Source organism: Eudoraea adriatica DSM 19308 (assembly GCF_000382125.1).
Taxonomy (GTDB): domain Bacteria; phylum Bacteroidota; class Bacteroidia; order Flavobacteriales; family Flavobacteriaceae; genus Eudoraea; species Eudoraea adriatica.
In genome coordinates, this window is record NZ_KB907552.1 from 4860 (window position 1) to 57210 (window position 52351).

At 38.1% G+C, this 52351-nt stretch carries 45 protein-coding genes and 1 pseudogene; 30 read left to right on the top strand and 16 right to left on the bottom strand.

The genetic code is table 11. The features are described 5' to 3' along the window. From G504_RS19850 to G504_RS20100, 5 genes and pseudogenes are all read left to right on the top strand, one after another. Positions 1 to 846: pseudogene (locus tag G504_RS19850) on the top strand (hypothetical protein); the annotation flags it as partial. Positions 847 to 849: 3 nt separating this feature from the next. Then, positions 850 to 2010, top strand: coding sequence for a gliding motility-associated C-terminal domain-containing protein (locus G504_RS0114890; protein WP_026348609.1), 1161 nt, complete (start codon positions 850 to 852; stop codon positions 2008 to 2010). Positions 2011 to 2273: 263 nt separating this feature from the next. After that, the gene (locus tag G504_RS0114895; RefSeq protein WP_019670992.1) at positions 2274 to 3005 is read left to right on the top strand and encodes a M15 family metallopeptidase; all 732 of its coding nucleotides are present in this window, start codon (positions 2274 to 2276) and stop codon (positions 3003 to 3005) included. 44 nt (positions 3006 to 3049) lie between these two features. Beyond that, positions 3050 to 3820 (top strand): M48 family metalloprotease, encoded by a 771-nt coding sequence (locus tag G504_RS0114900; protein WP_019670993.1) that lies wholly within the window; start codon positions 3050 to 3052, stop codon positions 3818 to 3820. Positions 3821 to 3939: 119 nt separating this feature from the next. After that, a complete protein-coding gene (locus tag G504_RS20100) occupies positions 3940 to 4107 on the top strand; it encodes a DUF6747 family protein (protein WP_019670994.1) in 168 nt (55 codons plus the stop codon). A 114-nt stretch (positions 4108 to 4221) separates the two neighbouring features. Here the strand turns inward: G504_RS20100 and G504_RS0114910 are convergent, their stop codons facing one another. After that, complete coding sequence (locus tag G504_RS0114910; protein ID WP_019670995.1) at positions 4222 to 4611, bottom strand: ankyrin repeat domain-containing protein; 390 nt, start codon at positions 4609 to 4611, stop codon at positions 4222 to 4224. A gap of 233 nt (positions 4612 to 4844) precedes the next feature. Here G504_RS0114910 and gpmI point away from each other — a divergent pair, with 233 nt between their 5' ends. From gpmI to G504_RS0114925, 3 genes are read left to right on the top strand one after another with little or no spacing between them, the layout of a single operon-like run. Beyond that, complete coding sequence (gene gpmI / locus G504_RS0114915; RefSeq protein ID WP_019670996.1) at positions 4845 to 6362, top strand: 2,3-bisphosphoglycerate-independent phosphoglycerate mutase; 1518 nt, start codon at positions 4845 to 4847, stop codon at positions 6360 to 6362. A gap of 23 nt (positions 6363 to 6385) precedes the next feature. Beyond that, positions 6386 to 7204 carry a type I methionyl aminopeptidase gene (gene map / locus G504_RS0114920; protein WP_019670997.1) on the top strand — a complete coding sequence of 273 codons (819 nt, stop codon included), beginning with the start codon at positions 6386 to 6388 and terminating at the stop codon, positions 7202 to 7204. A 14-nt stretch (positions 7205 to 7218) separates the two neighbouring features. Next, complete coding sequence (locus G504_RS0114925) at positions 7219 to 7983, top strand: class I SAM-dependent methyltransferase (protein WP_019670998.1); 765 nt, start codon at positions 7219 to 7221, stop codon at positions 7981 to 7983. On the opposite strand, the gene G504_RS0114930 is transcribed toward G504_RS0114925, so the two are convergent. The 8 genes from G504_RS0114930 to G504_RS0114965 form a co-directional block, all read right to left on the bottom strand. After that, positions 7984 to 9015, bottom strand: a complete 1032-nt coding sequence (locus G504_RS0114930; protein WP_019670999.1) for an FAD:protein FMN transferase — start codon at positions 9013 to 9015, stop codon at positions 7984 to 7986. It lies immediately after the preceding gene. Next, the gene (locus tag G504_RS0114935) at positions 8993 to 9349 is read right to left on the bottom strand and encodes a hypothetical protein (RefSeq protein ID WP_019671000.1); all 357 of its coding nucleotides are present in this window, start codon (positions 9347 to 9349) and stop codon (positions 8993 to 8995) included. Before G504_RS0114935 ends, G504_RS0114930 begins: the two co-directional genes overlap by 23 nt. Positions 9350 to 9420: 71 nt before the next feature. Then, positions 9421 to 10728 carry an NADH:ubiquinone reductase (Na(+)-transporting) subunit F gene (nqrF, locus tag G504_RS0114940; protein WP_019671001.1) on the bottom strand — a complete coding sequence of 436 codons (1308 nt, stop codon included), beginning with the start codon at positions 10726 to 10728 and terminating at the stop codon, positions 9421 to 9423. Continuing rightward, positions 10725 to 11477 (bottom strand): NADH:ubiquinone reductase (Na(+)-transporting) subunit E, encoded by a 753-nt coding sequence (gene nqrE, locus G504_RS0114945; RefSeq protein ID WP_019671002.1) that lies wholly within the window; start codon positions 11475 to 11477, stop codon positions 10725 to 10727. Before nqrE ends, nqrF begins: the two co-directional genes overlap by 4 nt. Positions 11478 to 11498: 21 nt before the next feature. After that, complete coding sequence (locus G504_RS0114950) at positions 11499 to 12146, bottom strand: NADH:ubiquinone reductase (Na(+)-transporting) subunit D (protein WP_019671003.1); 648 nt, start codon at positions 12144 to 12146, stop codon at positions 11499 to 11501. Positions 12147 to 12148: 2 nt separating this feature from the next. Beyond that, complete coding sequence (locus G504_RS0114955; protein ID WP_019671004.1) at positions 12149 to 12898, bottom strand: Na(+)-translocating NADH-quinone reductase subunit C; 750 nt, start codon at positions 12896 to 12898, stop codon at positions 12149 to 12151. A 2-nt stretch (positions 12899 to 12900) separates the two neighbouring features. Next, positions 12901 to 14175, bottom strand: coding sequence for an NADH:ubiquinone reductase (Na(+)-transporting) subunit B (locus G504_RS0114960; protein WP_019671005.1), 1275 nt, complete (start codon positions 14173 to 14175; stop codon positions 12901 to 12903). A 2-nt stretch (positions 14176 to 14177) separates the two neighbouring features. Beyond that, positions 14178 to 15527, bottom strand: coding sequence for a Na(+)-translocating NADH-quinone reductase subunit A (locus tag G504_RS0114965; protein WP_019671006.1), 1350 nt, complete (start codon positions 15525 to 15527; stop codon positions 14178 to 14180). Positions 15528 to 15679: 152 nt separating this feature from the next. Between G504_RS0114965 and G504_RS0114970 the strand changes: the two genes are divergently transcribed. The 5 genes from G504_RS0114970 (at position 15680) to G504_RS0114990 (ending at position 21561) form a co-directional block, all read left to right on the top strand. Next, positions 15680 to 16924 carry a type IX secretion system plug protein gene (locus G504_RS0114970; RefSeq protein WP_026348610.1) on the top strand — a complete coding sequence of 415 codons (1245 nt, stop codon included), beginning with the start codon at positions 15680 to 15682 and terminating at the stop codon, positions 16922 to 16924. Between the two features lie 275 nt (positions 16925 to 17199). Further along, complete coding sequence (locus G504_RS0114975) at positions 17200 to 17805, top strand: HD domain-containing protein (RefSeq protein WP_019671009.1); 606 nt, start codon at positions 17200 to 17202, stop codon at positions 17803 to 17805. Positions 17806 to 18304: 499 nt separating this feature from the next. Beyond that, positions 18305 to 18691, top strand: coding sequence for a Co2+/Mg2+ efflux protein ApaG (apaG, locus tag G504_RS0114980; RefSeq protein ID WP_026348611.1), 387 nt, complete (start codon positions 18305 to 18307; stop codon positions 18689 to 18691). Positions 18692 to 18778: 87 nt separating this feature from the next. Continuing rightward, a complete protein-coding gene (pruA, locus tag G504_RS0114985) occupies positions 18779 to 20407 on the top strand; it encodes an L-glutamate gamma-semialdehyde dehydrogenase (RefSeq protein ID WP_019671011.1) in 1629 nt (542 codons plus the stop codon). Between the two features lie 182 nt (positions 20408 to 20589). After that, entirely contained in the window at positions 20590 to 21561 is a 972-nt protein-coding gene (locus G504_RS0114990) for a substrate-binding periplasmic protein (RefSeq protein WP_019671012.1), read from the top strand. 161 nt (positions 21562 to 21722) lie between these two features. Here the strand turns inward: G504_RS0114990 and rsmG are convergent, their stop codons facing one another. Beyond that, positions 21723 to 22364 carry a 16S rRNA (guanine(527)-N(7))-methyltransferase RsmG gene (rsmG, locus tag G504_RS0115000; protein WP_019671014.1) on the bottom strand — a complete coding sequence of 214 codons (642 nt, stop codon included), beginning with the start codon at positions 22362 to 22364 and terminating at the stop codon, positions 21723 to 21725. 121 nt (positions 22365 to 22485) lie between these two features. Between rsmG and G504_RS0115005 the strand changes: the two genes are divergently transcribed. Beyond that, the gene (locus G504_RS0115005; protein WP_019671015.1) at positions 22486 to 23589 is read left to right on the top strand and encodes a fatty acid desaturase family protein; all 1104 of its coding nucleotides are present in this window, start codon (positions 22486 to 22488) and stop codon (positions 23587 to 23589) included. A gap of 13 nt (positions 23590 to 23602) precedes the next feature. After that, positions 23603 to 24787 carry a pyridoxal phosphate-dependent aminotransferase gene (locus G504_RS0115010; protein WP_026348612.1) on the top strand — a complete coding sequence of 395 codons (1185 nt, stop codon included), beginning with the start codon at positions 23603 to 23605 and terminating at the stop codon, positions 24785 to 24787. Between the two features lie 34 nt (positions 24788 to 24821). Here the strand turns inward: G504_RS0115010 and G504_RS0115015 are convergent, their stop codons facing one another. Together G504_RS0115015 and trkA are read right to left on the bottom strand one after the other, a co-directional pair. After that, on the bottom strand, positions 24822 to 26279 hold the full coding sequence (locus G504_RS0115015; protein ID WP_157473427.1) for a TrkH family potassium uptake protein: 1458 nt from the start codon (positions 26277 to 26279) through the stop codon (positions 24822 to 24824). A gap of 35 nt (positions 26280 to 26314) precedes the next feature. Further along, a complete protein-coding gene (gene trkA / locus G504_RS0115020; RefSeq protein WP_019671018.1) occupies positions 26315 to 27664 on the bottom strand; it encodes a Trk system potassium transporter TrkA in 1350 nt (449 codons plus the stop codon). A gap of 245 nt (positions 27665 to 27909) precedes the next feature. On the opposite strand from trkA, the gene ubiE reads away from it, so the two are divergent. Both ubiE and porT read left to right on the top strand, forming a co-directional pair. After that, positions 27910 to 28638: a bifunctional demethylmenaquinone methyltransferase/2-methoxy-6-polyprenyl-1,4-benzoquinol methylase UbiE gene (gene ubiE / locus G504_RS0115025; protein WP_019671019.1), complete on the top strand. Its 729-nt coding sequence runs from the start codon at positions 27910 to 27912 to the stop codon at positions 28636 to 28638. A gap of 4 nt (positions 28639 to 28642) precedes the next feature. Continuing rightward, positions 28643 to 29341, top strand: a complete 699-nt coding sequence (gene porT / locus G504_RS0115030; protein ID WP_026348613.1) for a type IX secretion/gliding motility protein PorT/SprT — start codon at positions 28643 to 28645, stop codon at positions 29339 to 29341. A 50-nt stretch (positions 29342 to 29391) separates the two neighbouring features. On the opposite strand, the gene G504_RS0115035 is transcribed toward porT, so the two are convergent. Further along, positions 29392 to 30135 carry a TrmH family RNA methyltransferase gene (locus tag G504_RS0115035; RefSeq protein WP_019671021.1) on the bottom strand — a complete coding sequence of 248 codons (744 nt, stop codon included), beginning with the start codon at positions 30133 to 30135 and terminating at the stop codon, positions 29392 to 29394. 24 nt (positions 30136 to 30159) lie between these two features. Here G504_RS0115035 and tamL point away from each other — a divergent pair, with 24 nt between their 5' ends. Genes tamL through accD form a run of 3 tightly spaced genes read left to right on the top strand, consistent with a single transcriptional unit; the run spans position 30160 to position 34763 of the window. Beyond that, on the top strand, positions 30160 to 32745 hold the full coding sequence (gene tamL / locus G504_RS0115040) for a translocation and assembly module lipoprotein TamL (RefSeq protein WP_026348614.1): 2586 nt from the start codon (positions 30160 to 30162) through the stop codon (positions 32743 to 32745). A gap of 59 nt (positions 32746 to 32804) precedes the next feature. Continuing rightward, a complete protein-coding gene (gene fbaA / locus G504_RS0115045) occupies positions 32805 to 33872 on the top strand; it encodes a class II fructose-bisphosphate aldolase (protein ID WP_019671023.1) in 1068 nt (355 codons plus the stop codon). A gap of 30 nt (positions 33873 to 33902) precedes the next feature. After that, positions 33903 to 34763 carry an acetyl-CoA carboxylase, carboxyltransferase subunit beta gene (gene accD, locus G504_RS0115050; protein ID WP_019671024.1) on the top strand — a complete coding sequence of 287 codons (861 nt, stop codon included), beginning with the start codon at positions 33903 to 33905 and terminating at the stop codon, positions 34761 to 34763. Between the two features lie 49 nt (positions 34764 to 34812). Here accD and G504_RS0115055 read toward each other — a convergent pair whose 3' ends face one another. Continuing rightward, the gene (locus G504_RS0115055) at positions 34813 to 35682 is read right to left on the bottom strand and encodes a hypothetical protein (RefSeq protein ID WP_157473430.1); all 870 of its coding nucleotides are present in this window, start codon (positions 35680 to 35682) and stop codon (positions 34813 to 34815) included. Between the two features lie 165 nt (positions 35683 to 35847). Here G504_RS0115055 and rpsO point away from each other — a divergent pair, with 165 nt between their 5' ends. From rpsO to rpe, 5 genes are all read left to right on the top strand, one after another. Then, positions 35848 to 36117 (top strand): 30S ribosomal protein S15, encoded by a 270-nt coding sequence (gene rpsO / locus G504_RS0115060; protein ID WP_019671026.1) that lies wholly within the window; start codon positions 35848 to 35850, stop codon positions 36115 to 36117. 183 nt (positions 36118 to 36300) lie between these two features. Further along, entirely contained in the window at positions 36301 to 38514 is a 2214-nt protein-coding gene (locus tag G504_RS0115065) for a polyribonucleotide nucleotidyltransferase (protein WP_019671027.1), read from the top strand. Positions 38515 to 38684: 170 nt separating this feature from the next. After that, complete coding sequence (locus tag G504_RS0115070; protein WP_019671028.1) at positions 38685 to 39548, top strand: sigma-70 family RNA polymerase sigma factor; 864 nt, start codon at positions 38685 to 38687, stop codon at positions 39546 to 39548. 350 nt (positions 39549 to 39898) lie between these two features. Continuing rightward, positions 39899 to 42556, top strand: coding sequence for a c-type cytochrome (locus G504_RS0115075; RefSeq protein WP_019671029.1), 2658 nt, complete (start codon positions 39899 to 39901; stop codon positions 42554 to 42556). A gap of 82 nt (positions 42557 to 42638) precedes the next feature. Then, complete coding sequence (gene rpe / locus G504_RS0115080; RefSeq protein WP_019671030.1) at positions 42639 to 43301, top strand: ribulose-phosphate 3-epimerase; 663 nt, start codon at positions 42639 to 42641, stop codon at positions 43299 to 43301. Here the strand turns inward: rpe and G504_RS0115085 are convergent. After that, the gene (locus tag G504_RS0115085; RefSeq protein WP_019671031.1) at positions 43298 to 43723 is read right to left on the bottom strand and encodes a CBS domain-containing protein; all 426 of its coding nucleotides are present in this window, start codon (positions 43721 to 43723) and stop codon (positions 43298 to 43300) included. The two genes, rpe and G504_RS0115085, sit on opposite strands and share 4 nt — an antisense overlap. 254 nt (positions 43724 to 43977) lie before the next feature. On the opposite strand from G504_RS0115085, the gene G504_RS0115090 reads away from it, so the two are divergent. Both G504_RS0115090 and G504_RS0115095 read left to right on the top strand, forming a co-directional pair. Continuing rightward, complete coding sequence (locus G504_RS0115090; protein ID WP_019671032.1) at positions 43978 to 44961, top strand: YpdA family putative bacillithiol disulfide reductase; 984 nt, start codon at positions 43978 to 43980, stop codon at positions 44959 to 44961. A 14-nt stretch (positions 44962 to 44975) separates the two neighbouring features. Next, positions 44976 to 45908: an isoaspartyl peptidase/L-asparaginase family protein gene (locus G504_RS0115095; RefSeq protein WP_019671033.1), complete on the top strand. Its 933-nt coding sequence runs from the start codon at positions 44976 to 44978 to the stop codon at positions 45906 to 45908. Here the strand turns inward: G504_RS0115095 and G504_RS0115100 are convergent. Continuing rightward, entirely contained in the window at positions 45905 to 46768 is an 864-nt protein-coding gene (locus G504_RS0115100; protein WP_019671034.1) for a cyanophycinase, read from the bottom strand. The two genes, G504_RS0115095 and G504_RS0115100, sit on opposite strands and share 4 nt — an antisense overlap. 167 nt (positions 46769 to 46935) lie before the next feature. Between G504_RS0115100 and cphA the strand changes: the two genes are divergently transcribed. The 3 genes from cphA (at position 46936) to G504_RS0115115 (ending at position 52188) form a co-directional block, all read left to right on the top strand. Then, entirely contained in the window at positions 46936 to 49563 is a 2628-nt protein-coding gene (cphA, locus tag G504_RS0115105; protein ID WP_026348617.1) for a cyanophycin synthetase, read from the top strand. Positions 49564 to 49653: 90 nt separating this feature from the next. Then, the gene (locus tag G504_RS0115110) at positions 49654 to 49941 is read left to right on the top strand and encodes a hypothetical protein (protein ID WP_019671036.1); all 288 of its coding nucleotides are present in this window, start codon (positions 49654 to 49656) and stop codon (positions 49939 to 49941) included. A gap of 429 nt (positions 49942 to 50370) precedes the next feature. Then, positions 50371 to 52188, top strand: a complete 1818-nt coding sequence (locus tag G504_RS0115115) for a hypothetical protein (RefSeq protein ID WP_019671037.1) — start codon at positions 50371 to 50373, stop codon at positions 52186 to 52188. The last annotated feature ends 163 nt before the right edge of the window (positions 52189 to 52351 follow it).

The window sequence follows — 52351 nt, forward strand, 5'->3', positions numbered from 1 at the left end:
GATCCGGGGCCGCAAGGAATACAAGGACCAATAGGACCACTAGGACTTACCGGACCAGCAGGAGCCAATGGCGCTGATGGTGTACAAGGACCAATAGGTTTAACGGGACCTGCAGGACCACAGGGACCCGCTGGAGCTGATGGTTTAGACGGTACCGAAATTTCAGGAACTTCTGGCTCGATCTTTTTTGCCGGTTCCGATGGTAAAATAACCGAAAACAATAGTCAGGTATTCTGGGACAATTCCAACAATAGATTAGGAATCGCAACCAATAGTCCGACTGAAAAAATTGATATCAATGGTAGTGCAAGATTTAGAACATTGAGTAATGCAGATAACACCGATGATATTATGGCGGTAGATGCCTCAGGCGTAATTCAAAGATCAAAAGTGAACTATGGTGGTCGATGGACAAATTCAAATACTTCTACCAATTTAAATTCAAATAATACACAGGCTCCAATATTTGGAACTGAAGACTATAAGGACGACGGCAATAATTTGTACCAGGTTAGTGGCAACACTCTTATAGTCAAGGCCACGGGCAGATATGACATAAGAGCTAATTTATCATTAATAGGTATAGACTCTTCTGGAAGCTTAGAGCAAGGCACAAATGTAAATGCCAGAATTGCAATAAATGGCATAGCTGTTGGGGCCATTGGAGCATCAGGATATATAAGTTTTAAATCAAATCATGAGCATTCCAGCATTCATGTAAATGAAATATTGCAACTTAATGCAAATGATGTCATCACAATTCTTACATATCAGGAAGCTAATTCAGGAACTGTTCAATTTAGTGGTTCGGGAGAATCCAGTTTTGTAATAAACAAGCTAAGATAACCAGTGAGATTCCTTTTTTCCATATTAGTATTTTTTGCCTGGAGCTTTCAGCTTATGGGTCAGGAGGCCCTGCATAATTATGGTAACATTCAGATCCATGAAACCGCAATGGTTGGATTGCATTTGGATCTCATAAATGACGGTAGTTTTGACCAGAATATGGGCCTTGTTGGCTTTTACAGTGATATTGGAAATTTAACTGTTTCAGGGGCTTTTACACCTGTGTTTTTTGATACTGAAATTGCTGTTGAAGAAGGTTTGGTGCTTCAGACTTCTTTAGGCGTAAATAACAATGGAAATTTAATAACTGGTGATATCATAACCCCCAGAACGCAATCTGGGGTTTATTCAAATTTCTTTGACAAATCCTTTTATACAGGTGAAAGCAGCGTTTCTAAAGTATATGGTTATGCAGCGATGACCAATAAAGATAGTTTTGTTTTTCCTGTCGGAGACGATCAAAGGTTAAGACCATTAACTATAAGCTCAATGGCAACAAATGCCCTGGCAAAATGTGCCTATTTTTTTGAAGACCCCAATAATTCAAAAACCTTGAATGCCATTTATAATACAGATAAAAAATCATCTGAATATATGTCTGTCTCCGACAGAGAATTCTGGAGGCTTGAAGGTGATGTTCCCTCTTATGTAACCCTTACCTGGGATGGCTATAGCAATATTGCCGCTTTAGGTGAATTTATCAGTGATCTCAAGGTTGTAGGATGGAACAAAGCTGAAAACCAATGGGTTAATTTAGGGAATACCGGAGTTGAAGGTGGAATGGATTATGGTTCTGTTACATCAGATCTGTTTATTCCCAACGATTATGAGATAATTACCATAGGTGGCAATGATGACATGCTGGAAACCTTTGATACCATTGAATTGGATAACTATTATATGACCCCTAATGGCGATGGTCAGAATGATGTCCTGACGATTGAGGGTATTGAAAATTCCCCTAATAATTCGCTTCAGATTTTTAATCGATATGGTGTATTGGTGTATAGTATGGATAACTACGATGGACAGTTTAACGGCTATTCAAACATGGAAAATGCTATTCAAAGAAATTCCGGATTAGAGAGCGGAATCTACTTTTATATTATTACCCTCAATGACTTACGTCGAAAACACCAGGGTTATCTTTACATTTCCAACTAAACTGTTATCTCTTCCTAAACCTAACTGTTATTTGCCGGGCTTTTTGTACATCATTCTGCTTTAACACCAGATAATCATCTGGAGGGTACATTTTTTCTTAAAAATACTTCTTAAATTTGGTGTATCCACTACCATGCATATGCTTTAATAGATAGTAGTTGTTTGGAGGATTAATTATTTATAAGAATCGTAAATTAGATATTTGGTATCTTTTTTGATTTGGGGATGGAAATCATATTAACCCCCTTAATAAATCAATAATTATGGAAAGAAGACTGTTTATTAAAAGAAGTGGAGTTGGCGGTTTTGCCATTGCCATAGTCCCGGGCAACTTGTTTTCGCAAGAGATCAGATATTCCATGGAGGAACTAATGGGCAAAGCAGATATTGACCTTTATGGTGAGGATATAAATTTAAGAAAGGAAGCACATGATGCATTTGTTGAAATGAGAAAAGCTGCACTCGCTGATGGAATCGATATAAAGATAGTTTCAGGGTATCGCAGTTTTGACAGGCAAGCGGTCATTTTTGAACGTAAATATTTGAAATATACGGATGACGGGATGGAGCCTTTGGATGCAATTGAAAAGATAATTGAGTATTCTACTATTCCAGGCACAAGCAGACACCATTGGGGAACTGATGTAGATCTTATTGACGGGAATCCCAGTGTAGACGGAGATGTACTTGTGGCCAGTAAATTTGGAACAGACGGGCCATTTGAAAAATTCAAACTCTGGATGGACGAAAACTCCGAGAAGTTTGACTATTACCTGGTTTATACGAATAACCCAAAACGGAGAGGGTTTAAATATGAACCCTGGCACTACAGCTATGCCCCACTATCCAGGCCTATGCTTAAAACGTTCAGACTGAAAAATATTTTAAAACAATTGAAAGCGGAAGACTTTTTAGGAAGTGATGATTTGACAACAGAATTTGTAAAAATCTATATTGAAGACAATATACTGGATATAAATCCGGAGCTTTTGTAGTCTATTTTTCTACACTTTAAAATAACTGAAATAAACATTTTGCTATGAGAAGAGGAAGTTGGAAAATTCGAATAGTTATAGGCCTGGTTATTGTTGCAATTGCGCTTATCCAACGATGGAATAATCAAGAAGAAAACCCATATACCGGAAGGGTTCAAAATATCAATATGACCTCTGAACAAGAAATTGCCATTGGTCTGCAAAGTGCTCCGGAAGTGGCCCATCAATATGGAGGCTTATATCCCGATGAACGCCTCCAAACCCTGGTTGATGTCATTGGAGACCGTCTGGTTCAAAACAGCATTGCGCGGGAATCTCCTTATGAATACGAATTTCATTTGCTTGCAGATGACGAGACTATTAATGCTTTTGCCCTGCCGGGTGGCCAGATTTTTATCACCTATGCATTATTCAAACAACTCAATGAAGCACAACTGGCAGGTGTCCTTGGCCATGAGATTGGGCATGTAATTGGCAGGCATTCGGCTGAGCGTATTGCTGACAGCAACTTTTGGAAAACCGTTTCCATGGGTGCCAGTGTGGGTGCAGATGCAGGTAGCCTGGTAGGTAGTATTGGACAAAATACCCTTTTGACAAATGGTCGTGAAGACGAACTGGAGAGCGATGACCTTGGGGTTTTGTTTATGATGCAAAGTAATTATCAACCCGAAGAAATGATCGGTGTAATGAAGATTTTAAAAGCAGCAGCCGGGCCGGATAGGGTTCCGGAATTTCAAAGTACACATCCGGATCCTGATAATAGAATTGAAAGAATACAGGAATCTATAGAGAAATACAAAGATCAGACCGGATAAGATTTATTGGGTTGTTTCTGGGATGTGAATCTTTTTTTTGTATATTTGACGTTACCTCCCAATCTTTTTACGCCCCTAATTTAACCCTTATAGCTTAATTTTAATTTAAATGAAACTATATGGGAACGCTATTACATTTTAAAAGTCTTTATTTTGAGGCATTTGATGACTGTAAACCAGAATTTGTTGTAATACTACTGAAAATTTATTCCTTTTTCTGCGTTTTAATGTTATCTATGGCCATCTATGCTTTTTTATACAGGGCTTTTACAGGATTTGAATTTTAGTAATTGAATTTTCGTAAACTCTTTTACAAGGACACTTTTTGTTTTAAACCAATCAAAACTAAAAACCCTGACAAAAATGTCAGGGTTTTTTATGATTGATGAATAAACTTTTTTCTAAATATTGTGGCCTTCTAAAACCGCCAGGGCCTCCTTTGCCTTTGAAAGTTTTGCTAACTTCTTGGCAGTATATCCCTGATCATTTTTTGCTGATAGGTTGGCGCCGTTTTGAATAAGTAATTCTAAAATTTCAGCCTTGTTATACCTTGCCGCAAACATGGCAGGTGTCATACCCAAAGATTTTTCATTAACGTCTTCTCCAAGTTCAATTAATTTTTTTACGGTCTCAAAATCGCCTTTAAGAATGGCTTTGCAAAAGGAATTAATTTCAAGGTTTTTAACATTGATAGTTGTTCCGTCAAATTCACTGCTTGTGTTGTTCTCGGCATAAACGCCAGAAACAGCAAGTAAACATGCTGCTCCAAAAATCAGAATTGCTTTTTTCATGATGAATTGATTTTAATTGATGAATAGATTTTGATTATATTATAATAGACGCCACTTATGACAAATTGTTTCAGCATTAACATATAAATAACTTAATTTTAACAACTCAACTTTATCTGCAGTTGAATATTTAGGACTATACGACCTACCCAAAAATTTTAAAAAAGCCTGAAGGAATACTGGCAAACAACAGTAAATCAGTGTACTTTTGCTTATTCTTTAAATAAAAGACTATGAACAAAAAGGTAATCTTAATGATCTTGGATGGATGGGGTAAATCTCCGGACCCAAAAGTTTCGGCTATTGATAACGCCAATACACCTTTTATAGATTCGCTTTACAAAAATTATCCTAATGCCAATCTGCTCACCGACGGTATGAATGTTGGCCTCCCAAACGGTCAGATGGGTAATAGTGAAGTTGGTCATATGAATTTAGGAGCCGGACGAATTGTCTATCAGGATTTGGCAAAAATTAACCTTGCCGTTAAAGAAGATACACTCAAAGAAGAAAAAGAACTTAAAAATGCTTTTGAATATGCAAAAAATAATAATAAGGATGTTCATTTTTTAGGTTTAGTAAGCAATGGAGGTGTTCATAGCCATATTGACCACCTGAAAGGTCTTATTGAAGTTAGCGAGAATTATGGGGTAAAAAATGCATTTATTCATGCCTTTACAGATGGAAGAGACGTTGATCCAATGAGTGGAATTAAATTTTTAGAAGACCTTACAGATTTCTGCTCCGATAAAAATACCAGATTAGCCTCTGTTATTGGAAGATATTATGCTATGGACAGGGATAAAAGATGGGAACGCGTAAAAAAAGCATATGATTTATTGGTAAATGGGAAAGGCGAACTCTTTAAAAGCATATCTGAAGCGATGCAGAATAGCTATACCGAAGGCATAACAGACGAATTTATTAATCCAATAGCCTTGGTTGATGAAGCCGGGGAACCCCAGGCAAAAATTAAAGATGGTGATGTCGTAATTTTTTTCAACTTCAGGACAGACCGGGGCAGGGAACTTACACAAGTATTAAGTCAGAAAGATTTGCACGAACATAACATGCACAAATTGGATCTTTACTATGTAACACTTACAAACTACGATGATTCATTTACCGGAGTACATGTTGTTTATGACAAAGATAATATTGAGGAGACTTTAGGTGAAGTACTTGCAGAGAATGGTAAAAAACAGATACGAATTGCTGAAACAGAAAAATATCCTCACGTAACTTTTTTCTTTAACGGAGGAAGAGAAATACCTTTTGATGGGGAAGAACGAATATTATGTCCCTCACCCAAGGTTGCGACATATGACATGAAACCCGAAATGAGCGCATATGAAATTAGAGACGCTATAATTCCCGAGTTGAATAAAGGTGAGGTGAACTTTGTGTGCCTCAACTTTGCAAATCCGGATATGGTGGGGCATACAGGAGATATGAAGGCAGCGATAAAAGCCTGTGAAACCGTTGATAAATGCGCAGAAGACGTTATCAATGCAGGATTGCAAAATGGATATTCCACCATAGTAATTGCAGATCATGGAAATTGCGATACGATGATTAATCCGGATGGCACCCCAAACACTGCACATACCACAAATCCTGTACCTCTGATCCTTGTAGATAAGGATATAAAACAAATAAATGATGGTGTGCTTGGCGACATTGCTCCTACAATTCTCAAATTAATGGGAATTCCGAAGCCGGCATTAATGACCCAACACGCGTTGATATAGGTCTAATGTACTAAATTTGCATCATGGTAGTGATTAAGACAATAGAAGAGATTGAACTTCTTAGAGAAAGTGCTTTGGTGGTTTCTAAAACCCTGGGAATGCTTGCCTCTGAAATTAAGCCGGGGGTAGATGGGCTTTACCTTGACAGGTTAGCAGAAGAATTTATCCGCGATCATGGTGCCGAACCGGGTTTTCTTGGGATGTATGATTTTCCAAATACATTGAACCTGAGTCCGAATGCGCAGGTCGTGCATGGTATTCCAAATAAAGAACCATTGAAGGATGGCGATATCATTTCCGTAGATTGCGGTGCTTTAAAAAACGGATTTTATGGAGACCATGCATATACATTTGAGATTGGAAATGTAGAAGAAGAAACCAAAAATCTGCTCAGAGTTACCAAGGAATCCCTATATATAGGCATAAAGGAGTTTAAGGCCGGAAACCGCGTTGGCGATGTTGGTTATGCCATTCAAAATTACTGTGAAAGCCATGGATACGGTGTAGTGCGCGAACTTGTAGGGCATGGTCTTGGAAAAAAGCTGCATGAAGGACCTGAGATGCCAAATTATGGCAAACGGGGAAGAGGGAAGAAATTTGTTGACGGAATGGTTGTGGCCATTGAACCCATGATTAATATGGGCACCAAACGTATAAAACAGCTCCGTGATGGCTGGACTATCCTAACCGCCGATGGAAAACCGAGTGCTCATTTTGAACATAATGTAGCCCTTATAAATGGGAAACCGGAATTGCTATCTACCTTTCAATATATCTATGATGCCCTCGGCATAACCAGTAATGAAGAAGATGAATTTAGGGTGAAAAAATTACAACTCTAATCAGAATAAGGGTTTTGAAAAAACTATTCAAATTTGTCCTCAACAAAATCCCCAGGCCATTATTAATTCAACTGAGTTACCTGGCCAGACCAATACTCGCATTGACACTTAAAGGGGATAAATATACAGATCCGATTGATGGAAGGCAATTCAAAAGTTTCCTGCCGTATGGATATGAAAACCCCAGGGAAAATGTACTGTCACCCTCTACCCTTTCTCTGGAAAGACACCGGCTATTATGGTTATATCTGAAGGATGAGACCAATTTTTTTACTGCACCTCTCAAGGTTTTGCATTTTGCACCCGAACAGGCTTTCTATAAGAAATTTAAGAAGCTAAAAAATCTGGAGTATACCACTACAGATTTAAACTCTCCGCTTGCTGATGTGAAAGCAGATATTTGTGCGCTTCCATTTAAAGATGATTCATTTGATGTTATATTGTGTAACCATGTACTGGAGCATATTCCTGACGACCGTAAAGCACTAAGTGAGCTATATCGTATACTTAAACCTTCTGGTTGGGGTATTTTGCAAATACCACAGGATTTAAAAAGAGAAGTTACCTATGAGGATAATTCTATTACAGATAAAAAAGAAAGGGCTAAAATTTTTGGGCAATACGATCATGTCCGGATTTATGGGCGGGATTATTTTGATCGATTAAAGGAGGCCGGTTTTATTGTAAAAGCTGTTGATTATACGGCAATGATGACTGATGCTGAAATTGAAAAATACAGATTGGCAAAGGGAGAATTAATTCCTTTCGTAACTAAATAATTAACGCACTACTAATTTTTTAAATCCGGGAGTCATAAATTCTGCAACCTCCCCATCCTTTTCAAGATAAATAATATAGGCATCAAGCTCTTCCTGCTGGTTCAGCACTTTTTTAGATTCAGGTAATTCCATTGCCATCATTGCGGTGGCATAAGCATCTGCCTTTGCACAGCTATTTGCAATTACACTTACAGCCAAAATTTGGGAATCTCTCGTGTACCCGGTTTTAGGATCAATCGTATGCACATACTTCTGACCTGTTATTGAGTCTACCCTGAACTTTCTGTAATTCCCAGACGAAGCCATAGCCTTGTCTGCAAGTTGAAGCGTGAGTTTTAATCTTCTGCCCTCCTCTATCTGCGGATCATCAATACCAACTATCCAGGACTTATTTTTGATTTTGTTTTCTCCTTTTGAAATGATCTCGCCTCCCACTTCAATCAAATAATTCCCGATATCTTTTTGATCTAAAAGTATTGCCAGTCGGTCTATGGCATAGCCCTTGGCAATTGCATTGAAGTCCATAAATATCCTTGGGTCTTTCTTTGTAATAGTCCCGTCTGAATTTAATCGGACTTTATCTAAACCTACGAATTGCAGAATACTGTCCACTTTTGAGCTATCCATCTTTACGATATCTCCGGGTCCAAATCCCCATGCATTAACCAGAGCACCAACGGTTGGATCAAAATAACCATTGGTGTTAGCATGAACCTCCTGTGAAAGTTCAAATACTTCACGAAACATTTGGTCTACCCGGACTGTTGCGTCCCCGTTATTTATTTTAGATATATCCGAATCCGGAATATATGTAGACATTGAATGGTTTATAACTTCAAATACAGAATCTATTTCACTCTGAATATCAAGTTCCCTTTCCGTTAGGTATGTAATACTATACGACGTTCCCAAAGCACCTCCAAAGCTCATGTTCTTTACATAGGAATCGGGTCCCGGATTACAGCAAACAATAGTGGCTAGGAAGAATGTGAAAATCAAAAACCTGGAACTATACTTCAATAAGTCCATCATAATTGACAATATATGATTCATTTAAATAAACAGGCAGGTTTTGATCAATCGCATTAGACAAACCAACTCCTGCATAATACGTCTTTGCTTCAAATTTGGAGGCCTGCTGTTTTACTTTCAGCATCAGATTCTTGTCATACAATTTAATGTCATTGGGATAGACAACATTTCGTACAACAATAAAATGCAGTTGTTTTTCTTTAAGACAGACAAACTGAGGGTTTTTCTTTGGTTTGCTGTTTACACCCATAAATTCATACCCTTCAGATTCGAGCTGCCTACCTACAATGTTCATAGCAAGATTGTGTAATTCCTGTTCCGTTAGCGCTTTCATCTTAAAACTTACTTATCAAAAAAAACCGATATTGATCAATATCGGTTTTAAGTTGTATTCTTTAAAATATTTTAGCCTCCAAAGTCATCAAAACGTATATGTTCATCCGGAATACCAAAATCTTCGCCCATCTTTTGAACCGCTTTGTTCATTAGCGGTGGTCCGCAAAAATAAAGTTCAATATCTTCCGGGGATTCGTGATCGTTTAAGTAATTATCAATCACACAATTATGAATAAATCCAACAAATCCATCACCAGGACCATCGAGACTCTCCTTAACTTTCCAGTTGTCCTCCTCCAATGGTTCCGAGAGTGCCATATAGAATTTGAAATTCGGAAATTCTTTTTCCAATGCTTTAAAATGTTCAATGTAGAACAATTCCCTTTTTGAGCGACCGCCATACCAGTAAGTAACCTTACGATTGGTTTTTAAAGTTTTAAACAAATGATATAAATGAGATCTCATTGGGGCCATCCCGGCACCACCTCCAACATACAACATCTCCGAGTCTGATTCATTGATAAAAAACTCTCCGTAGGGTCCGGATATTGTTACTTTATCCCCTGGTTTTTGCGCAAATATGTAGGAGGATGCAACTCCAGGATTTACATCCATCCAACCGTTCTTTGACCTGTCCCATGGTGGAGTGGCAATCCTGACATTCAGCATTATTTCCCTGCCTTCTGCAGGATAAGAAGCCATAGAATATGCCCGCTCAACCACTTCTGTATTTTTCATTGTCAATGGCCAAAGGTTAAATTTATCCCACTCATTCTGAAACTTATCTGGTGTTTCATGCTCTTCAGGGTGTGCAGTTATATCTATATCGGAATACTTTATTTGGCAGGGCGGAATCTCTATTTGAATGTATCCTCCGGCTTTGTATCCCATATCCTCCGGTATTTCCACTACAAATTCCTTAATGAAAGAAGCTACATTATAATTCCGTACTACTGTCCCCTCCCACTTTTTAATGCCAAATACTTCTTCAGGGATAGTAATTTCCATATCCTGCTTTACTTTGACCTGGCAGGCCAGTCTTGCCCCTTCATTCAATTCCCTTTTTGAAAAATGAGGTGTTTCTGTAGGTAGTGCCTCGCCACCACCGGACAGCACATGGCACTCACATTGAATACAGGTCCCACCGCCACCGCAGGCCGAAGGAAGAAATACTTTTTGATTCCCCAAAGTAGCAAGCAAAGAACTTCCGGATGCTACTTCTATCTTTTTTTCTCCATTAATTGTTATTGTAACCGGACCTGATGGAGAAAGCTTTTCTTTTGTAAAAAGTAAAAGTGTCACCAGCAGTAACAACAATATCATAAAAGCAATAACCGTAATTGTAATGGTCCCAAAGGTGCTTGTAGCTAATATCATTCCTCTTCTATTATTAGGTCGTTATAAGAAATTTCTTTCTCATCCAATTCTTCTTCAACTTCAACTATTACTTTATTCTCCTCAATCTTTTCGGACGCCGTTTCTTCAATAGCTGCAGGAGCTTCATCCCCACCGGTCAGCATCCCTCCAAAACTTTGAAAGCCTATTCCCATTAATCCGGTAATGATAAAAGTAATTCCAAGGCCTCGCAATGGTGCAGGGACATTTGAATACCTTATCTTTTCACGAATAGCGGCGATTGCCAAAATGGCCAAAAACCAGCCTATTCCAGAACTAACTCCGTAATTAAACGCTAATCCCAATGTTTCGATCTCCCTTGATTGCATGAACAGAGATCCACCCAAAATAGCACAGTTAACCGCAATTAATGGTAAAAATATTCCAAGGGAATTGTATAAGGCTGGTGAAAATTTTTCAACTACAATTTCTACTAATTGTACCATCGTTGCTATGGTAGCTATAAAAAGAATAAATGACAAAAAACTTAAATTATAATCGGCGTATTCCGGGCCTAACCATACAAGGGCGCCATCTCTTAAGAGATACTGATCCAATAACCAGTTAAGCGGCACTGTAACTGCCAATACAAATATAACAGCTGCTCCCAATCCTACCGCAGTGGCTACTTTTTTAGATACAGCCAAATACGAGCACATCCCCAGAAACACGGCGAAGACCATGTTATCTATAAAAATGGATTTAAAAAATAATTCTATATGTTCTAACATATCCCTCTCTTAAAAAGTAAATTAGTTTTCCTCTATTAGTGCCCTGTTTCTCGAGCGTTGTACCCAGATAATTATCCCAACAACAATTAACGCGGCCGGTGGAATAATCATAAATCCGTTGTTCTCATAGCCTGTAGCGTATAATCCTGTTTTAGCTACCGGATCTCCAAAAACCTTAAATCCAAATAAGGTTCCAGATCCCAACAATTCTCTGAAAAAGCCTACTACTATGAGGATTATTCCATACCCCAAAGCATTTCCAATACCATCTAAAAAAGCTTTCCAGGGTCCGTTGCCCAAAGCAAAGGCTTCAAACCTACCCATAATGATACAGTTTGTAATAATTAAACCTACAAAAACGGATAGTGTTTTACTCAATTCATACGCAAAAGCCTTAAGAACCTGATCAACTATGATTACTAATGTCGCCACAACTATTAGCTGAACAATAATCCTGATCTTCGTAGGAATGATATTTCGTAACAGAGATATAACAACATTTCCTACTCCTAAAACAAAAAGAACAGAAATGGCCATAACTACAGAAGCCTGCAATTCTGCGGTAATAGCAAGTGCAGAACAAATACCAAGTACCTGGATTGTAATTGGATTGTTATCCGCAAGCGGATCTAAAATCAGGTTTGTGTCTTTCTTTGAAAGTAGTGCCATTGTTAATTAACTCTAATAGTTTCTAAATAGTCCTTATATAAATTCACGCTCTCCCTAATCATTGCCGAAACCCCATTACCGGTAATTGTAGCTCCAGCAAGAGCATCTACCTCATTGTCGTCCTTTATATTATTTTCCGGATCATTATTTCCCTTAGCCACAGCTATGCCTTTCAGTTGATTATTGCTCAATATCGACTCCCCGATAAAATCGTCTAAAAAATAACGCTGTTTGATATTCGCTCCAAGTCCTGGTGTTTCAGACTTATGATCAAAGTAAACTCCCTGGACTACCATATTCTCATTAAGTGCTATAAACCCCCATATGGCATCCCATAGCCCTTTTCCATACATGGGTATGATATAGTATTTATTTCCTCCTTTTTCTCCTATAAAAACGGGAAGCTCGGCAGTTTCGCCTTTCTTAATAGAAGCTATTTGTTTTTTAAGGTCAATAAGGTACGCCTCATCATTTTGTGTGATTTGATCACCATTTATTACGAGTTGTTCCGTGATATATTTTGAAAATTCAGCCTCCACCCTATCTGTAGGAACGAAATTTACACTGCCCCCACCTTCATTTTCATTGACTCCCATAGCGTAGAGAATATTCTGCTGCTTTTCAAATCTTTCATTCTCCGCAATTTTGCCACTTAAAGCCGAGGCAAGATAGGCCAGGACCGATCCAACAATTATGACCATTATTGCAGCGAAGGCTATGGTGTAACTATTATTTTCTTTATTAAATGCCATACTTAAATTGTTTCTACTTTAAGTTCTTCTTCTTTCCCGTCCGTACTTTTAGGGAAAATTGTTGCCTGCTTCAGTCGCTTCATCCTTCTTCTGATATTACCCTTAACGACGTAATGATCAATTGTTGGTGCAAAAACATTCATCAATAGAATAGCAAGGAACACGCCTTCAGGATAAGCAGGGTTAAATACCCGAATCATTACCGATATAAAACCTATCAGAAATCCATAAATCCATTTTCCTTTATTTGTTTGAGACCCGGTTACCGGATCTGTGGCCATGTAAACAATGCCAAAAGCAAGGCCACCTACAAGGAGGTGTTTCCAGAAATCAAAGCTCATCAATCCGTAAAAAGTGCTTCTTTCGCCAATCCAGCCCAAATCAACTATCCCATTAAAGATAAGTCCCATAACCAGAGAACCCGCTACCGCACTTACCATAATTCGCCAGCTGGCAATTTTACTGAAAATCAGGAAAAGACCACCAAGTAAAATCAAAAAAGCGGAAGTCTCCCCTACTGAACCGGGAATAAAACCAAAAAACATATCAGATACTGAATACGAAAATTCGCTGGTATTGTTCTGTGCGAGATATCCAAGGATAGTTTCACCAGAAATAGCATCTGCAGTACCTGCGCGTTCAACAGCACCGTGAACCCAGACTTTATCTCCGCTCATCCAGGTGGGATATGCAAAAAACAAAAAAGCCCTTATAGTCAGGGCAGGATTTAAAATATTCATTCCCGTACCTCCAAAAACTTCTTTCCCTATAATTACCCCAAACACAACGGCAACGGCTAACATCCATAATGGTGTATCTACAGGCACTATTAGCGGTACCAGCATACCAGTTACCAGATAACCTTCTTCTACTTCATGACCTTTTATTACCGCAAAAATGAATTCAATTAGTAAACCTACGCCGTAGGAGACAATAACCAGAGGAATAACCAACACAAATCCCAACCAGAAATTATCCCAGGTGAGAAAGTGCTCCATAACTGAAAAATTTTCCGGAAAACCGTTGATTGCCGAATAATGTTGATATCCCGTATTGAAAAATGAGAATAAAAGCACAGGAATCAGGGCCATAATTACCGTATTCATTGTGCGCTTTAGATCGTCGGCTGCTCTTATGTGCGAACCTGTATGTGTGGTTTCATCGGGTGAAAACAAAAATGTATGAAAGGCATTAAAAGCAGGAGCCATCTTTTTGCCTCTGTACCTGTGTTTTAAAATATGCAATCTTTTCTTAAAGGTCAATCGTTTATTGCTCATTTTTATCCTATTTCTTTTTGTAATAAATCTAGTCCTTCACGAATTATCTGTTGATGCGGCTGCTTGGAAATACATATAAATTCAGTTAATGAAAAGTCTTCAGGAATAACCTCATACAAACCAAGTTGTTCCATTTCATCCAAATCTTTAACCATACATGCCTTTAATAGCTGAAGCGGATAAATGTCTAAAGGAAACACCTCTTCATACATACCTGTGACTACAAATGCCCTGTGTTCTCCATTTGTATTTGTATTTAAATCATATTTCTTTTTGGGCTGCAACCATGAAAATGTAAGCGCTCTTGTTGTAGATATTTTATCAAAAACCGGTTTATTCCAACCGAAAAATTCGTAATCATCTCCCTCGGGAATAACACTTACTGTATTGTTATAGAAACCGAGAAATCCATCAGGACTCGTTTTTTTCCCTGTCAATACATCTCCATTAATCACACGAAATTTCCCATTATTCACACCACTGGCGTACAAAAATGTTGCTATCTCTGCGCCAATTTTCGTTGTAAAATACTTTGGAGTCTTCACAGATGAACCGGCAAGGGCAATAGTGCGCTGGGCATTGAATTTACCAGTTAAAAGCAACTCACCAATAATTACAAGATCCTGGGGAGTAACAGTCCAAACTACTTCACCTTTATTTATCGGATCCAGTTTATTAATTTGAGTACCCACCAATCCGGCCGGATGTGGTCCTGAAACTTTATGTAATTCTATATTTTCGAGCTCAGAAAAAGGAGAATTGGAACCCTTCCCTATGGATACATGGACCTTGCCAGGAGTAAGTTTCGACAATGCTGTCAATGCCGCCTGAAATTCTTCTTCCTTGCCATTTAGGGTATAGTTCAAATCTGCCGCCAAAGGCGCAGTTACATAGGCCGAAACAAAGATTGCTTTGGGAGTAGCTGCCGGATCTGCCACAAGATCATAAGGTCGTTGCTTAATAAATGGCCAGCAGCCCGATTTAAGAAGAATAGACTTAATTTCTTCCGAATCAGCACCTGGGCTTATTACGCTATGTTTAAGATGTTCCTGAGACTTGTCTGCAAGAATTTTAATCATAAGTATTCTCCTGCGGGCTCCTCTTTTAATTTCAATTAATTCTCCACTAACCGGAGAAACGAAAAGCATGTCCTGATTATCTTTGCTGTAAAACAAGGGTTCACCTGCCTTTACCTCTGCCCCTTCCTTGACCAGCATTTTGGGCATTATTCCATGAAAATCCAGGAGATTGATGGCATAAACATTACTTTGAACTGCTTTGGATGTATTTTGTTCTGCCACACCTACAAGGTTAATGTTCAAACCTTTCCTGATCCTAATGTCTTTAGACATAAATTGTAAACATTTGGTTTATCAAAATTTCGACCAAAAATAGTACTTATGGGACTGTTTTCATAATTATTAACTATAATTTTGGGCTTTACACCGATATGACTTTTTTCGGTATGCATTTTGTTTACCTTTACTGCAAAAACAAGCTGAAAATGCGTTTTTTTGTTAAACAAATATTTTTTCTTCTCCTTACAACCCATGTGTATTCACAAATACAGGAAGAGGTAAATCCACCCGAAAATATAAAGACCATTATTTTTAAGGGACCAACTGATGACCAGTTTCCTGTCGTTAAATTAGGAGATCCGATTTATCTTGAGTTCGATGATTTAACCGCAAGTGAGCAAGACTATTATTTCAAAATTGTGTATTGCAATTATGACTGGACGCCATCCGAGCTATTAAAGTCGCAATACCTAAGAGGCACAGACAACCAAAGGATTATTAATTACACCAATAGTTATAACACCCTGGAAGCGTACTCTAATTATCAATTAACGATTCCCAATAAAGTGGTGAGTTTAAAAGTAAGTGGTAATTATGTACTCGAAATTTATAATTCCATCAACGAACTTCAATTTTCAAGAAGATTTGTGGTTTACAAGGATTTAGCCAAAGTTGCAGCAACGACCAGAAATTCCAGAAATTTTGATTTTCTTAATCAGAAGCAATCTGTACAATTTACAATTGCACCATTCAATCTTCAACTTATCAATCCAGTAAAAGAAGTAAAAATTGCCATAATTCAAAATTATCAATGGTCTAATGTCATCACTGATGTACCCCCGCAATTTACGTTGGGTAATTCACTGGTGTATAAATATGATAAGGAAACCAGTTTCTTTGGAGGGAATGAATTCCTGAATTTTGACACCAGTGATTTGCGAGCTCCAACTTCTTCAATTTCCCGCATTGAATATGATGATCTTTACCATCATTACCTTTTTACGGACGACTATAGATTTGACAAAGCATATACCTACTTTCCGGATATTAATGGCGATTTTACCATTCGTACTTTGCAAGGTGAAGATCCGTCGCGGGAATCAGAATATTCAATGATTCATTTCAGCCTCCCCTACACAATGGATATTGGATTAAATGAGATTTATGTCTATGGTAAATACAACAACTATGCTCTTGAGGAAGCGAACAAAATGATTTATAATGCTGAAACAGGAAATATGGAGGCCACAATAAAAATTAAGCAGGGGTTTTACAATTATAAATATGTACTTAAAAATGAGGATGGCCGGGTAGACCTGAATAAAATATGTGGTAACTTTAATTTTACAGAGAATAATTATTTAATACTGGTTTACTACAGAAATTTTGGTGATTTATATGATAGCATAATCGGAATAGGTACTACAAACTCTGAAAACATTACCAACTAAAAACTTTTCATTAACCTTCGCAAACAGTATATTTTTTATTAACAGTGCGTCAGCAGCGCCAAAAAATAATATCTTTTGTTAAGTCCATTGCGTCATTACGACTTAATTTCTGAATCCAATCAACGCACCGGCTTGCACTTGTGTAAGGTATTGTATTTTAACCATTTAGTAAGTAATAAAATAATTTTTTAATGACAATTAAATCGGGTTATTACAATAATTTTCTTAACATTGGGTTTTAATCTATACACTTATAATTCTTAGGATTGGGATAAATGTTGCTTCGAAATAAAAATTCATATCCAAATATATGTTTTGAGATCATTGAGCAGTTAAAAGAAAAGCTTCCCAAGTATCTTTCATATCACTCTATAGATCATATTATAGATGTTGCCAACGTATGTAACGACTATATCGAATATTACGATCTTCCGGAAGAAATGGCTAAGCTTTTGCGTATTGCCGCAATCTGCCATGATTATGGATTTACAGAATCTCCACTAGATCATGAAGAGCGGGGTATTATGGCTATACATGACTTGTTAACCCCAATTCTCACTAAGGATGAAATAGAGATAATAAATGGAATGATAAGGGCCACGAAAGTCCCTCAGAAGCCAAAGACCTTTTATGAAGAAATTTTGGCGGATGCCGATTTAGACTACCTGGGGAGAAAAGACTATGATGAAATTAGTGCTAAACTATTTAAAGAATATTTGCATTTGGGGATCGTTTCCGATAATGTTCAATGGTTAGACCTGCAAATCAGGTTTTTAGAGAATCACAAATTTCACACCGATTTTGCTAAAAATAATCGTGAGAAATTAAAGTCCAAAAAGATAAAACAACTCAAATCTCTAAAATTGGCCGCAAATAACTAATGTTATTTGCAACAAACTCTTGTTACTTAAATCATTCTATTGTACCACACTTCGAATAATCCAGCGTAAGGTTATTCCGTCTTTTAAGATCATTTTAGAGCAAATCATTTTACCTTCCGCGGGTTTTGACTCCTTTTCCGGATTTTTAATAACCACAAAAATTCTTCAAATACGCGGTATTTAATAAGTTACAACGCATAAATTCATCAGAAAAAAACATACATACACCGATAATTCAATGTTAAGTTTTCAATATCACTTCCTATTATTTATCTTGCCCGCGTAAGTAGTTTTTTTACAAAGCTTTATTAAATGGGAGAATTGTCAGAAGTACTGTTTTTCTCCTGCCTGTATAAAGTTTGAAGAAAAAATTTCTTTAGACCAAAATTCCAAACTATTGTTAAATAGAGCAGGTATAATTCGTTTTTTTATATTTTAGCAATTCTAACGGCTATGCTACTCATTTAGAGATTTACCGTTATCTAATAGCATGAAAAAGATGATTACTCAAGTAACTAAAGGCATAAAAATTTCGGTAAATACAAGTTTTGAAGGTACTTTCTTCAAAAACTATAAAATGCATTTTGCTTTTGGTTATACCATTACAATTGAAAATCAAAGTAAGGATTCTGTTCAGTTAACATCAAGGCATTGGCAGATATACGATGCTTTAAATGATTTTGAAGTTTTGGATGGTGAAGGTGTCATCGGAAAAAAGCCGGTTATCAGGCCTGGTGAATCCCATACCTATAGTTCAGGATGCCTTCTTGCATCTCCTATAGGAGCTATGAAAGGCCACTACAATATGGTAAACTTCACAACGAACGAAAAATTCAGAGTATACATTCCCTCTTTTAAATTTAGTGCGCCCTTCGCCTTAAATTAAGGACTCCTTTTACCTTGTTTTTAATTTTATAAACCATAAGGGTTTTAGTACCTTTGACCTCTAAATTATAATTAATATAAAGTAATTATGGGTAAAGGTTTTTTTGAAGTTCCGATGGCTATTAATGAACCAATAAAAAGTTATGCTCCAGGTACTCCTGAAAGAGCTGAGGTTTTAAAACAATATAAAGAATACTTCGAAGGAAGTCTGGAAGTTCCCTTATATATTGGCAGCGATGAAATAACGACAGCCTCTACCCGCACAATGTCTCCTCCGCATGATCACAAACATATTTTAGGTAAGTATTACCTTGCCGAAAAAAGTCACGTAAGCCTGGCTATAGAAAATGTGCTCAAATCCAGAGAAGCATGGGCATCACTGGCATGGGAACAAAGAGCCAGTATTTTTTTAAAAGCAGCAGATCTTATTGCCGGACCTTACAGAGCCAAAATAAATGCAGCGACTATGCTGGCGCAGTCAAAAACAATACATCAGGCAGAAATTGATGCGGCCTGCGAGTTGATAGACTTCCTGAGGTTTAACGTCTCCTATATGTCCCAGATATATTCGGAACAACCTGAATCTTCTGATGGGATATGGAATCGTGTAGAATACAGGCCGCTTGAGGGGTTTATATATGCAATTACACCTTTTAACTTTACAGCAATAGCAGGTAATCTTCCTGCTAGTGCCGCTATGATGGGCAACGTGGTCGTATGGAAACCCAGTGACAGCCAAATTTTTTCCGCTAAAGTTATTGTAGACGTATTTAAGGAAGCTGGTCTCCCAGACGGAGTAATCAACGTCGTGTATGGTGATCCGGTAATGATAACAGACACGGTTTTATCCAGTGCCGACTTCTCAGGAATTCATTTTACGGGAAGCACACATGTTTTCAAATCCTTATGGAAACAGATAGGCAATAATATTGACCGCTATAAAACATATCCAAGAATTGTTGGTGAAACCGGCGGTAAAGATTTTATAATTGCGCATCCAACAGCCAAACCTCAACATGTGGCTACTGCAATCACCCGGGGTGCATTTGAATTTCAGGGGCAAAAATGCAGTGCGGCTTCAAGGGTATATTTGCCAAAATCTACTTCTGCCGAAATATTGGATTTCGTAAAGAGGGATGTAGAATCATTCAACCCTCCGGGATCTCCCGAAGATATGAGCAACTTTATAACTGCTGTAATACATGAAGGATCGTTTGATAAATTGGCCTCATATATTGAGCAGGCTAAAAAAGATAAGAATGCAAATATTGTTGTTGGGGGAAATTATGATAAATCCAAAGGTTATTTCATTGAACCCACAGTAATACTGACAACTGATCCTCATTACGCAACGATGGAAACTGAATTGTTTGGGCCGGTGGTTACAGTTTATGTTTATGAAGATAAGGATTGGTCGAAAACGCTGAAACTGGTTGATGAGACATCTGAATATGCCCTGACAGGTGCTGTTTTGGCAAAAGACCGGTATGCTATAGATGAAGCCACCAAAGCACTGCAGAATTGTGCGGGTAACTTCTATATAAACGACAAACCAACGGGGGCCGTCGTAGGGCAGCAACCTTTTGGTGGGGCCAGGGCTTCAGGGACAAATGACAAAGCCGGTTCCGCTCAAAATTTGCTCCGATGGGTTTCACCGAGGCTTATTAAAGAGACATTTGTGACTCCGGAGGATTATCGCTATCCGTTTCTGGGATAGCCCGGACGATCAATAATTCCTTCTTTTGCGGGGGTAAAAAACTATCCCCGCCAAAATGTTGAAGGGCTTAATCATATTACATTCAAAATAAAATTCCTCTCTAATTTTGTTTCTTTTTTTAACATAATTTCAGAGCTGGTTGCTTTATCTTATGGTCCTATTACCATTAATCGGGCACAGCTATGAAAAATTTCCTGTTAGTTTTACTAACTATTCCCTCTATCTTTTTGTACTCGCAGCAGCATATAAAACTGGCTTCAGATATATATCCCCCATTTACCGATGTGGACAGCGAGAAGGGCTTTGCACTCGAATTGGTAAAAGAGGCCCTGAAACGCGGGGATGTACAAACAGAGCAGACGATTACCGGATTTTCGAAAGTAATGGACGGAATAAATACAGGTATTTACGATGGAAGTGCTGCTTTGTGGAAGACAGAAGACCGGGAGAATTACCTGCTCTATTCGGAACCATATCTTGAAAACCGGTTGGTATTAGTAGGAAGAAAAGGAAGTGATGTCAGTGCTAAATCCCTAAGCGAATTAAAAGACAAAAGAATTGCAATTATTTCAGGATATGCCTATGGCACTTCAGTTTATACATCTTTAGATGTTATAATCATACCCGGCAAGAGTCATCAGGAAAACCTGGAAAAATTACTAACATTCAAGACAGATTATATGTTGGTAGATGAATTGCTCATATCCTATTTGCTAAACTATCAAATGAATGATATCAGCAGATTTCTTGAAATTGGCAAAGAGGCCTTTATGGTTCAACCACTTCACCTGGCCATTTTAAAGGACAAACCAGATACGCGTAAAATTATTGAAGATTTTAATTCCAACATAAAGAATATGATGGCCGATGGCACCTATAATAAAATACTGGAATTAAATTGGATACAATCTGATGTTGATGGCGATGGAGTTCATGAATTGGTTTTGCTTGGAGACAAAGCCGGAACAGAAGCCCCTGCCAACTACTATAGATTGATGACCAAAACCGCTATGACTGAAAATTCTGAACGATATTATATTAATGGGGAAGTCTATGAAGGATGGCAGGTAGTCCCTGCCAGGTATAAAACGGACATAATTAAGGCAGCAAATATGAATACTACATCCACCTCCGGACTTAAGTTAAAGTTTTAAACCTATAGCTTTATGATTACTACCTGTACTCTAAATCAAATCTTTGAAATGGAAAAAAATATTAGTGTTAAAACAATAAAAAGCACCTTGAAAAGATGCATTGAATACATTAAAACCTATGCTCAGAATTGTAGGTATTCTTTTAATATGATGTTAATGCTTTAACTTTTGCCCTTATACTTCATTGGCAAATAAACCACTTTCTTGGTTTTAAAAAATTCCTCCCCGAAGAATTCAGACATTTCAAATACCTGAACGTTTCTATAGCCTTTTAACTCTTCGGATAAGTCCCCTCCCTTTAAATAAAGAATACCATTTTTAAGTTCATGCACTGATTTTTTCCTGATACTACCCTGAACCCATCTTACAAAAGTGGGCATAGCAGCGACTGCTCTGCTGACAATGAAGTCGAACTGTTCATCAAGGTCTTCGACTCTTTTGTGATAAGTGGTGACGTTTTTTAGACCGAGGCCTGAAACGACTTCGTCTACTACTTTTATTTTCTTCCCAATTGCGTCTACTAGTGTAAAACTCGTATCCGGAAAAAGTATAGCCAGGGGAATACCCGGAAAACCACCACCAGTTCCAACATCCAGGATAGAGGCTCCTTTTTTAAAAGATATAATTTTAGCTATCCCCAAAGAATGAAGTACATGTCGCAAATAAAGTTCGTCTATATCTTTCCTGGAAACCACATTTATTTTTTTATTCCAGTCCTGATATAAATTTTCAAGGTGCAAAAACTGCTCTTTTTGTATTTCGGATAAATTGGGAAAATATTTAAATATTATATCAGCTTGCATATGTACCTTTGTATTTTGCCAAAAATAATACATTCACTCCTAACGCCATTTTTAATTATCGCACAAGAGAGGTATTAAAAAGCAAGATATTACGTTATATTTACACAAATGATTTCTCCATATGGATTCGACCACAATTAAATTTTCGAGAAAAGATTCGGCACAGTTCTTTAAAACCCTGAATAAAAGAGTTAATGACTATTTTAAGGAAAATGAGTTAAAGAAAACCGGCAATTGGCGTTTGTATTTTAAAACAGCCATTATGTTTGCTCTTTTTCTTGCACCCTACTTTATAATATTGACGCTGAATTTGCCTAACTGGGCAAATCTGCTATTGACCATTACCATGGGTGTTGGCATGGCAGGTGTAGGCATGAATGTAATGCATGATGGAAACCACGGCTCCTACTCCACCAAGAAATGGGTTAACAAGCTAATGGGGAGCAGTATTTATATTCTGGCCGGAAACGTCTATAACTGGCAGGTACAGCACAATGTACTGCATCACACCTATACCAACATACATACGCATGACGAAGATCTTGAGGCCGGAAGAATATTGCGCTTTTCCGAACATGCAAAATGGCACAGGTTCCATAAATTTCAGCACTACTATTCTTTGTTTCTTTATGGTTTGTTAACATTTAACTGGGCCATCACCACAGATTTTATGCAAATGTACCGCTATACCAAACGTAAGCTATCCTACGGGAAGTTTCCAAATCCTTTCCTTAACTGGAGTGTTTTGGTGGCTACTAAAATGATTTATATCACAATTTGGATTGTGCTGCCTATGCTGGTTTTAGACATCGCATGGTGGAAAATATTACTAGGCTTTTTTGTTATGCATTATGTGGCTGGTGTAATACTAAGTGTTGTCTTTCAATTGGCGCATGTTGTAGATGAAGCCGAAACGCCATTGCCGGAAAAAGACGGTACCATGAAAAATACATGGGCCATACATCAGTTGCTGACGACAGTAAATTTTGGAACAAAAAACAGGGTTGTGAATTGGTTTACAGGAGGCTTAAATCATCAGGTAGAGCATCATATATTTCCAAATATCAGCCATATTCATTACACAAAAATCTCCAAAATTGTTAAACAAACGGCAAAGGAGTTTAATTTACCTTACAACGAGTATAAAACTACAAGAAAAGCCATAATTTCGCATTTCAAACACTTAAAGGAATTAGGCAAAAAGCCTGCATTACAGTACCAGTAAATTAATCGCAAGAATGAGTAAACTTTTATCCGATAGAATAAAAAACATGTCTACTTCGGCCACCTTAGCTATGGCCGCAAAAGCCAGAGAATTAAGAACCCAGGGGAAAGATATCATTGGGTTGAGTTTAGGGGAGCCAGATTTCAATATTCCGGAGTTTATCAAAGAAGCAGCAAAAAAAGCCATTGATGAGAACTATAGCAGTTACTCACCGGTAGATGGATACGCAGATCTAAAGCAAGCCATATCAAATAAATTTAAAAGGGATAATGCTCTGGACTATGGGCTGAGCCAAATAGTTGTGTCAACGGGAGCAAAGCAATCTCTGGCAAATGTAGCAATGGTAATTCTAAATAAGGGCGATGAAGTAATTTTACCTGCCCCTTATTGGGTAAGCTATAGCGATATTGTAAAACTGGCAGAAGGGATACCGGTCGAAGTTCCAACCAGTATAGAATCAGATTTTAAAATGACTCCGGAACAATTGGAGGCGGCAATCACTCCGAAAACTAAAATGATTTGGTTTAGTTCTCCATGTAATCCGAGTGGTTCTGTGTATAGCAAAGAAGAATTGGAAGGTCTGGCTCTTGTATTGAAAAATTATCCAGATATCCTGGTCGTATCCGATGAGATTTATGAACATATAAATTTCAGGGGCAAGCATGAAAGTATTGCCAGTATTAATGGAATGTACGAGAGAACAATAACAGTTAATGGCGTATCTAAGGCTTTCGCTATGACCGGATGGAGAATTGGTTATATAGGAGCACCTGAATGGATTGCAAAGGCCTGTACTAAATTTCAGGGACAAATTACAAGTGGTGCGAATGCTATAGCGCAACGATCTACTATTGAGGCTTTAAATGCTCCTGTTAGCAAAATTCAATTCATGATTGATGAATTTCATAAAAGGCGAGATCTCTTGCTGGAGCTTTTGGGGGAAATAAATGGATTTAGTTTAAATGTTCCGGAAGGTGCTTTTTATGTTTTTCCTGATATTTCGAGTTACTTTGGTAAGACCCTGAAAGGAACTACTATAAAAAATGCATCCGATTTTGCTTTATATCTATTGGAAAACGCTAATGTAGCTACTGTTACTGGCGAAGCATTTGGCAATCCAAACTGCATAAGAATATCCTATGCTGCTTCGGAAGATGAATTAAGGGAAGCTGTAAAAAGAATTAAAGCTGTAGTCTAAGTATGGATTAGCCTTTGACCATATTTCTGATGGATCATATCTTTTTCCAGAAATAAGGGTTAAAAAGTATCAATACGGTAAATAATTCCAATCTGCCTGCAAGCATAAGAAAACCACACCACCATTTTCCCAGCAATGGCAGGCTATTGTAATTACTTACAGGGTTAAAGTCTCCAAAAGCGGGTCCAACATTTCCAAGGGATGATGCCGCACCGCCAACTGCGGAAATAAAATCCAGACCTAATAGACTCAGCACGAGGGCACCTATTATAAAAAGCAGCATATACAGGACAAAGAATGCAATTATGTTGTAGACAATATGCTCGCTCACCGTTTTATTATTGAATCTAACAGGAATAATGGCATTAGGATGTAAGGTTCTTTTAAATTCCAGCAAGCCGTTTTTGATAATTAGGATATGCCTCATTACTTTAATACCTCCGGCTGTGGAACCTGCAGACCCTCCCATAAACATCAACCCGAAGAAGAAAACGGTTAAAAAGGGAGTCCAGGCCGTAAAATCTGCGGTGACGAATCCGGTGGTTGTAATAACGGCAGTAATCTGAAACAATGCATGTCTGAAAGAACTTTCAACTTCTCCAAATAGCATTGGGTGGAAGTTTGAAACTTCAACATTGGCCATAAAGTAGACAACCAGTGCCGTAATTAAGGTAAAAATCAACATTAACACGCTGTAAAACTTAAATTCTTCATCCCTTAACACCCTCTGGATTTTGCCTTTAAAGGCAAAATAGCTCAATACAAAATTGCTCCCGGCGAGAAACATAAAGAATATAACTATATACTGTATGAGGGGACGGTTATTCCAATAGGCAAGACTCGCATTTTTGGTAGAAAATCCACCTGTAGATAGTGTTGCCATAGAATGGTTTATAGCATCAAAAAAAGACATTCCGGCTACACTTAATAAAAGGGTTTCAGCTGCAGTATATCCAAAATAAATCAGCCAAAGTCTTTTCGCAGTGTCCGTAATTCTGGGGTGGAGCTTATCCGCGTTTGGCCCGGGAGCTTCTGCAGAGAACAGTTGCATTCCTCCGATTCCAAGCAGAGGAAGTATGGCGATTGCCAGGACAATAATACCCATACCCCCTATCCAGTGGGTAAGACTCCTCCAAAAGAGGATACCTTTTGGAAGAGATTCAATATCGTTCAGAATTGAGGCACCGGTAGTAGTATATCCGGATATAGTCTCAAAAAAAGCATTCGTAATACCTGGGATAGCCCCGGAAAAAACATATGGCAATATCCCGGAGGCAGACATTACAATCCAGCCAAGTGTAACAATGATATATCCTTCTTTTCTTTTAACTTCTTTATCATGCCCTCTGGTATAAAACATGGACAGAATACCAAGCAATAAAGTTATTATGGCCGCCAGGGTAATATCAAGTGTAACTCCATCATCATAAATGCCGCTAACCAAAGCCGCAACTAACATGAAACCACCATTAAATAATAACAGTAATCCCATTAAATGGATAATTATTCTATAATTCAGACCTGTCATTATATAAAGAGCCTTTCAATTTTTGAAATGGAATCCGGCAAACAGCATACAACCACCCTATCTCCTTCCTGAATCCTAAAATCGCCCAGGGCAATATTTCCAACTCCATCTCTTACAATCCCGCCAATTATTGCAGATCTGGGAAATTCGATTTCGCGTATAAATTTTCCATTTACCCTGGAGGTTTCCTTTACTTCGAATTCCAGGATTTCGGCATTTAGGTTATTTAATCTTGTAAGAGCAACAACTTCACCCCTTCTGATATACCTGAAAATATTATTAGCTGCGAGTAATTTCTTATTAATTAAAGTATCAACACCAATGGATTGGGAGAGTTGGAAGTAATCCATATTTTCCACCAGAGCGATGGTTTTTTTGATATTCTTGGATCTTGCCATCAGACAAGACATAATATTGGTTTCTGAATTTCCGGTAACCGCAATGAATGCGTCCATAGATTCCAGACTTTCTTCTTCCAATAATTCCACATTCCTGCCATCCCCGTTTATTACAAGGGCATTAGGCAAACTGTCTGATATATCAAAAGCCCTCTCTTTGTTTTTCTCTATTAGCTTTACATTAAATTTTTTGGAACAGAGATCTCGGGCAGCATTATACCCAACTTTACTACCTCCTAAAATCATTACGTTTTTTATCTCTTCTTTCTTTTTACCCGTAAGTTTGTAAAGTTCATCTACTCCTTTTCTATCGGTAACAAAATATACCTGATCATTTTCCTTAAATACCGTATCACCTCTTGGCATCAATGTATACTGGGTTCCAATCCTTTGCATGGCAATAGGCATAAAATGCAATTCTGGAAATATATGAGCCGCATCTTTGACCGTTTTGCCAATGAAAGGTGCGCCTTTGGGCAAGACAACGCCAACCATTATCAAAGCCCCTTCCTCAAACTCATAAGTGTCAAAAAAAGCTGACTTATTAAGTAAAAGCTGTATTTCCGTGGCGGCCAACTCTTCAGGGGAGATCAATTCGTCAATTCCCATTTCTGAAAAATTAATCAGTTCCTTGTTATCGATAAATTCAATATTTGAAATTCTCGCAATGGTTTTTTTGCAGCCCATTTGCTTAGCCAATAAACAAAGAGTAATATTTGTGGTTTCTGAAGAAGTTACCCCAATTACAAGATCCGAACTTTCAACTTTTGCTTCGCGTAAAACAGAAATGGATGTAGCATCGCCTTTAAGAACTTTTATATCTAAATGACTGTCAGCGTAAGTTAAACTTTCCTTGTTAGAATCTATCAAAGTAATGTTCTGGGATTCATATGATAAAAGTTTTGCCAAATGAAAACCTACTTCGCCTGCCCCCGCAATAATAATCCTCATCTTTAGTATTTATTAATTATCAAGAGTCTGAATTTGGCGTAAAGGAGCTATTTTGAAATAATATAAGCCAATGAAGCTCATGTACGTTGTTTTTGCAAAGTTTGCAATGGCAAAATTACGTAAATTTATTTTGATTAATGTCTAACTTGGTTAGCAAAAATGGACTTTGAATGTATTTGGATTATCCCCGCAAATACTCATTTTCAAAGCGGGCTTTGTATTATCTTTGCCTCAAAATTTAGCTTATGTCAAAAAAAGTAAACCCTTATAAAACATCTGCACTTGGAAAAAAACAGCAGGTCACACAAATGTTTGACGCAATTTCGGGTAACTATGATGGTCTAAATAGGGTAATTTCTTTTGGTATTGATATAAAATGGAGAAACAGAGTGGTAGCTATTCTAAAGAAAAAAAATCCAAATAAAATACTTGACATCGCAACCGGAACCGGAGATTTGGCTATTAATTTAGTAAAAACAGGGGCAGAACAAATAATTGGCCTGGATATTTCCAGAGGCATGTTGGAAATAGGGGAAAAAAAAGTAGCCGATAAAGGTTTGGATTCAACTATTGAAATGATTCTTGGCGATAGTGAAAATCTGCAGTTCGATGATCATGCCTTCGATGCAGTGACTGTAGCCTTTGGAGTACGGAACTTTGAAAATCTCGAAAAAGGATTGGCGGAAATATACCGTGTTTTAAAACCCTCCGGCACCTTTGTAGTTTTAGAAACTTCTGTACCAACCAAATTCCCCTTTAAACAAGGGTATTGGTTTTATACTAAAAATATCCTTCCCTTAATTGGCAAACTGTTCTCCAAAGACCGCTCTGCTTACACTTATCTTGCAGAATCTGCCGCGGTTTTTCCGCACGGACAGGCTTTCAACAATATTTTAGGGAAAATTGGGTTTATAGCTATGGAGAACAAGCCACAGACATTTGGTGTGGCGTCTATATATGTAGCTACAAAATAGATAAATGAAATATATCTTGGTTTTTTTGATAGGTTTCTTAATGCTGGTCACGAGTCCATTGCATGCCCAATTTAAGGAAAAACCCATAATAAATCTTGAAAATGAAGATAAGGCCTTATTAAACTGGGGATATTATCTGGGATTTAATCAATATGGCTTTAAATTTGAATATAAGAATGACCTGGATGATATTCTGGTAGATAAATCTATTGGTTTCAATGTAGGCCTGATAGGGGAACTGAGAATTAACGAATTTTTGGACCTCCGGTTTGAACCCGGTTTGTTTTATACACAAAGGACTTTAGGTTATAAAGGATTTACCGATGCAAATGACGCTTTGAGAGATGTAAAATCTACTTATATAAATTTTCCCTTACTCCTTAAAGTAAGTGCCCGAAGATTTGGTAACTGGAAACCTTTTATCATTGGCGGCGCATCTGCTTCCCTGAATTTGGGCAGTAACGAAGACAGCCTCGACGATAACAGCAGTGGTACTTTTCGAATGACTAAAACCCTCTATAACTGGGAACTTGGATTTGGCATTGATTTCTATACGGAATATTTTAAATTTTCTCCTTCTATCCGGGGGGTTTTTGCGCTTAGCAATGAATTAGTGCCGGATAACGATCCAAACAGTCCCTGGACCGGAAATATAGATGCCATGAAAACCAGAGGGTTTTTTGTGAATTTTACTTTTGAATAGGCCAAAACCTCTTAAATATTTTTGAATATTTCTTTCTCCGGAGCAAGTGTTTAATTAGTTACTCTTGTGCCTCTTCTTATTTCACTTAGAAAAATCGCCGTTGCTGTTGCAACATTCAGGCTTTCAGTAGTTTTTTTCCCATATTGGGGAATACTCAGGCGGTTTTTAGCATTTAACTTAAGACCTACTTCCTCAGATATACCCTTTCCTTCATTCCCCAGTATTAATAGCCCTTTTTCGGGTAGATTTGCAGAATATACCGAATTTCCCTGCATGTAAGTGCCAAAGGCGACATTTTTGTTTTCTTCAAGCAAATCAACAATATCCTTATAGACAATATTAACCCGGGCAATAGAACCCATAGTGGATTGCAGGACTTTAGGATTATAACAATCAACGGTATCAGGTGAACATATCAAATGGGTTATTCCAAACCAATCGCACAGCCTTATTATGGTTCCCAAATTTCCGGGATCCTGAATAGCATCTAAAACAACTACCCAGTCTGAAAAATCAATATCTTCTGCCTCTGGAATCTCAAAAATTCCCAATACTTTGTTTGGACTTTTTTGAAAACTTAATCTTGAAAGATCTTTTTCTGAAATATAGTGAACTTTTACTTTACTTTTTGCCTTGAACAGGGGATCAGTACTGTAAATGCTATGTGCCGTAATTTTAGAATTCATTAGCTCTGAAACGACCTTCCTACCTTCTGCTACAAAAAGTCCGTTTTGAATTCGGTACTTTTTTTGATATAAGCTTTTTATAAATTTTAATTGACTTTTAACAACCATTCAAATAATGTATTTTTGGCTTCTATGAAGACCCTTCGGAGTTACGAGAAGAATATTGCAAAAATAGGTTTATTCTTGCTTATTTTTGCATTCACTTCCTGTAATACTCTACGAAGGGTAGAGGATGACGAGCTTTTGCTTACAAAAAACAATATCTACGTAAATACCGAAAAAGTCAAGAGCGAAGATATTCGAAGTCTTGTTTTACAAGAGCCTAACAGTTACTTATTAGGGTATCCCTTAAGGCTTAACCTTTATAATTTGGCTAAAAAAGATCCGGATTCTTCCTTCCAGGCCTGGCTTCATAGAAAAGAAAAAAGGGAAAAAAGACTTGTAAATACATTATCACAAAAGCAGGTTAACAGGTTAGGCGAATCCTTTTTGGTAAAAGGGTATAGCGATTGGCTTAAAAAGATCGGCGAGCCTCCTTCCATTATTGACACTACACAAACTAAGAAATCATTGGAACGTTTGAGCATCTATTACGGAAGCAAGGGATATTTTAATAATACCACTTCCTTCGAAATAGATAGTACGAAAAAAAAGAAACGGGCTGAAATAAATTATGCGATTGCACTGGGAAAACCATTTATTGTTGATTCCATTACCAGAAATATAAGCTCTAAGGCCATTGATTCTATCTATTCACTAAATGAGGACAAATCCTTTATTAAAAACAGCAAACAGTTTGATCTTGTTGATTTTAATAATGAAAGGAAGAGGCTTTCAGAACTCTTTAGAAATACCGGGGTATATAATTTCCAGGAGAGTTCTATAGCCTATGATATACTAAGGGATACCGCCAGGATTAACGACGATCAAAAAATGAATGTCAAACTAAATATTGGCAACCTTAGAAAGCGAGGTGATACCAGCATAACTACTGCGGAATACAAAGTCTATCGTTTCGACAAGATAAATATTTATCCCGATTATAGCTTCAATGAAGATATATCTGCTTTAAAATCTGTGGAATACGAGAATTATACGATTTATTATAAAGATAAACTCCACTATAAACCCAAGGCATTGACCGATGCCATTTTCCTGAAAAAAGACAGTCTGTACAGAGACATTGATAAAATTCGTACTTACAGACGAATTACCAATTTAAATACCTTTAAATATCCCAACATACTTTTTACAGAGGATAGTACCCAATCAAAACTTACAACAGACATTTTTTTAGCGACCAGGCCTAAATTTTCATGGGCCATTGATTTTGACATTACGCACTCCAATATTAGATCACTGGGCATTGGTTTTAGTACAGCCCTTATCTCGCGTAATATTTTTCGTGGTGCAGAAACACTTAGCTTGTCCCTGGGAGGTACTTTTGGCTTGTTAAGTGATGAAACTTCCACAGAGAATTTCTTTTCGGAAATCGGTGCAGATGTGGCTATAACATTCCCCAGAATCTGGTTCCCCTTTTTTAACTGGAAAAAAATAATTCCATCCTATAAACTTCCACAATCCAGAATTTCGGTGGGTACAAGTTTTCAAAAAAATATTGGCCTGGATAAACAAACCTTTAATACGATATTAGGTTACAACTGGGCCACGAACACTTTAAATAAAAACAATGTAGAATTATTAAACATTCAATTTGTAAATAATCTTAACCCTGATCGTTTTTATAATGTATATCAAAGCACCTATAATAGGTTAAATGATATTGCCGTGGATTATGCCGATGACCCAGATTTACAGGACTTTTACGTTATGCCCGAAGGTCCGGACGGACCGCAACTAATAATTCCTGAAGGAACCACCGGTTTTACGGATGCCATATTAAACGTCGAAGTGCCTTCTACTCCGGAAGATTTTGAAGATGTAGCCAGTATAGAAGAAAGGAGAATCAGATTAACAGAAAACAACCTGATTTTTGCAAGTAACTATACATTCAGTAAAAACAACAGGTCCGGTATAAATGATAATAGTTTTTATTCTTTCCGATTTAAAATAGAAAGTGCAGGAGGTTTGTTATCGGCTATTTCTAACGTCATAGAATTTGACAAAAATGATAATGGAGATCGAACTGTTTTTGGGGTGCCTTTTTCGCAATATATTAAAACTGAATTCGATTATATTAAGCATTGGGATCTATCCGGGTCGAACGTGCTTGCATTCAGAAGCTTTTTTGGGATAGCCATCCCATACGGAAACTCCAATAGTGTGCCCTTTGTTCGCAGTTATTTTGGCGGAGGTTCGAATGATAACAGAGCGTGGTTTCCTTATTCCCTCGGACCGGGTTCAACAGATAATATTAATGATTTTAATGAAGCCAACATGAAAATAGCACTTAACCTGGAGTATCGGTTTCCGATCTTTGGAAATTTTAAGGGTGCTGTTTTTGCAGATGCAGGTAATATTTGGAATGTCTGGGATAATGTTCAGGATCCTGCAGCCGTGTTTGAAGGGTTTGAATCCTTTTCAGAAATAGCTCTTGGTACCGGTATGGGGCTCAGATATGACTTTACCTATTTCGTATTCCGACTCGATATGGGCTTTAAAACCTATAACCCTGCTTTGTTGGTCGGTGAAAGATGGTTTAGTGAATATAATTTTAGTAACGCAGTATTCCAGATTGGGATAAACTATCCTTTTTAGTCCTTTAATTATTTTACTACATTTGCCACAACTCATAAAAACTAACAGACTATAAAATTATGTCGCATTCAATAAAACCAGGAGTTGCTACAGGTGACGAAGTTCAACACATATTTAATTATGCAAAGGAAAAGGGATTTGCCCTGCCCGCGGTTAATGTCATAGGATCGGATACCATTAATGGAGTCCTGGAAACAGCGGCTGTTTTAAATTCTCCGGTTATAATTCAATTTTCTAATGGCGGAGCACAGTTCAATGCGGGAAAAGGTTTGTCTAATGAGGGTCAGCTTGCCGCAATACAGGGAGCCGTTGCCGGAGCAAAACATATACACCAGTTAGCTGAGGCCTATGGCGCTACAGTTATTCTGCATACAGATCATTGTGCTAAAAAGTTGCTGCCATGGATAGATGGTCTTCTGGATGCTAGTGAAAAGCATTTTGCGGAAACAGGAAAATCACTTTTTAGTTCTCATATGATAGATCTTTCAGAAGAACCCATTGAGGAAAACATTGCTATTTGCAAAGATTATCTTGCAAGGATGAGCAAAATGGATATGACTCTGGAAATTGAATTAGGAATTACGGGAGGTGAGGAAGATGGCGTGGATAACACGGACGTAGATGATTCAAAACTATATACCCAGCCTGAAGAAGTGGCTTATGCATATGAGGAATTATCCAAAATAAGCCCGAGGTTCACTATAGCGGCTGCATTTGGAAATGTCCATGGTGTATACAAGCCGGGAAATGTTAAGTTAACCCCAAAAATTCTAAAGAATTCCCAGGAATACGTAACAAAGAAATACGGTGTTGAACATAATCATATAGATTTTGTGTTCCATGGCGGCTCAGGTTCAACTGTTGAGGAAATCCGTGAAGCTATTGGTTACGGTGTTATAAAGATGAATATTGATACAGATTTGCAATATGCTTTTACGGAAGGTGTTCGGGATTACATACAGGGCAAATCAGCTTATCTGCAATCACAGATCGGGAATCCCGATGGGGCTGATCAACCTAACAAAAAATATTACGATCCCAGAGTTTGGCTTCGGGAAGGAGAAAAGACCTTTGTTGAGAGGTTAAAAAAAGCTTTTGAAGATCTAAACAATATCAATACCTTGTAGAGGTAACTTTTAGAATTAAATATTATTCCAATGACGGCTTGGTTCAAAAGAACAGAAAAAGGTATACAAACTGCAACTGAGCAGAAAAAAGATACACCCAAAGGCTTATGGTATAAATCTCCCACAGGAAAAATTGTTGAGTCTGAAGAGTTAGCCAAAAATTTTTATGTTAGCCCGGAAGATGATTATCATGTAAGAATCGGAAGCAAAGAATATTTTGAAATTCTCTTTGACAATAACAAATTTCAGGAATTGGATGCGAAGCTAACTTCCAAAGATCCCTTAAAATTTGAGGATACCAAGAAATATTCTGACAGATTAAAGGCCGCACAAAAAAAGACTGGCTTAAAAGACGCAGTAAGAACAGCAGTCGGTAAATCTCTGGGAAAGGATGTGGTTGTGTGCTGTATGGATTTTAGTTTTATTGGGGGATCAATGGGTAGCGTAGTAGGTGAAAAAATTGCCCGTGGAATTGATTATTCCATTAAAAAGGGAATCCCCTTCGTTATGATATCCAAATCTGGTGGAGCCAGAATGATGGAAGCAGCTTTGTCATTAATGCAGCTGGCCAAAACATCTGCAAAGTTAGCGCAACTGGCTGAAGCCAAAATTCCATATATTTCTTTGTGCACTGATCCTACAACAGGTGGTACAACAGCTTCATATGCGATGCTGGGAGACATCAATATTTCTGAACCTGGCGCGTTGATTGGTTTTGCCGGGCCAAGGGTTGTTAAAGAGGCAACAGGCAAAGATCTTCCAAAAGGATTTCAAACTTCGGAATTCGTTATGGAAAATGGCTTTTTAGATTTTATTTCTCACAGGCGGGATCTTAAAAAAAATATTAATCTTTACATAGATCTTATTCAAAATCTGCCAATTAGAAAATAAAAACCCTGAAAATGAGAATTCAGGGTTCTAATAAATTGTTTGAAGGTTTTTAATTTTTAAACCTTCTTAAAAATATTTCCTTAGATTCTCCATCAGGATACGTAAGAATTCCTTTAGAATCACAACTTCCATCTCCAAAATCAAGACTCACGGTTGTATCATTTTTTGAAATTTCAAGCAGTCCACTTACGATAAATCTGCAAGATAGTTCTCTTCTTAGCGGGTTTATGGTTTCCTTAACCAAAACATTGCCAGATTTACCATTGTAAGTACCATTACCGGAGATAAGAAAAACGTTATCTCCCCAGAATCCGCTTCCAAAACCTTCAATCCATTCTCTGGTTCTATTCCCTGTAAAACTTGCAGCACTGCCATCGGGCCATTGTCCTGAAAAATCAGCAACAGCTTCTGATTGAGGATTACCATTATCATTATAACGCATGCGTTGCACAGTAGCACTACCCTCAACAGAAACCCCGTTAAACATGAAGTCCTCAAGGGAAAAGCTTAGCGTTTTCATAGCCACCTCCATGTCTTTAAGATAATTAAGAATAATTTTCCCGCTTAATAAATTCCCATTGGGTAATTCGCATCCCTCACCAAAATCAATAGTTTTTTCTTTACTGGTACTAGTCACCACAGTAGTAATTGTAACACAATCCGGTAAATAATCTGAAATGTAAGAACCCCTGGACGTAGCCTGGATTTCGTCTGTGGCGTACACATCCTCGCCGATGTGAATGATTTCCTCAGAAATTAATTCAGATTCATCGCTTGCCTGAAGTTGCGTTATTTCAAAATTTTCTGTTTCTACGCTTTCACTTATTCCCGAAGTTTCTTCTTTGTCACAGGAAATATTTAATACAATTGATAAAAGCAATAATCCCGATAAATTCAACTTTTTTAAACAATTTTTCATACTATAATTTTTTAATATTACAATCCTTGGACCCGGGTTATTCATAAAGGTTTAATCGGTGATCAAAAAAAGTGCATGACATCTGCTTTATTTAAATTTATTACTATCTTTGCGCTCGATTGAAAATCAATCAGATACATAAAAATCATTTAAAACAATATTGGAATGTATTTAACAAAAGAAGTTAAAGCGGAAATCTTTAAAAAACACGGAGGTTCAGAAGGTAATACCGGCTCCACGGAAGGTCAGATTGCGTTGTTTACGCATCGGATTAATCATTTAACAGGACACTTAAAAAACAACCAAAAGGATTACAATACGGAGAGATCCCTGGTAAGACTCGTTGGTAAAAGAAGAAGTTTGCTGGATTATTTGAAGAAAAAGGACATTGAAAAGTACCGTATACTAATAAAAGAATTGAACATTAGAAAATAATATCCGGGGAGGCATTGCTTCCCCTTTTTCTTAACAAAAGCCCTGAAATTTAGGGCAAACACAAAAAGCTTACACATAGTTTTTCATTGGTCGACAACACAACAACACAACTCGGACCGTCTATGTAAGACGGTTGACCATTGTTTAACAGCCTGATAAACAGTCAGGTTCTAATTAAAATTTATGATTCCAAAAACATTTAGAGAGGTCATTGACCTCGGTGACGGTAGAGAGATTTCTATCGAAACCGGAAAACTTGCAAAACAGGCCCATGGTTCTGTTGTTGTGCAATCCGGGAACTGTATGTTATTATGTACAGTAGTTTCCAATTACAAACAAAGTGATGTAGATTTTCTTCCTCTGACAGTAGATTACAGGGAAAAATTTGCAGCTTCCGGACGTTATCCGGGAGGTTTTTTCAAAAGAGAAGCCAGACCAAGTGACGGAGAAGTATTGACAATGCGACTGGTAGATCGCGTATTGAGACCATTGTTCCCAAAGGACTACCATTCTGAAACTCAGGTGATGATTCAGTTAATGTCTCATGATGAAAATGTTATGCCGGATGCCATGGCAGGCCTGGCTGCATCTGCTGCAATCCAACTTTCGGATTTCCCGTTTGAATGTGCAATTTCTGAAGTTCGCGTTGGCAGAGTAAATGGCGAATTTGTCATTAATCCAACCAGGACACAATTACTTGAATCTGATATTGATATGGTAATCGGGGCTTCTGAAGACTCGGTTATGATGGTAGAAGGTGAAATGGGTGAAATTTCTGAAGAAGAAATGGTTGAAGCGATCAAATTTGCACACGAAGCTGTAAAAGTACAGTGTGCTGCACAGATTAGATTAGCCAAGGCCTTTGGGCAAAAGGAAGTGCGCGAATACGAGACGGAAGCTGAGGACGAAGCACTTATGAAAAAGATTCATGACCTGGCCTATGACAAAGTTTATGAAGTAGCCAAGGCCGGTTCTTCGAAACACGAACGCAGTGCATCATTTGCAGAAATAAAAGAAGAGATTAAAGCTTCTCATTCCGATGAAGAACTCGAAGAGATAGGAGATTTAATCAGTAAGTATTATTATAAAGCCGAAAAAGCTGCTGTCAGAGATCTTACCTTAAATGAAGGTTTAAGGCTAGACGGCAGGAAGACAGATGAAATAAGGCCTATCTGGTGCGAGGTAAATTATTTGCCATCAACCCATGGTTCTGCAATTTTTACAAGAGGGGAAACGCAGGCATTGGCAACAGTTACACTAGGCACTTCTAGAGAGGCCAATCAAATTGACATGCCCTCGTTTGAAGGTGAAGAAACATTTTATTTACATTACAACTTCCCGCCTTTCTCCACAGGAGAAGCAAGACCTATTAGGGGAACTTCGCGCAGGGAAATTGGGCATGGAAATTTAGCCCAAAGAGCATTAAAAGGAATGATTCCTGAAGATTGCCCATATACTGTTCGGGTTGTTTCCGAAGTATTAGAGAGTAATGGTTCTTCATCCATGGCAACTGTGTGTTCGGGTACCATGGCACTTATGGATGCCGGGGTGCAACTTAAAAAACCTGTTTCAGGAATTGCAATGGGTTTGATTACAGATACCGAAACAGGCAAATATGCAGTATTATCTGATATTTTGGGTGATGAAGATCACCTTGGAGATATGGACTTTAAAGTTACAGGTACCGCAGATGGCATCACTGCCTGTCAGATGGACATCAAAGTTAAAGGCTTATCCTACGAAATTCTGGTTAAGGCATTAATGCAGGCAAGGGCTGGAAGGCTCCATATTCTTGAAAAATTGACCGATACTATTGGGGAGCCAAATGAGGAGGTTAAAGCGCATGCGCCAAAAATGGTAACGGCAACAATTCCCGGAGAATTTATAGGGGCATTAATCGGTCCTGGCGGAAAGGTAATTCAGGAGCTTCAAAAAACTACAGGAACTACTATTGTAATTAATGAAGATCCGGTTACTGAAGAAGGACTGGTAGAAATCCTGGGGACAAATCAGGAAGGAATAGATGCAGTGCTTGCTAAAATAGACTCCATTACGTTTAAACCGGAAGTGGGTAGCGTTTATGAAGTAAAAGTAATTAAGATTCTGGATTTCGGAGCTGTTGTAGAATATATTGACGCGCCAGGAAATGAAGTCCTTCTCCATGTTTCTGAACTCGCCTGGGAGCGAACAGAGAAAGTGACCGATGTAGTAAACATGGGTGATGTATTTGACGTTAAATATTTTGGAATAGATTCCCGAACCAGAAAGGAAAAAGTATCACGCAAAGCGTTATTGCCTAAACCTGAAGGTTTTAAGGAAAGACCTCCCAGAGAAAACAGGGATCGTGATCGTGGAAGAAATGACAGGAACAGGGATCGTAAACCCAGAAGAGACTAATTTTTTCTAACCTTACTATTATTAGAAAGCCCCTTTAAAACAGGGGTTTTTTAATGCGATTTAATCAAAAAGTCAAATTTTCATACCCTTCTTGTAACATTTGCCGCTTTTTTACGTATAAGTATATGCAGCCCATGCACTTTGAACTTAACATATAAAGGAAAACGTTAATGAGACAGCTAAAAATTACAAAACAGGTTACGAACAGGGAGACTGCGTCCTTAGATAAATACTTACAGGAAATAGGTAAGGTAGATCTAATCACCGCAGATGAGGAAGTTGAATTAGCACAGCGAATAAAAGCAGGTGACCAATTGGCATTGGAAAAGCTCACAAAAGCCAATCTTCGTTTTGTTGTTTCTGTAGCAAAACAATATCAAAACCAGGGACTTACACTACCGGATTTAATTAATGAAGGAAACCTTGGACTTATTAAGGCTGCACAACGTTTCGATGAGACAAGGGGCTTTAAATTCATATCCTATGCGGTATGGTGGATTAGACAGTCAATTTTGCAGGCACTGGCAGAACAATCTCGTATTGTCAGATTACCACTAAATAAAATTGGTTCAATAAATAAGATAAACAAGACCTTTGCATTTCTTGAGCAAGCTCATGAACGAATCCCATCAGCGGAGGAAATTGCCAAGGAATTGGATATGACGGTTGAAGATGTGAAACAATCTCTTAAAAATTCGGGGCGTCACGTATCTATGGATGCACCTTTAATTGACGGCGAAGATTCAAATCTTTATGATGTTCTTCGAAGTGGTGAATCTCCTAATCCGGATAAAGAATTATTACATGAATCCTTGCGTACAGAAATTGAAAGAGCATTAGAAACTCTTACACCAAGAGAAGCGGATGTTATCAGATTATATTTTGGTTTGGCCGGGCAACACTCTATGACCCTTGAGGAAATTGGTGAGACTTTCGACCTAACCAGGGAAAGAGTACGCCAGATTAAAGAAAAAGCAATAAGAAGATTAAAACATACTTCCAGAAGTAAAATTCTGAAAACATATCTCGGATAATTACGGGATATTAATTACAGGTTAAATTTTCCTAGTATTGGAATTTTGGCATAAAAATTGTAATTTGTGAAAGTAACAACAGTTTATCATGACTGTTCGTTTTTTGATTGATGAATAAACTCCGGCTGATTACCGGAGTTTTTCATTTTAGCATAATTCTGCCAAATTCCGCCTTGAGAATCAGACTATTTATCTATATTCATTACTAAAATATTCCCCTGAATCGGGCATGAGTTTACTTAAATCAGGATTATACTGCCAGTCTTATTCCTATTGTTTCTATTAACAACATTTTGTACCAATACATTTCTGTATATTTATAGAAGACAAAGTAATATTAATTCCAGATTATGAGTGACTTTCTTTCCGTATCCATGAAATTTCTTTTTATAGTATTTGGTTGTCTAATTATTTCCTGTAATCAGACTAAATTCACGGGAGAGGAAAAGGACACTTCTGAAGTACAATTTAATTTACCCGAAAATTTTGTACTTGAAGAATTATACCATATAAGTGCCAACAAACAAGGTTCATGGGTAGCCCTGGCCGAAGGCCCGGACAAAACAATCTATGCATGTGATCAACGCGGTAAGATTTATTATTTTAAAATGCCGGAAAAAGGTGATGCCGTTCAAAAAACAAAGGTAGATAGCCTGAATCTTGATATTGGCGAAGCCCACGGCCTCTTATGGGCATTCAATAGTCTTTATGTCGCAGTCAATAAAAATTGGGAGGACGATATTTCCGATGAAAGTCAAAAAGGGAGTGGCATTTATAGAATTACAGATTCAAATGGCGATGGCAACCTTGACAAAGTAAAAATGCTATTGAAATTAGAAGGAGCCGGTGAGCACGGGCCACACAGCTTTGTTTTAAGTCCGGATGGTGAATCTATCTATTTTATTGCCGGAAATCATGTACTTATCCCGGAAATCCTTAAACAAAATAGTCGCTTACCCATAAACTGGGGTGAAGATAATCTGTTTACGCCTTATCTGGACGCCCGGGGACATGCCAATGACATAAAAGCACCTGGCGGTTGGGTTGCGGAATTTGATGCTAAGGGTGAAAACTGGGAACTCATTTCCGCCGGCTATAGAAATCCATTCGATCTGGCATTTAATCAGGATGGTGAGTTATTTACCTATGATGCTGATATGGAATGGGATATTGGCATGCCCTGGTACAGGCCAACAAGAATATGTCATGTTACTCCGGGCAGTGAATATGGATGGCGGACAGGATCCGGCAAATGGCCGGATTACTATCCGGATAACCTCCCCGCGGTCCATAATCTGGAACAAGGTTCTCCTACAGCCATCTTGTCCGGAGCTAAGCTAAGTTTCCCATCAAGGTATAAAAGCGGGCTTTTTATAATGGATTGGAGCTTTGGAACTATTTATTATGCCAATCTTATGCCAAAAGGAAGCAGTTATACTGCAACTAGAGAGGAGTTTCTATCGGGTACCCCTTTGCCATTAACTGATATAATAGCAGGTTCAGATGGCAAGCTGTATTTCGCCACTGGCGGCAGGGGTCTGGATTCTCACTTATATAGATTGAGTTATGAGGGAGATGCTATTGAATCTTCTCTTATGCCCGATGAAAGTGGAAAAGAATTAAGGAAGATCAGGCACCAATTAGAAGATTATTCCGCCCTTGATCCCAAAGAAGCCCTATCCAATGCATGGAACTATCTTGATCATGAAGACAGATTTATAAGATATGCAGCTCGAAATACTTTGGAAAAAATTACTCCAGAGAAATGGCATGAAATGTTCTATTCGGAAGAATCAGCCATAAAAACCATTGAAGCCGGAATTGCTATGGCAAGACAGGGAGCTAAGAAAGATAAAGGAAAGATTCTGAATAAATTAAATCAAATCAACTGGGAAGGACTGGATGCACAACAACAAGTAGACCTTTTGAGAAATTATGCTCTTGTGTTTATCCGTATGGGGCAACCCGAAAGTCAATCACGTCTGGATGTAATCCATAAACTAAAACCGTATTTTCCTAATTCAAATAATGTCATAAATAGAGAACTGGCACAAATTATGCTCTATTTGAATGCTGAGGAAACGGTTAAAATTCTTATTGATTTACTGGAAAAACACACGGCTGAAAAAACCAATATCTCCAGTCAGATGCTGTCGGAAGAAACTACCTTGAGAAGTGAACAATACGGACCGTTAATCAGGGAAGTGATCGCTAAAATGCCACCCAGCGAAGCAATCTATTATGGAATGCTGTTAAGCCATGCCACTGAAGGCTGGAACAAAGCACTTAGGGAGAAATACTTCCTGTGGTTCTATGATGTCTTAAGTGCAAAAGGCGGAATGAGCTTTAAGGCCTATATGGAAAATGTAAGGCTTCAAGCCATGTCAAATGTCCCTGAAGAAGAAAAAGAATACTTTGAAGAACTTTCCGGTGTATATTCACCAAGCACTGTCGTAGAAAACCTCCCCCAGCCTATTGGTCCTGGAGCAAATTATTCCGGCAGCACTATCAACCAGTTTCTCTGGGGTGATAAGATGAATAATTATAATGGTACTTTGGCCGATGGTGAGCGGGCGTATCAGGCAGCATTATGCGTTTTATGTCACCGCATGAAAGGAGAAGGAGGCGCCACCGGGCCAGACTTAACACAGATAAGTACAAAATTTGGCAGGTATGATTTGTTATATGCCATTTATAGCCCAAATGATGAAATTTCCGATCAATATGCCTTTACCCTTTTTCATATGGATGATGGCAAAAAAATAGCAGGTAGAATTCTTTCAGAAACCTCAGATTCAATTAAGATTATGCCCAATCCGCTAAACACATCGTACACTGTTCAATTGGCCCAATCCTCTGTAGTAAAAAAAGAATTGTCTCCAATTTCACCAATGCCTTCCGGTTTACTCAACAGGTTAAACGAAGAGGAAATTAAAGATCTTTTTGTCTATTTGTTAAGCGGTGCTGATGAATCGCATGAACTATATAATAATGAGAATCTGGAATAATTTTGAAGTTATATTTAATGGCCCGGCATAAAACCGTCATGAATACTTATTTTTGTAGCAAAATATTTTCAGCCATCAACTAATGAACAAAATACGAATAGCACCCTCGCTGCTCGCGGCCGATTTCGGAAATCTTCAAAGAGATGTTGAAATGGTCAATTCAAGCCAGGCAGAGTGGCACCATATTGATGTAATGGACGGAGTTTTTGTTCCAAATATCTCCTATGGCATGCCTGTAATAAAGAACATAGCCGAACATGCAACCAAACCGCTCGATGTTCATCTTATGATTATTGAACCGGATAGGTATATTAAAACTTTCGCCTCTTTGGGCGCAAATATCCTCACTGTTCATTACGAAGCCTGTCCGCATCTAAACAGAACTATACAGGCAATCAAAGAGGAAGGCATGATGGCAGGAGTAGCTTTAAATCCACACACTAGTATAAATCTTCTGGCAGATAGTATAGCAAGCATAGACCTGGTTTGCGTAATGAGTGTCAATCCGGGCTATGGGGGTCAAAAGTTTATTGAGAATACTTTTTCAAAAGTCAGAGATTTAAAAGCCTTAATTCATGAGAAGAAATCCAAAACGTTAATAGAAATTGATGGTGGTGTAAATGCAGAAAATGCTAAAGCTCTGGTAGAGACTGGTGCAGATGTTTTGGTTGCGGGAAGCTTTGTTTTCAACTCTCAGGATCCATTGGCCACAATTTCACAAATTGCAAATATTGCAAATGTTTAGCAATGTTTTAGAAGGTATTTAATCAGATCCGTAGTAGTTACCATACCTTTTAGGGTGCCATTTTCCACAACCGGTAAAGAATGAAATTCTCTTTGCACCAGTAATTCTGCCACCTCTTTTATTGTTGTATCAGGAGTAACGGTTTCCAGGTTTCCTATCATTAATTGTCTTAAGGTGAACATATCGTAAATTGAAGAGGATATGTTTTCCTCCTCTCTGTATGCTCCATCAGCAAAACTAATACGGAGTAAGTCATTCATGCTTATCATACCAATAATCTTATCCTTTTCAATCACAGGGATATGTCGTATTTTATATTTTTTAAATAAATGTTCTGCTTTATCCAAGCCGTCATTTACATCGAGAGTTATAAGTTTCGTGGTCATTATATTTGAAATGGGGAGTTCAATTTGCACATTCATGACTTTCAATTTTAATATTATTTAATAAAGATCAGTCTTATCAAAAACAAAAAGAATGATAAAAGTCATGTTAGTTGTTGTTAAAAATTATTTCCCATTATGCATAAAATAATTTCTTTTATTCTTTAGAGAGTTGCTTGTTTGCGGCAAGTCATATAAGCTTTATAGGAGTTCTTCTATTAGTTTAAGAATAAATTACATAGCTTTGCGCCTACCTGAAATCCGACTTAATTTTACCTCTGAAATTAAAATATATGGAACGCTTTGATCTTTTAATTGTTGGTGGAGGACCTATTGGAATTGCATGCGGGTTGGAAGCTCAGAAAAACGGTTTGAATTACCTGATCATAGAGAAAGGCCCCATAGTTAATTCTCTTTTCAATTATCCGGTAAACATGCAGTTTTTTTCCTCTTCAGAGCGACTGGAAATAGATAATATTCCTTTTATAAGTAATGAGGCCAAACCGAAGCGCAATGAAGCTTTGGAATATTACAGAAGGATTGTCACATCGAATAGATTAAAGCTTCACCTTTTTGAAAAAGTTGAGGCAATCGAAAAAAAAACAGAAGATTTCAAAGTCGTAACAAGTAAAAACAGGTATTTAGCCAGTAATGTCATTATTGCTACAGGATTTTATGACCTTCCAAACCTCCTTGAGGTTCCCGGAGAAGAACTCCCTAAAGTTTCTCATTATTATAAGGATCCTCATTTCTATGCTAGTCAAAAATTAGCCGTTGTAGGAGCAAGTAATTCTGCTATTGACGCAGCTCTTGAATGCTGGCGAAAAGGTGCTGAAGTTTCACTTATTATACGAGGCCCCGAAGTAGGCAAGAGAGTTAAATATTGGGTTCGGCCTGATATTGTGAACAGGATTGAGGAGGGTAGCATTAAAGCTTATTTTAATACCGCCGTTAAAGAGATACATGAAAAAGAAATTGTGCTGGACACCCCTGATGGAACATTAGTTTTAGAAAATGATTTTGTCTTAGCTTTAACAGGATATACCCCTAATTTTGAATTTTTGGAACGCGTGGGAATCGAATTATCCGAGGATGAGAAAAGATTACCAAATTATAATCCGGAAACCATGGAAACCAATATAAATGGAGTTTACCTGGCCGGAGTTATTTGTGGCGGCATGGAAACTCATAAGTGGTTTATTGAAAATTCACGCATACATGCCAAGATAATTATCAAGGATATTTTAAAGAAAAAAGGGACTGAAAAGAAAAGTTAAAAGTTAGTAAAGGCATGAAAAAAATTGCTTTGGCCATTCATGGAGGTGCCGGAACCCTTATAAAGGGTATGATGACCCCAGAAAAAGAACGTTCCTATAAAGAGGTTTTAGAAAGTGCCCTGCATAAAGGGTATAAGCTTTTAGAATCCGGGTTATCTGCAGTGGATGCAGTTGAGGCAGCTGTAAAAGAACTTGAAGATTCACATCTGTTCAATGCAGGCAAGGGAAGTGTATTCACCTCTGAAGGGAAACACGAAATGGATGCATCCATTATGGATGGAAAAACACTTAATGCCGGAGCTGTTTCTTTAGTTAGTGGCATTAAAAACCCCATAAGTCTGGCAAGGGATGTTATGGAAAAAAGTGAACACGTATTCCTGGCCGCTAAAGGTGCCATGCAATTTGCAGAAAAACTGAAATACCATCTTGAAGATGAAGACTATTTCTATGATGAGTTTCGCTTTCAGCAATGGCAGGAAATCCGTGGTACCGGGAGCTTTAAATTAGACCATTCTGTAAAAAAGGATTCAAAATTTGGGACAGTTGGCGCTGTGGCCTGTGATAATTCCGGAAACCTGGCAGCTGCAACTTCTACAGGAGGTATGACCAACAAGCAATTTGGAAGAGTTGGCGATAGTCCGATGATCGGAGCCGGCAATTACGCCAATAATAAAACATGTGCTGTTTCCTGTACCGGCAGTGGTGAGTATTTTATCAGAGGGGTAGTTGCCTATGACTTATCATGTCTTATGGAATATAAGGAGCTATCGCTAAATGATGCAGCCAAAGAGGTCATCCAAAATCGTTTATTGCGCATTGGAGGTGATGGTGGTCTAATAGCCGTTGACGCACTTGGAAATATTGCAATGCCGTTTAATACAGAAGGCATGTATAGGGCATGTAAGGCATCTGACGGCGCTGAGCAGATAAGTATCTACACAAATTAGGAGGTTAGAAAAGGAGCGTCTAGTGGCAGTACTTTCACCTTGCCTTTTTTTAAATTAAATCGATCCCCGTTTGCCAAAACGTGCGTTTTAAGATTTATCAGGGACATTGGTGTGCCTTTCTCAAGAATCTTTTCATTATTGTGTTTAAGTTTTCTCGGATCAAACATGATAACCATCCCGGAACCTATTACCTCAAAAGTGCTGCTGTTTTTAATAACTAATCCTGTATCTTCGGCAAGACCTATGCCCATCATATCCGGATACTTGGCCACTGCTTCTGCAAGTCTTCCAAAACGGCCACGACGAATAAAGTGAGAGTCTATGATTAAATTGGAAATAAACCCCATTCCTGTATCCATTTTTACAGCTCCTTTTATAAACGATTCTGTACTGCTGCCACCTGCAATCATTTCGCTGGACATGCACATTGCGCCTGCACTGGTACCAGCAATCACTAATGCATCTTTTTTATACCTCTCTAAGAGCAATTCATGTAATTTAGTCCTGCCTATTTTACCTGTGATTTTTGATTGGTTACCCCCGGAGAACATCACGCATCGGGCATTTCCTATCAATTGAAGATTCTCGGGTCTTTCAGACTCCTTTCTGTTGCGAATGTCCATGACATGCACTTTGTTGCATCCCAATTTATTAAATGCCCTTATATAACTATTACTTACTTCCTTAGGAATACTTGAGGCCGTTGGAATAACAACAATTTGTGCTTCCTTACCCCCACTTTCACTTACTACTCTGGATAGTATACTTTCCTGGATAAATTCAAGATGGAACTGCTCGCCGGTCTCTATCCCTTTATCTTCATTTCCTCCTATCGGAATTAAAGTGCCCATTACAGCCATAATTATAACTTTAGTAGGGTGCAAAAATACAGCTATTGTTATAAAAAATGTCATATATTTATGAAATTACAGAGAACTTATCAAACTCATTTTAAGAGCCAGAATAGTATTTAAGAGCTAATTGCTAAAAATTAATTCCTGGATTAAGAACCATAAAACAAAAGGTCATGAAAATAAGAGAAATAAATGCGATGAGGGGACCAAATTTTTGGTCAATTCGCCGTCATAAATTGATTGTTATGGTTCTGGATTTGGAGGAAATGGAAGAATTACCTACCAATAAAATAGATGGTTTTGCAGAACGTATACGCAAAATGTTTCCAAGTATGTACTCCCACAGATGTTCAGAAGGATGCGAAGGAGGTTTTTTTATGCGGGTAGATGAAGGAACATGGATGGGTCATGTAATTGAGCATATTGCCCTGGAAATTCAAACTCTGGCCGATATGGATACCGGATTCGGGAGAACGAGAGGTTATGGGGAGAAAGGGGTATACAACGTTGTTTTTTCATATATAGAAGAATCTGTAGGCAGATACGCAGCTAAAGCCGCCGTTCGGATTTGTGAAGCGCTAATTGCCGCTGAGCCCTATGATCTGGAAGATGACATTCAACGCATGCGTGAACTTAGGGAATCCGAAAGGCTAGGTCCAAGTACAGGATCTATTGTTTCAGAAGCCCAAAGCAGGGGAATTCCATGGATACGACTAAATAAGTATTCCCTGGTACAGCTGGGGTATGGAGCAAATCAGAAAAGGATTCAGGCTACAGTAACCAGTGAAACGAGCAGTATTGGTGTTGAATTAGCGTGTGACAAAGAAGACACTAAATACCTTTTGGAACAGGCGGAGGTTGAGGTCCCGCGGGGTGATATTATCAGCAGGGAAAGCGGATTGGAAGATGCCTGCCGTTATGTAGGCTATCCACTGGTAATTAAACCTATTGATGGTAACCACGGCAGAGGAATTACGGTAGACATTAATAATTATGAGGATGCCCTCGAGGCTTTTAATATAGCGAAAGAAGTATCAAGAAGGGTAATAGTTGAAAAGTATATTACAGGCGAGGATTACCGCCTGTTAGTGATTAACCACAACTTTGTTGCTGCAGCTAAGCGTACTCCGGCTCATGTCGTAGGCGATGGTAAATCTTCCATAGCTCAATTGGTTGAGGAAGTGAATAAAGATCCCCGAAGGGGATATGGCCATGAGAAAGTGCTTACGGCAATAACAATAAATGATCTGACAAAAACGATTATTGCTGGTGCAGGATATACGGTAGACTCGGTCTTAAAAGAAGGAGAGCGGCTAATTTTAAAGGATACGGCTAATCTGAGTACGGGAGGTACCGCAGAAGATGTTACGGATATTGTTCATCCTGCCAATGTGTCCATGGCAGAAAGGATTTCCAAGATCATAGATCTGGATATATGTGGAATTGATGTGATGACAAGCGATATTAGTCAGCCACTTTCCGATACAGGCGGAGCCGTTTTAGAAGTAAACGCAGGGCCTGGTTTCAGGATGCACCTTGCGCCTACAACCGGCTTGCCCAGAAACGTTGCTGCCCCTGTGGTTGACAAATTATTTCCACAAAAAGGCGATACCGGAAGAATCCCCATTGTAGCCATTACCGGAACAAACGGCAAGACTACAACCAGCAGGCTTATTGCCCATATTGCCAAAATGAATGGGCAGAGGGTAGGTTATACCACAAGCGATGGTGTTTATATTCAAAACAGGATGTTGATGAAAGGAGACTGCACAGGCCCGGCCAGTGCTGAATTTGTCCTGAAAGACCCCACTGTGAATTTTGCCGTACTTGAATGTGCCCGTGGTGGGCTTTTAAGGGCCGGATTAGGTTTTAAAAAATGTGATGTTGCCATTGTTACCAATGTTTCAGCAGATCATTTAGGCTTAAAGGGAATCCATACATTAGAACAACTTGCAAGGGTCAAGGCGGTCATTCCGGAAACGGTTTTGCCGGACGGTTATGCCATTTTAAATGCAGACGATGATTTGGTTTATGAAATGCGCAGAAACATCAATTGCAATCTTGCGTTATTCTCAATGGACGAAAATAATCCAAGGATTAAGGCCTTGCAAAGAATAGGCGGAATTACTGCCATTTATGAAAATGGTTATGTAACCCTATGCCGGGGTGAGTGGAAAATGCGGTTGATGAAGGCAGAAAGTATTCCATTGACTTATGGCGGGAAAGCCCGTTTCATGATACAAAATATTCTGCCCGCTGTAATAGCCGCCAACGTTCAGGGCATTAGTATTGAAGATACTAAAGCGGCCTTAGAAACATTTATTCCATCTGCTTCAAGCACTCCGGGACGACTTAATTTATTTAAGTTTAACAATTTTGATATTTTATTGGACTATGCACATAATCCTGCAGGCATGCGAGCCCTTCAAAAGTTTACGGATAATCTTGATGCCACTGTTAAAGTTGGTATAATAGCGGGCATTGGGGACCGAAGGGAGGAGGACAATAATGAGATGGGCAGCATAGCTGCGGAAATGTTTGACGAGATTATAATAAGGCAGGACAAAAATTTAAGAGGTAAATCTGAGGCTGATCTAATCAATATGCTGGATGCCGGGATTAAAAAGCAGGATCCCAACAAAAAGACTACCATAATTCCTTCAGAAAAAGAAGCTATTATCCATGCGGTGTCCAATGCCGAAAAAGGATCGCTGATAGTGCTCTGTAGTGATGTGGTACCGGATGCGCTGGATCTGGTAAAACAATTAAAAGACCAGGAGGCGAATGGCGAATTGGCATAATTATAATCCTGCATTTCAGAAGTAAACTTAGAAATATTAGACTCTAAAATGGTCGTAAAAGTATATATCCATTCCTAAAGTAGCAGACCAATGAAAAATATTTTTAGCAATCTTTTTAAAAAGAAAAAGGCAGATGTATTTGATGAAATTCCCACAGGGGTTTGTCCTAATTGCTGGGGAGATCAGGAATATGGCAACATTATCCGTGAAAAATTTAAAGATGCCCAGATAGACGTTAATAACAGAGAAAGCAAGTATGCTTTTATACAAGACTTTGTGGTAACCCATTTAGACGGAATAAAACTAAAAAGTGCAGTACATGGTACAGAATGCCCGACTTGTAAAGTAAAATATAAAGAAGAAGAATCTAAATCCTAAACAAGCCAACATGTCGAATCAACTCACAAAAATTACCGAACAACACTATTCCAACCCTACATAAGATCTAAAAATTTATTTCTCAGACTATACGCTAAACGGAACACCGGTCCTCTCGCATACTGAAGGGCTGATTGGTGTAGCTCAGCGCATTTTTGAAGCAAATGGGGTAGCTACAAAAGTAATCCGTCCTATTGATTATACAATTCCTGTCAGACCCGGTCTGGATATTTTAAAACCAAGCAACAGACAAAGATCACCGGATGGATTCGTTTATTATAACCTGATTGAAGGTTCTTTGTAAAATCAATCCAGCCTTTTAAATCATAACTGACAAATATCATATTTTAGGACTGTTTTAGTTCAGATTTTTGTAATGGCAAATTATGTTCAATTTTGATTCACGTTTGTCATAAATTAAATCTTACAATGACAAATGTCCATTCGTTTCATATTCCCGTCATGGGAATAGGCTTCACCATTGACACCCCCTTAAAAGTTTCCCGGTTTGGAATAGATTCCGTTATTTCTTTAGTTGATGATATCCTTATCGAAAAACTAAGGAAGATGTATTGTGCTAAATTTGAAATTCCCTATTCAGAAATTACAGAAAATACAGACGATTTTAGGGCAAAAAGAATAACTGCCTATCTTGATCTAATTTATGAAGAGAGTCTAAGAAAATTCGAGGAACTTAAAAATGTCACTATTGACTCGGCTGCTGAACTCAAGAATTATTTTTCATTGCTACCCGATACTTCAGGTTTAAAAAAGGAATTCAGAAAATTGACCAGGGATTCATTTAATTTGGAGGAAATCAAAACCTGGGCGCAGGATAATCTGACTATGGGCAGTATTGATGTGAACATAATGACCAAAGTTGATAAAGAAAATTATCGCAAAAAAGAAAAATTACCTACGGAATATAATGATGCCCATGCCGCATTGAGGGGCTATGCAAACAGTTTTCTTAATTCTTCTCTGGTGCTTTCGGCAGGAATGAATCCCAGATTATATACCTATTTAGAGCAGTTCGAAGATTTTTATCCTGATGAAAATGGAACCATAAAAAAGAAAATCGTACTAAAAGTAAGTGATTACCGTTCCGCTCTGATTCAGGGTAAATTCCTGGCCAAAAAAGGATTATGGGTATCAGAGTACAGAATTGAATCCGGGTTAAATTGTGGCGGACATGCATTTGCAACCGATGGCTTTCTTATGGGCCCAATCCTAAATCAATTTAAAGAAGAAAAAGAAAACCTGATGCAATCGGTTTATGAGATTTTGGTAAAAGCTCTGGATCAAAAAAATAGAGTTGTTCCGAATTCAATCCTGCCATTAAAAATAACAGCCCAAGGTGGTGTAGGCACTGCAGAGGAACACAACTTTCTTTTAAATCATTATAAAGTGGATTCCGTTGGGTGGGGAACACCTTTTCTTCTAGTGCCCGGGGCAACAACTGTTGACAGGTCGACCATTGAAAAATTGGCAAAAGCCAAAGAAGACGATTTATATCTGAGTAATATTTCTCCCCTGGGTATTCCCTTTCACAGTTTAAAGGGAAATACAAAAGATTTGGAAAAAGTTAAATTAATTGAAAAGGGGAGACCAGGGAGTTCCTGCCCGAAAAAGTTCGTTGCCATGAATAAAGATTTTTTAGATACCGGAATTTGCACTGCATCAAGGCAATACCAGCATCTGAAAATAAAGGAGTTAGACAGGCAAGGTCTTACAGCTGAAGACTTTGAGCACCAATACAACCAAATAACTGAAAAATCCTGTACCTGTGTGGGCCTTGGAACTTCTGCCCTTCTCACATATGGACTCGACACAAAGACTGAAGGTGAAGGTGTTTCGGTATGCCCTGGTCCAAATATGGCTTACTTTGCCAGGACCATGGAACTCAATGAAATGATAGACCATATTTATGGAAAGACCAATGTGATATCAAGGAATGATCGACCACATATGTTCATTAAAGAACTTCATATTTATTTGGATTATCTTCAGGCACGTATTTCAGAATGCCAATTTGAAATAACCGATAAACAAAAGAAGTACTTACATACATTTGCCGCCAACTTAAATGATGGAATAGCCTATTATCAGCAATTATTCAACAACCTAAAAGAAGAATTTCTGGATTCAAAAGAGCAAATATTGTGCCTTTTGGGCGAGGGAAGAAAATCTCTAAGCAACTTAGCGCGGGAAATTGAAAACCTGGAAAATAATTTGGCTATCCGGTAAACCTCTATTTGTATATTGTAATTTATTTTACACCAAAAAGACGCATCAATTCCTGCAAAAGTCTTTAAACCAACATGGTTTTAACTACCATATCCCATAAAGCTCTGCCTTAAAAACTAACGGGATTAGCTGCGCTCTTCCCTAAAAGGCTCCGCCTTGAAAA

Coding starts and splice junctions, on each gene's coding strand:
- rpe (WP_019671030.1), top strand. CDS start 42,639: ATGAACAAAATACGAATAGCACCCTCGCTGCTCGCGGCCGATTTCGGA.
- G504_RS0114990 (WP_019671012.1), top strand. CDS start 20,590: ATGAAAAATTTCCTGTTAGTTTTACTAACTATTCCCTCTATCTTTTTG.
- G504_RS0114895 (WP_019670992.1), top strand. CDS start 2,274: ATGGAAAGAAGACTGTTTATTAAAAGAAGTGGAGTTGGCGGTTTTGCC.
- porT (WP_026348613.1), top strand. CDS start 28,643: ATGAAATATATCTTGGTTTTTTTGATAGGTTTCTTAATGCTGGTCACG.
- G504_RS0115115 (WP_019671037.1), top strand. CDS start 50,371: ATGACAAATGTCCATTCGTTTCATATTCCCGTCATGGGAATAGGCTTC.
- G504_RS0115015 (WP_157473427.1), bottom strand. CDS start 26,279: ATGGGATTACTGTTATTATTTAATGGTGGTTTCATGTTAGTTGCGGCT.
- gpmI (WP_019670996.1), top strand. CDS start 4,845: ATGAACAAAAAGGTAATCTTAATGATCTTGGATGGATGGGGTAAATCT.
- G504_RS0114965 (WP_019671006.1), bottom strand. CDS start 15,527: ATGTCTAAAGACATTAGGATCAGGAAAGGTTTGAACATTAACCTTGTA.
- map (WP_019670997.1), top strand. CDS start 6,386: ATGGTAGTGATTAAGACAATAGAAGAGATTGAACTTCTTAGAGAAAGT.
- ubiE (WP_019671019.1), top strand. CDS start 27,910: ATGTCAAAAAAAGTAAACCCTTATAAAACATCTGCACTTGGAAAAAAA.
- G504_RS0115065 (WP_019671027.1), top strand. CDS start 36,301: ATGATTCCAAAAACATTTAGAGAGGTCATTGACCTCGGTGACGGTAGA.
- G504_RS0114910 (WP_019670995.1), bottom strand. CDS start 4,611: ATGAAAAAAGCAATTCTGATTTTTGGAGCAGCATGTTTACTTGCTGTT.
- G504_RS0114950 (WP_019671003.1), bottom strand. CDS start 12,146: ATGGCACTACTTTCAAAGAAAGACACAAACCTGATTTTAGATCCGCTT.
- G504_RS0114955 (WP_019671004.1), bottom strand. CDS start 12,898: ATGGCATTTAATAAAGAAAATAATAGTTACACCATAGCCTTCGCTGCA.
- G504_RS0114935 (WP_019671000.1), bottom strand. CDS start 9,349: ATGAAAGCGCTAACGGAACAGGAATTACACAATCTTGCTATGAACATT.
- fbaA (WP_019671023.1), top strand. CDS start 32,805: ATGTCGCATTCAATAAAACCAGGAGTTGCTACAGGTGACGAAGTTCAA.
- G504_RS0115095 (WP_019671033.1), top strand. CDS start 44,976: ATGAAAAAAATTGCTTTGGCCATTCATGGAGGTGCCGGAACCCTTATA.
- G504_RS0114930 (WP_019670999.1), bottom strand. CDS start 9,015: ATGATGGACTTATTGAAGTATAGTTCCAGGTTTTTGATTTTCACATTC.
- G504_RS0114975 (WP_019671009.1), top strand. CDS start 17,200: ATGTTGCTTCGAAATAAAAATTCATATCCAAATATATGTTTTGAGATC.
- pruA (WP_019671011.1), top strand. CDS start 18,779: ATGGGTAAAGGTTTTTTTGAAGTTCCGATGGCTATTAATGAACCAATA.
- rsmG (WP_019671014.1), bottom strand. CDS start 22,364: ATGCAAGCTGATATAATATTTAAATATTTTCCCAATTTATCCGAAATA.
- G504_RS0115005 (WP_019671015.1), top strand. CDS start 22,486: ATGGATTCGACCACAATTAAATTTTCGAGAAAAGATTCGGCACAGTTC.
- G504_RS0115070 (WP_019671028.1), top strand. CDS start 38,685: ATGAGACAGCTAAAAATTACAAAACAGGTTACGAACAGGGAGACTGCG.
- apaG (WP_026348611.1), top strand. CDS start 18,305: ATGATTACTCAAGTAACTAAAGGCATAAAAATTTCGGTAAATACAAGT.
- tamL (WP_026348614.1), top strand. CDS start 30,160: ATGAAGACCCTTCGGAGTTACGAGAAGAATATTGCAAAAATAGGTTTA.
- rpsO (WP_019671026.1), top strand. CDS start 35,848: ATGTATTTAACAAAAGAAGTTAAAGCGGAAATCTTTAAAAAACACGGA.
- G504_RS0115110 (WP_019671036.1), top strand. CDS start 49,654: ATGAAAAATATTTTTAGCAATCTTTTTAAAAAGAAAAAGGCAGATGTA.
- G504_RS0115085 (WP_019671031.1), bottom strand. CDS start 43,723: ATGAATGTGCAAATTGAACTCCCCATTTCAAATATAATGACCACGAAA.
- G504_RS0115010 (WP_026348612.1), top strand. CDS start 23,603: ATGAGTAAACTTTTATCCGATAGAATAAAAAACATGTCTACTTCGGCC.
- G504_RS0115035 (WP_019671021.1), bottom strand. CDS start 30,135: ATGGTTGTTAAAAGTCAATTAAAATTTATAAAAAGCTTATATCAAAAA.
- G504_RS0114900 (WP_019670993.1), top strand. CDS start 3,050: ATGAGAAGAGGAAGTTGGAAAATTCGAATAGTTATAGGCCTGGTTATT.
- trkA (WP_019671018.1), bottom strand. CDS start 27,664: ATGAGGATTATTATTGCGGGGGCAGGCGAAGTAGGTTTTCATTTGGCA.
- cphA (WP_026348617.1), top strand. CDS start 46,936: ATGAAAATAAGAGAAATAAATGCGATGAGGGGACCAAATTTTTGGTCA.
- nqrF (WP_019671001.1), bottom strand. CDS start 10,728: ATGATATTAGCTACAAGCACCTTTGGGACCATTACAATTACGGTTATT.
- G504_RS0114970 (WP_026348610.1), top strand. CDS start 15,680: ATGCGTTTTTTTGTTAAACAAATATTTTTTCTTCTCCTTACAACCCAT.
- G504_RS0115100 (WP_019671034.1), bottom strand. CDS start 46,768: ATGGCTGTAATGGGCACTTTAATTCCGATAGGAGGAAATGAAGATAAA.
- G504_RS0115055 (WP_157473430.1), bottom strand. CDS start 35,682: ATGAAAAATTGTTTAAAAAAGTTGAATTTATCGGGATTATTGCTTTTA.
- G504_RS0114960 (WP_019671005.1), bottom strand. CDS start 14,175: ATGAGCAATAAACGATTGACCTTTAAGAAAAGATTGCATATTTTAAAA.
- accD (WP_019671024.1), top strand. CDS start 33,903: ATGACGGCTTGGTTCAAAAGAACAGAAAAAGGTATACAAACTGCAACT.
- G504_RS0115075 (WP_019671029.1), top strand. CDS start 39,899: ATGAGTGACTTTCTTTCCGTATCCATGAAATTTCTTTTTATAGTATTT.
- G504_RS0115090 (WP_019671032.1), top strand. CDS start 43,978: ATGGAACGCTTTGATCTTTTAATTGTTGGTGGAGGACCTATTGGAATT.
- G504_RS20100 (WP_019670994.1), top strand. CDS start 3,940: ATGGGAACGCTATTACATTTTAAAAGTCTTTATTTTGAGGCATTTGAT.
- nqrE (WP_019671002.1), bottom strand. CDS start 11,477: ATGTTAGAACATATAGAATTATTTTTTAAATCCATTTTTATAGATAAC.